Origin of the sequence: Amycolatopsis sp. M39 (assembly GCF_001651785.1) — a bacterium.
In the GTDB taxonomy this organism is placed as follows: Bacteria; Actinomycetota; Actinomycetes; order Mycobacteriales; family Pseudonocardiaceae; genus Amycolatopsis; species Amycolatopsis rubida.
On record NZ_LWSF01000016.1, the window covers coordinates 187,597 to 245,267 of the forward strand.

General features: G+C 66.4%; 47 protein-coding genes and 3 pseudogenes (1 of these 50 running past the window's edge). 34 read left to right on the plus strand and 16 right to left on the minus strand.

Features of this window, described 5'->3' with window-relative positions; genetic code table 11:
- The 3 genes and pseudogenes from A4R44_RS52635 to A4R44_RS28815 all read right to left on the minus strand — a co-directional run.
- Nucleotides 1–574: pseudogene (locus tag A4R44_RS52635) on the minus strand (IclR family transcriptional regulator); the annotation flags it as partial.
- Nucleotides 575–732: 158 nt separating this feature from the next.
- Entirely contained in the window at nucleotides 733–1,545 is an 813-nt protein-coding gene (locus tag A4R44_RS28810; protein WP_067587835.1) for a 3-hydroxybutyryl-CoA dehydrogenase, read from the minus strand.
- A gap of 34 nt (nucleotides 1,546–1,579) precedes the next feature.
- A pseudogene (locus A4R44_RS28815) lies at nucleotides 1,580–3,016 on the minus strand (MFS transporter).
- Between the two features lie 299 nt (nucleotides 3,017–3,315).
- Between A4R44_RS28815 and A4R44_RS28820 the strand changes: the two are divergent.
- From A4R44_RS28820 to A4R44_RS28845, 6 genes are all read left to right on the plus strand, one after another.
- Entirely contained in the window at nucleotides 3,316–3,918 is a 603-nt protein-coding gene (locus A4R44_RS28820) for a nuclear transport factor 2 family protein (protein WP_067587531.1), read from the plus strand.
- A 61-nt stretch (nucleotides 3,919–3,979) separates the two neighbouring features.
- On the plus strand, nucleotides 3,980–4,816 hold the full coding sequence (locus A4R44_RS28825) for an enoyl-CoA hydratase-related protein (protein WP_067587534.1): 837 nt from the start codon (nucleotides 3,980–3,982) through the stop codon (nucleotides 4,814–4,816).
- An 85-nt stretch (nucleotides 4,817–4,901) separates the two neighbouring features.
- Nucleotides 4,902–5,696 (plus strand): enoyl-CoA hydratase/isomerase family protein, encoded by a 795-nt coding sequence (locus A4R44_RS28830; protein WP_095213665.1) that lies wholly within the window; start codon nucleotides 4,902–4,904, stop codon nucleotides 5,694–5,696.
- Nucleotides 5,697–6,000: 304 nt separating this feature from the next.
- Nucleotides 6,001–7,944, plus strand: coding sequence for an NAD(P)/FAD-dependent oxidoreductase (locus A4R44_RS28835; protein ID WP_198545468.1), 1,944 nt, complete (start codon nucleotides 6,001–6,003; stop codon nucleotides 7,942–7,944).
- A 209-nt stretch (nucleotides 7,945–8,153) separates the two neighbouring features.
- Nucleotides 8,154–10,229 carry a CoA transferase gene (locus tag A4R44_RS28840; RefSeq protein WP_095213666.1) on the plus strand — a complete coding sequence of 692 codons (2,076 nt, stop codon included), beginning with the start codon at nucleotides 8,154–8,156 and terminating at the stop codon, nucleotides 10,227–10,229.
- A gap of 6 nt (nucleotides 10,230–10,235) precedes the next feature.
- Nucleotides 10,236–11,033, plus strand: a complete 798-nt coding sequence (locus tag A4R44_RS28845; protein WP_067587540.1) for an enoyl-CoA hydratase/isomerase family protein — start codon at nucleotides 10,236–10,238, stop codon at nucleotides 11,031–11,033.
- A 183-nt stretch (nucleotides 11,034–11,216) separates the two neighbouring features.
- Here the strand turns inward: A4R44_RS28845 and A4R44_RS28850 are convergent, their stop codons facing one another.
- The 4 genes from A4R44_RS28850 to A4R44_RS28865 form a co-directional block, all read right to left on the minus strand.
- Complete coding sequence (locus A4R44_RS28850; RefSeq protein ID WP_095213667.1) at nucleotides 11,217–12,485, minus strand: ABC transporter ATP-binding protein; 1,269 nt, start codon at nucleotides 12,483–12,485, stop codon at nucleotides 11,217–11,219.
- A gap of 10 nt (nucleotides 12,486–12,495) precedes the next feature.
- The gene (locus A4R44_RS28855; protein WP_067587546.1) at nucleotides 12,496–14,109 is read right to left on the minus strand and encodes an iron ABC transporter permease; all 1,614 of its coding nucleotides are present in this window, start codon (nucleotides 14,107–14,109) and stop codon (nucleotides 12,496–12,498) included.
- Between the two features lie 263 nt (nucleotides 14,110–14,372).
- A complete protein-coding gene (locus A4R44_RS28860) occupies nucleotides 14,373–15,461 on the minus strand; it encodes an ABC transporter substrate-binding protein (RefSeq protein WP_157905020.1) in 1,089 nt (362 codons plus the stop codon).
- Nucleotides 15,462–15,968: 507 nt separating this feature from the next.
- Nucleotides 15,969–16,721, minus strand: coding sequence for a carboxymuconolactone decarboxylase family protein (locus A4R44_RS28865; protein ID WP_067587552.1), 753 nt, complete (start codon nucleotides 16,719–16,721; stop codon nucleotides 15,969–15,971).
- A gap of 497 nt (nucleotides 16,722–17,218) precedes the next feature.
- Here A4R44_RS28865 and A4R44_RS28870 point away from each other — a divergent pair, with 497 nt between their 5' ends.
- From A4R44_RS28870 to A4R44_RS28910, 9 genes are all read left to right on the plus strand, one after another.
- A complete protein-coding gene (locus tag A4R44_RS28870; protein ID WP_095213671.1) occupies nucleotides 17,219–18,667 on the plus strand; it encodes an MFS transporter in 1,449 nt (482 codons plus the stop codon).
- A 266-nt stretch (nucleotides 18,668–18,933) separates the two neighbouring features.
- The gene (locus A4R44_RS28875; protein WP_067587555.1) at nucleotides 18,934–20,301 is read left to right on the plus strand and encodes an MmgE/PrpD family protein; all 1,368 of its coding nucleotides are present in this window, start codon (nucleotides 18,934–18,936) and stop codon (nucleotides 20,299–20,301) included.
- Between the two features lie 76 nt (nucleotides 20,302–20,377).
- Nucleotides 20,378–22,162, plus strand: coding sequence for a thiamine pyrophosphate-binding protein (locus tag A4R44_RS28880; RefSeq protein ID WP_067587558.1), 1,785 nt, complete (start codon nucleotides 20,378–20,380; stop codon nucleotides 22,160–22,162).
- A 12-nt stretch (nucleotides 22,163–22,174) separates the two neighbouring features.
- On the plus strand, nucleotides 22,175–23,638 hold the full coding sequence (locus A4R44_RS28885) for an NAD-dependent succinate-semialdehyde dehydrogenase (RefSeq protein ID WP_095213672.1): 1,464 nt from the start codon (nucleotides 22,175–22,177) through the stop codon (nucleotides 23,636–23,638).
- 48 nt (nucleotides 23,639–23,686) lie between these two features.
- Entirely contained in the window at nucleotides 23,687–24,835 is a 1,149-nt protein-coding gene (locus A4R44_RS28890; protein ID WP_067587561.1) for an acetyl-CoA C-acyltransferase, read from the plus strand.
- Between the two features lie 26 nt (nucleotides 24,836–24,861).
- Nucleotides 24,862–25,629 (plus strand): SDR family NAD(P)-dependent oxidoreductase, encoded by a 768-nt coding sequence (locus A4R44_RS28895; protein ID WP_067587564.1) that lies wholly within the window; start codon nucleotides 24,862–24,864, stop codon nucleotides 25,627–25,629.
- A 62-nt stretch (nucleotides 25,630–25,691) separates the two neighbouring features.
- A complete protein-coding gene (locus A4R44_RS28900; RefSeq protein ID WP_067587850.1) occupies nucleotides 25,692–26,843 on the plus strand; it encodes an acyl-CoA dehydrogenase family protein in 1,152 nt (383 codons plus the stop codon).
- Between the two features lie 55 nt (nucleotides 26,844–26,898).
- A complete protein-coding gene (locus A4R44_RS28905) occupies nucleotides 26,899–29,016 on the plus strand; it encodes an acetate--CoA ligase family protein (RefSeq protein WP_067587567.1) in 2,118 nt (705 codons plus the stop codon).
- 80 nt (nucleotides 29,017–29,096) lie between these two features.
- On the plus strand, nucleotides 29,097–29,831 hold the full coding sequence (locus A4R44_RS28910; protein WP_198545469.1) for an enoyl-CoA hydratase-related protein: 735 nt from the start codon (nucleotides 29,097–29,099) through the stop codon (nucleotides 29,829–29,831).
- A 100-nt stretch (nucleotides 29,832–29,931) separates the two neighbouring features.
- Here the strand turns inward: A4R44_RS28910 and A4R44_RS28915 are convergent, their stop codons facing one another.
- From A4R44_RS28915 to A4R44_RS28930, 4 genes are all read right to left on the minus strand, one after another.
- Nucleotides 29,932–30,957 carry a zinc-binding dehydrogenase gene (locus tag A4R44_RS28915; RefSeq protein ID WP_067587576.1) on the minus strand — a complete coding sequence of 342 codons (1,026 nt, stop codon included), beginning with the start codon at nucleotides 30,955–30,957 and terminating at the stop codon, nucleotides 29,932–29,934.
- Between the two features lie 51 nt (nucleotides 30,958–31,008).
- Nucleotides 31,009–32,343 (minus strand): MFS transporter, encoded by a 1,335-nt coding sequence (locus tag A4R44_RS28920; protein WP_232791823.1) that lies wholly within the window; start codon nucleotides 32,341–32,343, stop codon nucleotides 31,009–31,011.
- An 83-nt stretch (nucleotides 32,344–32,426) separates the two neighbouring features.
- Entirely contained in the window at nucleotides 32,427–32,756 is a 330-nt protein-coding gene (locus A4R44_RS28925) for a carboxymuconolactone decarboxylase family protein (RefSeq protein ID WP_067587579.1), read from the minus strand.
- 45 nt (nucleotides 32,757–32,801) lie between these two features.
- Nucleotides 32,802–33,827, minus strand: a complete 1,026-nt coding sequence (locus tag A4R44_RS28930) for a sugar phosphate isomerase/epimerase (RefSeq protein WP_157905021.1) — start codon at nucleotides 33,825–33,827, stop codon at nucleotides 32,802–32,804.
- A gap of 138 nt (nucleotides 33,828–33,965) precedes the next feature.
- Here A4R44_RS28930 and A4R44_RS28935 point away from each other — a divergent pair, with 138 nt between their 5' ends.
- Nucleotides 33,966–34,769, plus strand: coding sequence for an SDR family NAD(P)-dependent oxidoreductase (locus A4R44_RS28935; RefSeq protein WP_067587585.1), 804 nt, complete (start codon nucleotides 33,966–33,968; stop codon nucleotides 34,767–34,769).
- Nucleotides 34,770–34,837: 68 nt separating this feature from the next.
- On the opposite strand, the gene A4R44_RS28940 is transcribed toward A4R44_RS28935, so the two are convergent.
- Entirely contained in the window at nucleotides 34,838–35,683 is an 846-nt protein-coding gene (locus A4R44_RS28940) for an IclR family transcriptional regulator (RefSeq protein WP_095213675.1), read from the minus strand.
- 346 nt (nucleotides 35,684–36,029) lie between these two features.
- On the opposite strand from A4R44_RS28940, the gene A4R44_RS28945 reads away from it, so the two are divergent.
- From A4R44_RS28945 to A4R44_RS28960, 4 genes and pseudogenes are all read left to right on the plus strand, one after another.
- The gene (locus A4R44_RS28945) at nucleotides 36,030–36,932 is read left to right on the plus strand and encodes an NAD(P)-dependent oxidoreductase (RefSeq protein WP_067587588.1); all 903 of its coding nucleotides are present in this window, start codon (nucleotides 36,030–36,032) and stop codon (nucleotides 36,930–36,932) included.
- A gap of 15 nt (nucleotides 36,933–36,947) precedes the next feature.
- Complete coding sequence (locus A4R44_RS28950; RefSeq protein WP_338080464.1) at nucleotides 36,948–37,913, plus strand: NAD(P)-dependent oxidoreductase; 966 nt, start codon at nucleotides 36,948–36,950, stop codon at nucleotides 37,911–37,913.
- Nucleotides 37,914–37,933: 20 nt separating this feature from the next.
- Complete coding sequence (locus A4R44_RS28955) at nucleotides 37,934–38,311, plus strand: carboxymuconolactone decarboxylase family protein (RefSeq protein WP_067587594.1); 378 nt, start codon at nucleotides 37,934–37,936, stop codon at nucleotides 38,309–38,311.
- A pseudogene (locus tag A4R44_RS28960) lies at nucleotides 38,304–39,205 on the plus strand (aldo/keto reductase). The gene A4R44_RS28955 and the pseudogene A4R44_RS28960 overlap by 8 nt, the downstream one beginning before the upstream one ends.
- Nucleotides 39,206–39,287: 82 nt before the next feature.
- On the opposite strand, the gene A4R44_RS28965 reads toward A4R44_RS28960, so the two are convergent.
- Both A4R44_RS28965 and A4R44_RS28970 read right to left on the minus strand, forming a co-directional pair.
- Nucleotides 39,288–39,812, minus strand: coding sequence for a cupin domain-containing protein (locus A4R44_RS28965; RefSeq protein WP_067587597.1), 525 nt, complete (start codon nucleotides 39,810–39,812; stop codon nucleotides 39,288–39,290).
- A 43-nt stretch (nucleotides 39,813–39,855) separates the two neighbouring features.
- Nucleotides 39,856–41,322 (minus strand): aldehyde dehydrogenase, encoded by a 1,467-nt coding sequence (locus tag A4R44_RS28970; protein ID WP_067587601.1) that lies wholly within the window; start codon nucleotides 41,320–41,322, stop codon nucleotides 39,856–39,858.
- Between the two features lie 224 nt (nucleotides 41,323–41,546).
- Between A4R44_RS28970 and A4R44_RS50905 the strand changes: the two genes are divergently transcribed.
- From A4R44_RS50905 to A4R44_RS29000, 6 genes are all read left to right on the plus strand, one after another.
- Nucleotides 41,547–41,939 (plus strand): cupin domain-containing protein, encoded by a 393-nt coding sequence (locus tag A4R44_RS50905; RefSeq protein WP_157905022.1) that lies wholly within the window; start codon nucleotides 41,547–41,549, stop codon nucleotides 41,937–41,939.
- Nucleotides 41,940–42,003: 64 nt separating this feature from the next.
- On the plus strand, nucleotides 42,004–42,879 hold the full coding sequence (locus A4R44_RS28980; protein ID WP_067587608.1) for an alpha/beta hydrolase: 876 nt from the start codon (nucleotides 42,004–42,006) through the stop codon (nucleotides 42,877–42,879).
- Between the two features lie 32 nt (nucleotides 42,880–42,911).
- Nucleotides 42,912–44,525 (plus strand): carboxylesterase/lipase family protein, encoded by a 1,614-nt coding sequence (locus A4R44_RS28985; RefSeq protein ID WP_095213676.1) that lies wholly within the window; start codon nucleotides 42,912–42,914, stop codon nucleotides 44,523–44,525.
- Nucleotides 44,526–44,544: 19 nt separating this feature from the next.
- The gene (locus tag A4R44_RS28990; RefSeq protein ID WP_067587614.1) at nucleotides 44,545–45,957 is read left to right on the plus strand and encodes an MmgE/PrpD family protein; all 1,413 of its coding nucleotides are present in this window, start codon (nucleotides 44,545–44,547) and stop codon (nucleotides 45,955–45,957) included.
- 18 nt (nucleotides 45,958–45,975) lie between these two features.
- Complete coding sequence (locus A4R44_RS28995; protein ID WP_232791824.1) at nucleotides 45,976–46,386, plus strand: aldo/keto reductase; 411 nt, start codon at nucleotides 45,976–45,978, stop codon at nucleotides 46,384–46,386.
- Between the two features lie 366 nt (nucleotides 46,387–46,752).
- The gene (locus A4R44_RS29000; protein ID WP_067587616.1) at nucleotides 46,753–46,935 is read left to right on the plus strand and encodes a hypothetical protein; all 183 of its coding nucleotides are present in this window, start codon (nucleotides 46,753–46,755) and stop codon (nucleotides 46,933–46,935) included.
- 164 nt (nucleotides 46,936–47,099) lie between these two features.
- Here A4R44_RS29000 and A4R44_RS29005 read toward each other — a convergent pair whose 3' ends face one another.
- Nucleotides 47,100–48,122 (minus strand): aldo/keto reductase, encoded by a 1,023-nt coding sequence (locus A4R44_RS29005; RefSeq protein WP_067587621.1) that lies wholly within the window; start codon nucleotides 48,120–48,122, stop codon nucleotides 47,100–47,102.
- Nucleotides 48,123–48,287: 165 nt separating this feature from the next.
- Here A4R44_RS29005 and A4R44_RS29010 point away from each other — a divergent pair, with 165 nt between their 5' ends.
- From A4R44_RS29010 to A4R44_RS29025, 4 genes are all read left to right on the plus strand, one after another.
- Nucleotides 48,288–49,178, plus strand: a complete 891-nt coding sequence (locus A4R44_RS29010; RefSeq protein ID WP_067587623.1) for a helix-turn-helix domain-containing protein — start codon at nucleotides 48,288–48,290, stop codon at nucleotides 49,176–49,178.
- Between the two features lie 613 nt (nucleotides 49,179–49,791).
- Entirely contained in the window at nucleotides 49,792–50,673 is an 882-nt protein-coding gene (locus A4R44_RS29015) for an NAD(P)-dependent oxidoreductase (protein ID WP_067587626.1), read from the plus strand.
- A gap of 60 nt (nucleotides 50,674–50,733) precedes the next feature.
- Nucleotides 50,734–51,069 (plus strand): carboxymuconolactone decarboxylase family protein, encoded by a 336-nt coding sequence (locus A4R44_RS29020; RefSeq protein WP_067587627.1) that lies wholly within the window; start codon nucleotides 50,734–50,736, stop codon nucleotides 51,067–51,069.
- Nucleotides 51,070–51,110: 41 nt separating this feature from the next.
- Nucleotides 51,111–52,229: an alpha/beta fold hydrolase gene (locus A4R44_RS29025; protein WP_067587629.1), complete on the plus strand. Its 1,119-nt coding sequence runs from the start codon at nucleotides 51,111–51,113 to the stop codon at nucleotides 52,227–52,229.
- Between the two features lie 111 nt (nucleotides 52,230–52,340).
- Here the strand turns inward: A4R44_RS29025 and A4R44_RS29030 are convergent, their stop codons facing one another.
- Entirely contained in the window at nucleotides 52,341–53,681 is a 1,341-nt protein-coding gene (locus A4R44_RS29030; protein ID WP_067587631.1) for an MFS transporter, read from the minus strand.
- 379 nt (nucleotides 53,682–54,060) lie between these two features.
- Here A4R44_RS29030 and A4R44_RS29035 point away from each other — a divergent pair, with 379 nt between their 5' ends.
- From A4R44_RS29035 to A4R44_RS29050, 4 genes are all read left to right on the plus strand, one after another.
- Nucleotides 54,061–55,272 (plus strand): MFS transporter, encoded by a 1,212-nt coding sequence (locus A4R44_RS29035; RefSeq protein ID WP_157905023.1) that lies wholly within the window; start codon nucleotides 54,061–54,063, stop codon nucleotides 55,270–55,272.
- A gap of 129 nt (nucleotides 55,273–55,401) precedes the next feature.
- Nucleotides 55,402–56,304: an NAD(P)-dependent oxidoreductase gene (locus tag A4R44_RS29040; RefSeq protein WP_067587636.1), complete on the plus strand. Its 903-nt coding sequence runs from the start codon at nucleotides 55,402–55,404 to the stop codon at nucleotides 56,302–56,304.
- A complete protein-coding gene (locus tag A4R44_RS29045; protein ID WP_067587642.1) occupies nucleotides 56,301–57,047 on the plus strand; it encodes a hypothetical protein in 747 nt (248 codons plus the stop codon). The genes A4R44_RS29040 and A4R44_RS29045 overlap by 4 nt, the downstream gene beginning before the upstream one ends.
- 186 nt (nucleotides 57,048–57,233) lie before the next feature.
- Nucleotides 57,234–57,671: the beginning of a substrate-binding domain-containing protein gene (locus A4R44_RS29050; RefSeq protein ID WP_067587645.1), read on the plus strand. The gene runs 750 nt beyond the window's last position; 438 of the gene's 1,188 nt are visible here — the first part of the coding sequence; the start codon lies at nucleotides 57,234–57,236; the stop codon falls past the right edge of the window.

Genomic DNA, 57,671 nt, shown 5'->3' on the forward strand with positions numbered 1-57,671 from the left:
CAATTCCGCTCGTCCGGATCGTCTCGAGTTCGGCGAGGATCCGCCGTTGCGTGCTGGGTTCCTTGTGCTTTCTGCGCAAGTACGCGTCGCGCCGGGCGGAAGACATGAAGGCGAGGAAGACCTTGCCGTAGCTGCCGGGCCACATCGGACGGCGTTCGTGCAGCGGCGGGGAGGCGCGGACCAGTTGCGGGGACTCGACCTTGTCGATGTTGATGACGGATTCGCCGGCGAGAGTGGCGAGGATGGCGGTTTCCTGCCAGGCGTTGGCGAGCGTCTGCAGCGAGTGGTGCAGGGCGGCGGGAATGCGCTGGCCGCTGAGGGCGAGAAGGGACGTCGCCGGGCCTTGGTAGTAGCGGCCATGGCGCTCGCGGAGGTACCCGTTGGCTACGAGCCCCCGGACGAGTCCGTGCAGAGAGGATTTCGGGGCGCCGAGCATGTCGGGCAGGTCGGCGAGGCGCAGGCCGTTGGGCTCGCTGGCGATGACGACTTCGAGGATGGACATGACCCGGCTGACCGTGCGGTGCTCGATGCCGCCGGCGGAGGGGTTGTCTTTGTTCGGAGCCGTCGCGTTCATGGCTAATCCTTGGGCGGAGGGCCGCCGGTCCTGTGGTTGTCCGAGGACCGGCGTCGGGTTGTCCGAGAGTCTCGCACGAAACGGGGGAGATCCGGTTCCGGCCGGGCTCGTGTCGCCGATGCGCGAATCACGACGCCGTTCTGTCGAAGTCCCAGCTATCAGCGGTAACTGTAGAAGCCCTGCCCGTTTTTCCGGCCCAGCAGGCCCGCGTCGACCATGCGGACCAGCAGCGGAGGCGACGCGTACAGCGGCTCCTTGAACTCCTCGTACAGCGAATCGGCGATTGCCTTCGTAGTGTCCAAACCGATCAGGTCGGCCAATGCCAGCGGGCCCTGCGGATGAGCCGCGCCATGAACCAGGCCGCTGTCGATGTCGTCGCGGGTCGCGAACCCGGACTCGAGCATGCGGACGGCGGCGAGGATGAACGGGATGAGCAGGGAATTCACCACGAAGCCGGCGCGGTCCTTGCACAGGATCGGGCGTTTGCCGAGCGCGCCGCGGACGAATTCGTGGGCACGGCTGGTGGTTTCGCCTGCGGTGAGGAGGCTGGGGACGAGTTCGACCAGCGGGAGCACGGGAACCGGATTGAAGAAGTGGACGCCCAGCACTTGCTCCGGTCGGGTCGTCGCCGAGGCGAGCTTGACGATCGGGATGGCCGACGTGTTGGACGCGATGATCGCGTCGGGCAGCGCCAGGATTTTGTCCAGTTGGCGAAACAGTGCGACCTTCTCGTTCTCGTCCTCGACGATGGCTTCAATGACGATCTCGCGGTCGGACAGTTCATCGATCGCGTCCGTGACGCGGATTCGCCTCAGGGCAGCTTCGGCGTCGGGGATCCGGCCTTTGCGTTGCGCGCGGGCCAGCGAGGTGCGCAATCGCTCGCTACCGCTTTCGACGGCTGCGGGATGCGATTCGGCGACGACGACGTCGAGGCCGGCTCGGGCGCAGACCTCGGCGATTCCTGCTCCCATCAATCCGCATCCGACCACGCCGATTCGTTTCACTTCATGTCCTCTCGTCGGTTCGGGTTCCCTCGGGGGATGGGGTCAGCGCGGCGACGACGAAGGCGACGAGCGCCGCGATTGAGGCTGCGAGAAAAGAGACGGTGTACGCGGCGGCCGCCGGGAAGTCCTGGCCGCCGACATGAATGACCAGGGCTGTGCCGACCGCTGCGGCGACGGCAGTGATTGCCGAGGTCCCAAGCTGGCGCATCAGAGTGTTGACACTGTTGGCCGTCGCGGTCTCCGTTTCCGGAACGGCTTGCATGATCAGGAGAGGGAGAGCCGAGTAGGCCAGCGCGCCGCCGACAGCTCCGACGGTCGCCGTCGTGACCAGCAGCCACCGTGACGCGGGGAGCGTCGCAAACCCGGCGTTGCCGAACGCCAGCAGCGCAGCGCCGAGCAGGACGGTGGTACGTGGGCCGCGTGTGCGCGAGATCCGCGCGGAGACCGTCGAGAACGCCATCATGGCTCCGCCGATCGGAAGCAGGAGTACGCCGGCGGTCATCATGGAGGACCCGAACCCGTACCCAGTGGCGGTTGGCGCTTGCAGCACCTGCGTCGCCATCGCGAGGATCGCGAAGATGGAGAAGCCGAACAACACGGTCGCGACATTGGTCCACAGCACTGCCGGCTGCGCCGCGATTTTGAGATCGATCAAGGGCGACGGGTGGTGCCGTTCGTAACGGCTCCACGCGACGACGACGACGATTGTCACGCCGAGCAGGATCAGCACCGCAGGGCTCGACCAGCCCCATTCGCTTCCCTTCGAGATCGCGAGCAGCAGGCAGACCAGCGCGACAGCGATGCCGAGGGCACCGATCAGGTCGAAGCGCCCGCCGGTTCGCGTGCGGGACTCCGGCACGCCCCGGGGCAGTGCCCAGGCGAGGAGGAGCGCGCCGATCGCCACGGCGGCGAACAGCAGCCGCCAGCTGGCGTACTGCGCGACAAAGCCGGCCAGCGGCGGGCCAGCGGCGCCGCCGATCCCCAGAGACGAACTCATCAACCCGACGCCGCCGCCCACCTTCGCCGGTGGGAGGACATCGCGCATGAGGCTCATGCCCAGGGCGATCACGCCGAGCGACGCCCCTTACAGCGAGCGTGCGACGAGCAGGACCGCGAAGTTCGGCGCAGCTGCGGCCAGGACCGAACTGCCGAGGATCGATCGGATCGACCAGACCAGCATCCGGCGCTTGCCGTACATGTCGCCGAGCCGTCCGATCACGGGTGCGGACACCGCGCCCGCGACCAGGGTCGAGGTGAGCAGCCAGGTCGCCGACGACGGGCTGTCGGCGAGCAACGCCGGTACGTGAGGGACGAGCGGCACCATCATCGTCTGCAGGAGAGCGACCAGCAGGCCGCAACAGCAGCAGATCGAAATCGCGAGGGTCGGGTGGGACGTTTCGGCATCAGGGACGGCGGTTGCGGCCGGCGTCGGGCGCACGTGGACTGCTTCCTACTCGGTGGAGCACCGGTTGTCTTGCCTGCGGCGACACGGATGCGTCGTGTGGGCGGCAGGACGGCACGAGGGAGACTGTCTCATATTAGAAACGGTTGTACGTATTTGTAAATATCTGCCTAGTTCGCCTGTCCGGCTCGGAGCTTGACACTCAGGTCTCGTCAGGCTTACCGTATACGGTATTACGTACAAGCGATCGTGATGGTGTACGGACTGGTGTTGCCTCAGGGTTCGGCGCAGGGAAGGATCCGGGCTACCCGTTCCATCGCCGAGGAGAGCCGAAGATGACCGTATCGATGCCAGCTCCGATCGCGAGCGGCCCCGCGACAGTGGAGCAGATGCTCGCGCACGCGCAGATCTACAGCGTTCTCGTCGCGTACTGCCAGGGCGTCGACCGCCGCGATTGGGCGCACGTCCTCTCTTGCTACCACGACGACGCGCACGAGTCGCACGGGCAGTTCGTCGGAAACCCCGTCGACTTCGTCGAGTGGTTGAAGGCCAACCACGAGCACGTCACGTCGAGCATGCACGTCTTGTCGAACGTGTCGATCGGCATCGCCCCCGAGGACGAGCGTTTCGCTCGCGCCGAGAGCTATTGCCTGAGCCACAAAGAAGTAGCGGCGGCCAAGGACGACACCTTCTTTCACAAGACGGGCGATGATCAGCCGCTGCGGCGTACCGTCGCGTGCCGCTACATCGACACGTTCGAGAACCGCGACGGCATCGGCTGGCGCATTTTGAGCCGGAGCGTGGCCTTCGAATGGGTGCGACGGGAGCCAGGCGAGCTGTACTACCCCCTCGAACCCGAGATGGACAACGCCCGTCGCGATCGCACGGACCTGCTGTACGTGCCGCTCGCCGGTCCGCGCGGCACCGTCGCCCGCTGAACCTGTCCGGCTGCCGAAGGTGCCGCCGGACCTACTGACAGGCAAAGGAAGAGTGCAGCAGATGACTGAGCAAGACAGCCCGCTGGTGGTTCTGGAGGAGCTCTCGGACGGGGTGTGGCGGGCCACGATGAACTCTCCACGCGATCGCAACGCACTCTCCGGCGCGATGCGTCAGGCGATCATGGACGCGGCGGGCAAGGCGCGAACCGGCGGCGCGAAGGTTCTCATCGTGCGCGGCGACGGGCGGGCGTTCAGCTCCGGATACAAGCTCGATCCGGGAGTCATGCGGCCGGAAACGGTTGCCGAAGACCGGATCCGCCTGGTCGAGGTCGGCGACTTCCACCGTGCTTTCCGCGAGCAGCCGCTCATCACCATCGCTCAGGTCGAGGGCTACTGTCTGGCCGGCGGCACCGACTTCATGCTGGCCCATGACGTTTCCGTCGCGGCGGCCGACGCGTCGCTCGGGGTTCCCAACGTTCGCGGCGTCGGCATCACTCTTTTGCTGCCCGTGTGGTCTTGGCTTCTCGGCCCGCACCGGTCCAAGCTCCTCGCGTTGACCGGGGACACGATGACTGGTGCGGAAGCGGCGGAGTGGGGGTTCGTCTCCGCCGCCTCGCCCGCCAGCGAAATCGAGAAACGAGTCGTCGCTCTGGCAGAGCGGATGGCCCGGATGCCCGCGGAACTGCTGGCGATCACCAAGAACGCGCTCAACGTCGCGTGGGACTCGGCCGGATTCGGCGACACGGTCGTCCGTGCTTGCGAGCTCGACGCCCTCGCCCACGCCAGCCGGCCGGTTGTCGAGTGGTGGGACAAGGTCGAGAAGTCAGGTGTCCGGAGCGCGATCGCTGACCGGGACGCGCCGTTCGCCGACGGTCGCATCCTCGATTTGCTGTCCTAGCTTGAGCGGACAGCGCGGTTTCGCGTGGCGACGCACTGCTTGTGCTTGCTGATTCCGCTGTCCGGGTGCGCCTTGGAGGTAGCGTATGCGAGATGGTTTGGGCGAGGCCCTGGCTCAGAAGTCCGGAGTGCTGCTGGTCGAGGACCGCGTCGTGTCGTTGGGATCTGGTTGCGGGGAACGGGGTCCCGCGGTGGTGCGAACCCTCACCCTGCACCGGCCGGGCCGGCGCAACGCTCTCGACACCGCGCTCATCACCGAACTGATTCGCGCCCTTGAAGCGGCTGAACGAGACACGCGGGTGCGTGCCGTGGTCCTGGCCGGCGAGGGTCGCGTCTTCTGTGCGGGCGGAGATGTCAAGGAATTCGCGGACGCGCCGGATCCGCGGGACCGGATGGTGGGGCGGGCGCGGTTGCTGACGCGGTTGCTCACTTTGCTGCCTGCGATGACCACTCCGATCGTGGCCGCGGTCGTCGGCGCGGCAATCGGAGCCGGGGCCGCGCTCGCCCTCGCCGCAGACGTGATCGTCGCGGGCGACGACGTCGTAGTGGGGTATCCGGAAATCAAGGATTCGGTGGTCCCGGCAGGCGTGATGCCGAGCGCAATCCGTGCCCTCGGCCAGAAGCTGGCTTTCGAGATGCTCACCCAAGCTCGGCAACTCGACGCCAGCGAGCTGTCGGCCCTCCGGCTGGTGTCCCGGGTGGTCGCTCCCGGCGAGGCGATCCCTGCTGCGGTGGAGACGGCCGAGGTCTGGGCCCGGCTCGATCCTGCCGCGCTCATGGAGGCCAAGCGGCTGTTCTACCGGGTTTCCGAACTTCCGATCGAGGCGGGATTCCGGGCTGGCCTGGACGTCACTGCCGCGACCTGGCGGCCTCGCCGCTGATCGACGGCGCGAACTCTCGCGCGACCTGCGCTGTGGTTCGCCGGCTGCGGCGGCGAACCTGTCCCGTGACCGGCGACCGCCAGCAGGTTCCCGAGCCTGACCTGTCGACCGGAACTCATTGTGCCGCAATGGGTTCCGGTCACTTCTTTGTGCATGGCGACTGTGTCCGGCGAGACAGACAGGCATCGTTGACAGCAAGCAACGTACGAAATAACGTATAAGCGTTCACATTGACGTTCGCGTTCGGTTCGGTGGCCGCCGGTTGGGCGGCCCGGGCCTGGCATCACGGATAGGAGCTGACATCGTGGCTGAACCGGTCGCGGCGACCCGGAGCGCCAACTTCGAGTCCTCCCTGCGCGCCGCGCTCCCCGAGGCGAACATTCCGACGCTGCAGTTGCTGACAGTGCAGCTCACCGGCGACGAGCGCTGGATCAGCGCGCCGTACCTGCCGACCCGTCCCAAGGGCATTGACGACAACGACTCCGGCGGTCTCCCGGACGAGCGGCAGCAGGAGATCCGCGACGCCGCCTTCGACGCCATAGTCGCGTGGCGAGCGGGCCGGCCGATTGCGATCGAGCGGCCTTCGCCGGAGCAGGCGGTGCGGATGATGAGCGTGTCCATGGGGGAGCAGATCCCAGGGGACTACGGGCCGTTCATGTCCATGAAGCTCGATTCGTTCGGCGGACGCACCGAGAAGCCGGTGAAACACACTGTTCCGCAGGGTTTTTCGGTGCTGGTAATCGGTGCTGGCATGTCCGGCATCTGCGCCGCGGTCAAGCTTCGGGAAGCCGGCATCCCGTTTCGCATCGTCGAGAAGGGCGAGGACGTCGGCGGCGTCTGGCGGCAGAATCGCTACCCGGGCTGTGGCGTCGATACTCCCAGCTATCTCTACTCGTACTCATTCGCGAACGGCGACTGGGAGCACTACTTCGGGCTGAAGGACGAAGTCGAAGGCTACTTCCGATCCGTCGCGAAGGCTTTCGGGATCTACGAGCACACCACGTTCGGCGCGGAGGTCACCGGCACGCACTACGACGAGGGCAATCGCAGGTGGGTCACCGAACTTCAGTTCTCCGACGGCTCGACCGACACGCTCGTCTCCGACGTCGTCATTTCCGCCGTCGGCGTGTTCGGCACTCCCAAGTGGCCGGCCATCCCGGGCCGCGAGACGTTCCGCGGCACCCTCATGCACACGGCGATGTGGAACGAGAACGCCGACCTGGCCGGCAAACGCGTCGCCGTCATCGGCAACGGTGCCAGCGCGATGCAGCTGGTTCCCGCGATCGCCGACCAAGTGGGGTCGCTCACCGTCTTCCAGCGGTCCAAGCAATGGGCGGCACCGTTCGCGAAGCTGCACAAGCGCATTCCCGAATCGGTGCGTTTCCTGTTCTCGGAGGTGCCGCAGTACGAGTGGTGGTACCGGCTCCGCTTGAGCTGGATCTTCGACAGCAAGGTGTACGAGTCTCTCAAGGTCGACCCGGATTGGCCCGACCCCGATCGCTCTCTCAATGCGATCAACGACGGTCACCGGCGCTTCTTCACCCGCTACATCAAGAAGGAACTCGGCGACCGCCAAGACCTGGTTGACAAGGTGCTGCCGGACTACCCGCCCTACGGCAAGCGGATGCTGCTGGACAACGGCTGGTTCCGGACGCTCACCCGGTCGCACGTCGACCTTGTCGCTGAGCCGATCGACCGGATCGACGAGACCGGCATCGCGTTGAAGGACGGCACGCACCGCGAGTTCGACGTGATCGTGGTCGCGAGCGGCTTCGACGTGGCGCGGTTTCTCTCGCCGGTCAAGGTCTACGGCCGCGGCGGCACATCGATTCGCGACGCCTGGGACGACGACGATCCCCGCGCCTACCTCGGCACGGTTACGCCGGGCTTCCCGAACCTCTTCATGCTCTATGGGCCCAATACCGCGCTCGGGCACGGCGGCAGCTTCATCTTCATTGTCGAGTGCCAGGTCAATTACGTGCTTTCGGTACTGGACAAGATGTTCGAGACCGGCACGGCCGAGGTGGAATGCCGTCGGGACGTGTGCGACAAGTACAACGAAATCATGGAGGACATCCACAGCCGGATGATCTGGACCCATCCGGGGATGAGCACCTACTACCGGAACTCGCGGGGCCGCGTCGTCGCCAACAGCCCGTGGCGGACCACCGACTACTGGAAGCTCACGCGGGCGGCCGACTTGCGCGACTTCCACACCAAAAAGGACATTGCCCCGGCCGATGCTTGAGCGCCGGGAACCGGAAGCGCCGTGTTTCCGGACCTTGGCCAGTCAGCTTCGATGAGGTGGCGACAGCGGGTTCAGCAGTGGCCGAACCGTCACCTGTGTTTGTAATAACGTACGTACATCCGCTATCGTGTACGTCTTGCGGTGAAGCCCGATCGCGCAGAGCAGCGGTCGGCGAGCGGATTCCCTCGCAGGAAAGGAACGGATCAGGAATGAGTGCAGCGACACCCCTCGTATCCGAGACTCCCCGTGGTCGCGGAGCCGGGGCGGCGGACCTCGTCGCTCCCGAGATGCCGTGGCTGAACGGCATCAAGGTCAGCGTTCGCGGCACCTCGGCCGCGCTGGACGTGGCCCGGCGCGTCCTGGCTCAGCTCGGTGCTGAGGTGCGGGACGGAGTCGGCGCGGACGCAGATGTCGTTCTGGTAGACCGCATCGAGACTGCTGGCGGCATCGAGAGGGACGAAAATGCCACCGCCGCGGAGTACCTCGAACACGTCGAGAAGGTCAACAACGCAGTGTGGGTCACTGCGAGCGCGTACGGGCTCGGAACGGAGCGACAGGATGCTGTTGCCTCGGACCTGACTCTCTTGGCCGAGGGAGGGATCCTTGGCCACTCGCGCATCTCCGACGAGCTGGTGCCGACCGTGCCTCCCGGGAGGCTGGGGCTCAAGTTGGTCGGCTACGTGATGGCCGTCGCCGCCTTGCACGCGGTGCACGTGCGCCGCGAGACCGGCGACGCACTGCACGTCGACGTCTCGGCTCAGGGTGCGGTCATCGCCACCGGTCTCAGCCTGGAAATGGCGCATGCGTTGTCGGATTGCCCGGACGAGGGCGGCAGCGCCCGTTACGGCGCTCCGTCGGGCTTCTTCCCGTGCTCGGACGGTTTGATCTACGTGCTCGTCCTCGAGCAGCACCAATGGGAGGCGTTCCGCCGTGTGCTGGAGCCTGCCCTGGAGGCCGTGGAAACCCTGGTCGAGGCTCGGGACCAGGCGGACTTCGTGAACAGCAGGCTCGCGTCCTGGGCGTCGAGCCGGGCGGCGGAGGAATGCGAACGAATCCTGCAGAACGCGGGAGTGCCCTGTACCCAGATCAACACACTGGACACGCTGTCGCAGCGCGCGGCCAAGGCCGGCCGTCCGGTCGATCTGACCAGTCCGGACGCGCCGCCGTTGCCAGCGCAGGTCCGCAAGGTCGCTTCTGCGGAGCGAACTGGGCACCGCACTGCCGTTTCCCTGAGCGACCTGCGCGTGCTCGATGCCGGACACGTCTTGGCAGTTCCGTTGGGGGCCTCCTGGCTTGGCGCAATGGGCGCTTCAGTGACCAAACTCGAGGACCCGCAGCGGCTCGACATCTACCGCCGCCGCGGCCCGTTCGCCGCCGGTGTGGCCGGGCTGAACCGAAGCGCTTACTTCAACCAGCTCAACTCCTGCAAGACCTCGCTCGACATCGATCCGGGCCGGGACGGCACTGAGGTGGACCTCGAGGGCTTCGACGTCGTGCTGCACAACCTCACCCCTCGCCGCGCGAAAGTCGTCGGCGTCGACTCCGAACGGGTCCTGGCCGACGCGGCGGAGACCGGCCGCGCTGTGCTGGCGATCAGCTCCAGCGGTTTCGGCGGCACCGGCGACTGGGCCGGGTACCGGGCATACGGCCACAACATCCACGCATTCGCTGGCCTCGTGGCGGCCACCCGCGACGCGCGGGGGGAGATGGGCGACATGGGGACGCCCTGGGCCGATCCGTTGACCAGCGTGGCGCTCGCCGCCTGGGTGCTGGCCTGGTCGTTGGCGCCGGAGCGGGCATCCAGCTTCGGCGTCGACATCTCGATGGCCGAACTGACCGCGGCGCAGATCGCGGATCTCGGGTCAGCGGGGTCGGAGGTGACTTACCGGGCACCGGAAACCGGCGGCGACTTCTTTATCACCGCGCCTGGAGACCGGCGGCAGCTTGCAGTCAGCCTCCGCAGCGCGGAGGAGGTCGCCAGGTTCGAGCGCATTGCCGAAACGCGCCTCCCGCCGTTGCGCGCCCTGGGCCAGCTCGTCGAAGCAGACCTGGGCGGTGTCGACCTCGCCGTGCTGAGCGAGGACCTGCGCGGCAGCGGAATTCCTGCCTCGCTGGTGCACACCGCGCACGACCTGGCGGACGATCCGTTCGTTCGCGGCACCGGCCTCTACCAGACCGTCCGAAGCGAAGACCTCGGCGACCACGACGTGACCGGATTGCCCTGGCATTTCATCGGACAGCCGCGCGTGCGCATCGAGGCCGCGCCCGAGCGGCCGCACGGATAGGCGGCCATGAACCAGCGGAACGGCGGCGCGCCCACTCCGAAGGCGCTCTTGTCGGTCGACGAGCATCCGGACACCCACGTCGCTGTCGTGACATTCAGTCGCGGCCGCAACAACTATCTCGACCACGACCTCGTCGACCGCATCGCAGGCACGATCGAGAAGCTGCCGGAAAGGGGGGTTCGGGCGGTCGTCCTGCGTACGACCAGCCGCCACTTCTGCGGTGGAGCCGATTTCGCTCCCCGCTCGTCGGGGGCTCCGCCTCGCGGCAACATCGCGGGCGTCGTCCCGAGACTCTTCCGTCTGCCGATCCCAGTCGTCGCCGCGGTCGGCGGCGCGGCGGTCGGCGGAGGGCTGGGGCTGGCGCTCACGGCGGACTTCCGGGTCTGCACGCCGTCTTCGTATTTTCTGGCGAACTTCACCAGACTGGGCATCAACGAAGGCTTCGGCCTTTCGCTGTCCCTGCCACGTCTAATCGGTCCCCAGCGCGCGGCCGAGATGCTTTACACGGCCCGCCGCGTCAACGGCGAGGAAGCCGTCTGCTGGGGCCTTGGGGACCGTCTGGCTCAGCCCTCGGACCTGGACGAGGCGGCGTACGCATTGGCGGCTGATATCGCAGCTTCCGCTCCAGCTGCGGTAGCGGTCTCTCGTGCCGCTCTGCGCGCCGAGCTTACCTCGGGAATCGAGGACGCCCTGCGTGCGGAGATGGAACAACAGCGGAGATTGATGGAGTCCGAGGACTTTCGAGAGGGCGTGCGGGCCTGGGGCCAGCGACGTCCTCCGGTCTTCCGCGGTGCGGTGTCCTGACGCTGGCCTGCGGGCGAAGAACGTACCGATGGGAAGCGCAGGGCTCTATCGCGTCAGATGTGTCGACTGAAGAGGCCGGGAACGCGATAGTACGCGATCCCGGCCTCTTCAGTCGTTGTGCCACATGCACCAGCGGGCGGCTGCCGCACCAGGTGCGCGGCAGCCGCCCGCTGGTTTCGCGAACTACTGGCTGACGAGATTCTCGCCCTGGTACAACAGCGCCCTCGTCGCGGGGATGCTGACGTGGACTTCTTCTCCCGCGCTCAGCCCATCGGAGTCCGCGTGCTGCGCGTACCAGAGCCGCCCGCCGATGTCGACGACGTACTGGCGTCGTCCGCCGTCGCCGAGCACGATCTGCGCGATGGTGCCTTGGACGGTCAACTCTCCTAACGAGCGCGTGAAGTCAGGCGTTCCCCGATAAACGTGCGTGTCCCGGGCACGGACGAACAGTTCGAGCTGATCCGACGATTCGCGGAGCTTTGCGGTCAGCGCCCCGCTCCCTTCGACGATGCCCTGTTCGTGTTCCAGCTTGCCGCTTCGGTGAGACACCTTGACGCGGTTGCGGACGCCAAGGAAGTTCGCCGCGTAGGGTGACACCGGACGGCCGTACACCTCCTCGGGCGGCCCGATCTGCTCGATGCGCCCCTCGCGCATGAGCACGACCCGGTCGCCCATCTCGAGCGCCTCCTCCTGATCGTGAGTGATGTGCAGCCCGGTGTACCGGAGAGAGCGGTGCAGCCGCAGAAGTTCCGAGCGCAGCGAGACGCGGAGGAGGGCATCGAGGTTGCTCAGCGGTTCGTCGAGCAGAAGGAGTCCGGGCTGGTAAACAAGCGCTCGGGCGAGCGCGATTCGTTGTTGCTGACCGCCGCTCAGTTCGGCGGGGAGCCGTTTCGCGAGGTGCGCGCACTCCAGTGCTTCGAGCACTTCGCGGACCCGGGAGGCACGGTCCTCCTTCGCGACCCGCCGCCTCTTGAGGGGGTAAGCCACGTTCTTCTCCACCGACATGTGCGGCCAGAGCGCATAGTTCTGGAAGACCATGCCGATGTCGCGCTTGTGGATGCTGGTGTTCACCCCCCGGCCGGCGTCGCAGATCGTCTTGCCGGCCACGCTGATGGTGCCGGACGTCGGGCTTTCGAGCCCTGCGATGCAGCGAACCAGAGTGGACTTTCCGCAGCCGCTAGGGCCGAGGATGACGACGTACTCGCCGTCGTAGACGTTGAGGTCCAGGTCGCGGACCGCGTCTACCTGGCGGCCTTTTGCGGTGAACGACTTGCCGATTCCGTTGAGCGAAAGCCGGACGGGCCGGTCGGGCGTGGTCTCGTCCATGATTTCGGCTTCCTTCATCGGGAGCATGACGGCCCTGCCTTTCGGTGCCGGTCGGGGGATGGCTTTTCTGACGGAGCATTTTCGGGATCCGGGGTTTGCCGCACCGACGCCGTCGGCGGGCGGCATGCCGCGGTTGTCACAGGTTCTCCAGGGATGATCGACCGCCGAGGGAAAGGGTGAGCGTCAATACGATTGCGGTGATCGCAGTCATGATAAGTGCGAGCACCGCGATCTCGGGAACCTCGCCGCCCTGCTGAAGGCTGTACAGCAGGGTGCCTACTACCTGCTTCCCGGGTGCTTGGACCATCAGAGAGACCGCCACCTCGTTCACCAGCATGGAAAACGCGAGGGTGAACGCAGCGAGCATGCCTCGGAATGCGACCGGGAGGGCGATGCCGACAATCGTCCGGAACGGTCCCGATCCGCAGACCCGGGCAGCTTCGAACAAGGAGAACGGCACGCCGATCAAACTGGAGTACTGGGACCTCATCGAAAACGGCAGCGCCACGAAAATGTAGCCGATGACGTAGAGCGCGAGCGTGCCGTAGAGAGAGAACGGCGGCCTGATGAAGACGAACAGCACCACCATGCCGAGCAACGCACGGGGGATGGCCAGCGGGGCGATGAAGATGAAGTCCAACGCCCGTTTCACCGGGCCCGGTGCCCGGACGACGCCGCTGAGTGCCAAAGCTCCGACGAACCCGAGCGCGAGGACGATCAGGGCGGCGATCAACGACGACTCCAGTCCGTTGATGATGGACTGGGGCAGGAACGGATCGTCGAACGCCGTCGTGAAGTTCTCGGTGGAGAACGTGAGGTTGCCCAGGTCCCCGTTCCAGAACGGCGAAAACGCGACCAGTGCGATCGCTGCGATCGGCAGGCCGACGACAAGGATGCCGTAGCCGACCACAATGGTTCCGGCCGGCCAGGACCTCCTCTTGTCCACCCCGCGGCCGGTGCTGGTGGTGATGTACTTCCGCTGATCGCCGACCACGGATCGCTGCACCAGGATGGCGACGATGCCGAAGACCAGAAGGGGCAGGCCCAGCGCGGCAGTGAGCGGATAGTCGATGGGGTACTGCTCGCGAAGCCGGAAGATTTCGGTCGTGATGACCTCGATGTTTCCGCGCACGCCAAGGAAGAGCGGTGCGGTGAACTGTCCGAGCTGGATCAAGAACGTAACGACGAGTCCGCCGACCAAGGAAGGCCGGAGAAGAGGGAAGGTGATCGTCCAGAACGTGCGGGTCGGCGAGGCTCCGGAGACTCTCGCTGCACCTTCGACGGATCCGTTGATCTCGCGAAGGCGGGCGTGCACGAACGCGAAGATGATGGCGGAGACCTCCAGCGAGGTCACGAACAGGATTCCGGCCGTCGAGTAGATGTTGATCGGGCCCGAATCACCCTGGAGGAAGGGAAGTTTTCGGAGCAGGACGTTCGCGTAGCCCACTTTCGGGTCAAGGATGAAGATCCAGCCGTACACGAACGCGACTGGCGGGATGACGAGGGGCAACAAGGGAATGACGGAAGCCACTCCTCGCAGCCGGGCCGGCACCCGCGTCGCGACGACGGCCAGGAAGACGGCGATCACTGCGCCGATCGCGGTGCCGCCGATCGCCAGCAAGACCGTAGTCCAGAGAATTTTTCCCAGATCGGGGATCCGGCCCAGGCGGGTCAGCCCGGAGCCGCCGTCGGAGAAAGCGCGGGCGAAGAAAATGACCACCGGAACGGCGATGGCGGCACCGAGCAGCACCGCATATGCGACCCAAGTGCCGGAGATTCCTAACTTCGTCCCTCGGGACCGGGTCCGTTGCGGTTTGACGGGGGGATCCTCGTCAGTTCGATGTTCCATGACGGTTGACACATCGCACCTCTGTTGCGGCAACCTGGTGGAGGTCGCCCGGGTTGGTAGGGGCGGCACTGGGGCCTAGCAAGGAGTTCCGCTGCCGTTCGTCGTGGTCGCTTTGCGGTGAGGGCGGACCCGGGAAGAGTCCGCCCTCACCAGTCGGCTGCGTTTTACTTGAACCGCGGAGTCCAGTACTTCGCGATCCACGCGTTCCATTTGTCCGAGGTCCAGTCGGCCGGGTTGTAAGCTTTGACAGTTCCCCACGGAATGGCTCCGGGCAGGCTGCTCGGGACTGTTGCCGCCGGCGAGTTGTCCTTCGCGACTGCGGCCTGCCCGTCCTTGCTCATGGCGAAGTTGGCAAAGACCTGTGCGGCGTTGGGGTCGGGAGCGTTGCGCACTACCCCAACGTTGTAGTAAGCACCGGCAACCGCCTGGTTCGTGACGATCTGGCCCAGCGGGGCGCCCTTGGCGATCAGCGGTGCAGTCGTGTTGATCTGGTCTGGGTAGGCGTAGTCGACCGAACCCGCCGCCAGTGCCTGCGACAGCTGCGAGTTGCTGCCTTCGATCGTGTAGTTCGATTTCGCCAGCTGATCAAGAATTCCGTCGCCGTATCTCTTTGGAAGTGTTTCGTACACATTCCCGGATGCCTGGGAAGCGTGGGGATCGACCAGCCCGATGCGTGCTTTGGGGTTGCTGTCCAGCAGCGCTTTCAGATTGGTCGGCGGCTTCGGTTGCGCGGTGCGATACCCGAGGACGTACGCAAATCCCCACCAGGTTGCAAAGCTCTTGTTGTTGAGCATTTTCTGCCACCCCGCAGCCTGGTTCTCCGGGCTTACTTGAAGTGCCGCAAGGTGATTTGCCGAGAACTGGTCCGAGAACCAAGCGGGCGACGCGTGGACGACGACGTCGGCGCCTTGCACGTTCGCGGACATCTCCTGGTCGAGGCGATTGACCAGGTCGCCGGTCGCCTGGAATACGATCTTCACCTTGATGTCCGGATATTTCTTCTTGAACGCGGCGATAAAGTTCGGCACGTTCTGCTCGGTTCCCATGGACCAGTAGATCACCAGTTGGTGTTCGCCGTTCGCCTTGGTGACCGTCGAATTCCAGGATGATTCGTTTGCCATGACCGGCGGGCCGGACGGTACGTCTGCGGCTGTGCTCGAACCGCCGCATGCGGACAATCCCAGCGCTGCGGCGAGAAGGAGGGCGGGGATCCGCAATCGCCGCCCGCGGCGCCTTCCGACGAATGAATACATGAAATCTCCTCGCATCGTTGCAAGAGGCGTCGGCGTCGCCACCGAGCGTGTGACGCACGTAAATACGGATGCAGGTACAGTAAGCTGTACAGCTTCCGGGGTCAAGGGTGTGTCCGGCCCGCATGTTCGGCGGGGTTCCGGCACGCCTCCCGCTGCCGTGCAACAGGCGCATACTGCGGCGTATGAGCAGGTCAGTGCCATGTCGGCGGCACCTGAGTGCGGTAACTCGGGGGTAATCCGAGGCGGGGAGCGGAAGTTGGCTGCCGATCGGCGCAGGTGTGGCGCCATCGAACGGCATGGCGAGGCGAGCTGGTTCGGTGGAAATATCGCGCGCTGAGTGCTCGCGATGCCGTTGCGGAAGTCGTTCGTGTATTTCGGGCCGGTTCGGAAGCCGTGGCGAGAATTTCTTCCGAGGTGGTGTCGGCGGGCGACTCGTTCGGTGCCTCAGCACGAAGACGCTGGCCGTCTGGCTGGTCGGCGGTGCGGGGGATCTGTACCGCGGAAGTGTCAGGCTCGAGCCGGATGCTTGGTCATCGCACGCCCTGCCAGGAGGTAGCCTTCGAGGCCCATCGTGGCGGCGAGCTGGAAAATCTGGAGGATCTCCTGGGTGTTCGCGCCGTGCCCGAGCGCGTTCCTGATATGTGCGCGCAGTCCCTGCGGGAAACTGTGGGTCACCGTGCAGTCGATGCCGATGCAGACGAATTCGCGTTCCTTGGCGGTGAGAGATCCGTTCTTCCAGGACTCCGTCGAGACTCCGTTCAGCGCATCGAAGTACTCGGGCATCAGGCGTGCCAGCAACTCACGGTCGGGATTCCAGAAGCCCCGTGACGAGATGAAGTCTTGCTTCGCCGCTTCGAAAGCCGCGTCGAGCGAAGGGTCGCTGGTTCCGGTGGCGCCAGCGCGCTCGGCCTCTTCTTCCAGGATCGGGATGGCGGCGTAGAGCGCGTGGTTGGCGACCGCGACAATGGTGATCAGTACGTCGACGATGTCCTGGTCGCTGGCACCAGCCGCGCGTGCCCGGCGGAGGTGGCGGCCGATGGCGTCGACGTTGAGCGCGGTGGACGTCGCGTGCATGGCGAGGAGGATCAGTTCTCGCATGCGGGCGGTCAGATGTGCGGTGCTGTTCGAGACGCTCCAGAAGCTGGCTGCTGCCTCAAAAGACCCCGCGGACGTGTCGCGCAGGCAGGCGACCACTTCGTCGTCGGCGATGAGGCCGGCGAAAGTATCGAGATCATTGTCCTTGCCGTCGTTGACGATCATGTGGCTGCTCCGATTGTGTGCCGTGCTTGGTGAAACGGTCATGCATCGCCGTGCGGAAGTGGGCCCGCGCGTCCCGTGATCCGGCCGCACTGGCGCGGACACTGGGACGCAGGGATCTCGTCAACGTCGTGATCGCAGCTCGGACCAGAGCTCGACGATGCCGCGGGTATGGTAGATGCGTGTAGTATGACGTACCTCTGTACAGTATTACGTACGCATCAAACATGCAACGGACCTCGGCGCAGCCCGCGCGGTACAGGGTTCCAGACGGTCCAGGTGGTTGTCTGCCTGCGAAATCGTGGCCGTGTCGATGATGTCCTGATTGGTGCGAGCGCCCTGCTTCTTCACGGGAAGGGAACGCTCTGTGGACGCGCGGATCGAGCGATTGCGCCACGACCTCGGACAGTGCACCCGACGCGTGCCGCAAGATCCTTTCTCCCGCAGCGTGACCGGAGCAGGCGGTGCAGCGAGAGATTCGCCTGATAGCGCCCGGATGAGTGGATTCCTTGCTGGCTGGTCCGCGGGACGCACTGGCGGCGGTCGTGGCTGATTCGACGACCCGCGCTCCGCGCACCTTGATGTCGTGGAGCACTACTGGCGCAATCGCGTCGGGGACGCTGCTGCAGCCGGTCAACAGTTCGATGATCTCGCTCGCGATCACCAGCCTGACGCTGGAGTTCGGCCAGTCGGACCTGATGCCGTGGGTCATCTCGGCTATGTATGTCGCTACCGCGGTCGCCGCGCCGATCTCGGGTCGCCTGGGAGCCTTGCTCGGGCCGCGGCGCGTCTATCTCGCGGGTCTTGCGACCATCCTCGCCGGCTCGGTCGCAGGACTGCTCGCACCGAGTTTGGCGTGGGTCGTGGTCTCCCGGGTGGTCGTCGGCCTCGGGGCCGCCGCTCAGTATCCCAACGCCGTCGCCCTCATTCGTCGTTACGCAAAGCGCGCGGACGCGAGCAAGGGTGGCGCGCTCGGGCTGCTCGTCATGAGTTCGCAGGTCACAGCGACGGTCGGACCTACGCTCGGTGGCTTGCTCGTCGGTGCCTTCGGGTGGCATGCGGTGATGTGGGTCAACGTCCCGGCGGTAGCGGTCAGTGCCGCGATGGTGCTGTTTTGGGTCGATCGCGACGAGCCTGGCACGGCCCGCGAACGCGGAGTCGTGGCTCTGCTCGACCTTCCGGGGCTTGCGCTCTTTCTCGGGTCCGTCGTGCCCCTGATGCTCTTTCTGCTCTCGGTCGCGAAGAGTCCGCATTGGATCCTTCTCGGTGTCGCCGCGGTGTGTGCGGTGGTGCTGGTGTTGTGGGAACGCGGCAGAATCGAGCCGTTTCTGGACGTCTCGGCACTGCGGCGAAATCGTGCGCTCTCCGGGACCATGCTGCGAACTTTGCTGACGTACACAGCGTTCTACTCGATCTTTTACGGGATTCCGCAGTGGCTGCAGTTTTCCCGTGGCTACAGCGCGGCCGAAGCGGGACTGGTCATGCTGCCGCTCGCCGCGGTGGGAGTCGTGTGCACCCCGGTCGGCAGCTGGATTTGCCGGTCGGCGGGACCCCGGCGCGCGCTGGCGTGGGGGACGACGGCGATGATCGTCGGCGGGGGAGTCATCGCGCTCGCGGCTGGCGCGAACGGTCTCTGGCTGGTGCTCGTGCTCGCGGTGCTGGCCGGAATTCCCAGCGGTTTCAACAACATCGGCAATCAGGCAGTCATCGACCTGGTCACCCCGGACGGCGAAATCGGTACCGCGATGGGGCTCTATCGGACAGCGCAGTACATCGGGGCCAATTTCGCGGCCGTTCTGCTGGAAGTGCTGACCCGCGGCCACCCGAGCGATGCCGGGTTCGAACGGCAGGGCTGGGCGCTCATGGCGATCGGGTTCGTTCTCCTTGCCGTCTCGCTCGGTGCGAAAAGCTTGGCGCCGCAGCGGTTGGCACGAGCCGAGCCGAGATGAAACGCGGACGGAGCGATCGACGTCCGGTCCGCAGGTGTTGCCCGACCCTTCGTCATGCGGATGGTGGCGCCGTTTCTGTGTTGTCGACGTTGGGGTGCTCGTGACCTGCGGCACCTGAGTGGTTCTTGACTCGGCCGCGTCATCTTCGTACAGTCCCTTCGTAGCTAAATATGGATGGCGGTACGAAATAACGAACGGATGGCTGTAGGTCCCGCCGCCGGAACCCGGCCGCCAAGTTCGTCATCACTCGTCGATAGGGGCAGTTCATGGAGTCTTTGACCGCCGAGGTGGGGCGCTTCCTCGCTGACATCAAGTACGAGGACCTTCCGCCGGACGTGCTCCCGATGGTGCGCAACGCTTTCACCGACACGGCCGCAGTGATCATGGTCGGGATCGACCAGCCGGTGACCGAAATCGTTCGACGCACTCTCGTCGAGCCGGCCGGTGTCGCGGAAGCCCGCGCATGCCTGTCCGGCAGGAAAGCGGGCGCGCCCGAAGCGGCGCTCCTCGGCGGGGCGATCGCTCATTCGCTGGACTACGACGACCAGTCGATGTCCGGCCACCCCAGCGCGGTGCTCGTTCCGGCGATCTTGGCCGAGGCGGAAGTGCTTGGCTCGACCGGCGCGGAGATGGCGACCGCCTTCGTCGCGGGCTATGAGGTCTGGTGCGAACTCTGGCGCCGCGATCGGGAGTACCACAGCAAAGGCTGGCACCCGACTTCAGTGTTCGGGGCGATGGCAGCTGCCGCGGCGGGCGCGGTTCTGCACCGCCTGCCTGCCGAGCGGGCCGCGACTGCGGTGGCCATCGCGGGCAGCCATGCCGGCGGCCTGTTCTCGAACTTCGGCTCGATGATGAAGGGCTACCACGCGGGAATGGCAGCCCGCAACGGTCTCGTCGCTGCCCGCCTTGCGGCCGCCGGGATGTCGGCGGGACCGGACGCCGTCGAGAATCCGCAAGGCTTCCTCATGGCGTTCTCGACGTCGCGCACCCCGGATTTGACCTCGCCCTCGAAGCTGGGCAAGGAGTGGTATCTGCCTAAGCACAAGCTGCTGATCAAACTCCACCCGACCTGCTACTTCCTGCACCGGTCCTTCAACGCGACGGTGCGGATGCTGGCCGATCGTCCGGTGCAGCCGGAGGAAGTCGAGTCGGTGGAGGTGCACATGGGGCGCGGCCAGGTGACCTGCCTGGTCTACGAGCGTCCGCAGACGCGCTGGGAAGCGGAATTCAGCGGCCAGTTCGGGATCGCCGCTGCGGTGCTGCTCGGGAAGATGGGCGTCCCGGAACTGGCCGACGAGGTGGTTCAGCGTCCGGAGATGCAGGCCTTTTACCCGAAGGTCACGCTGGTCCCGGTCGACGAGGTCGACGAGCGCGACCCGGTTTTCTCGCCTTCGGAAAGCGTCACGATGACGCTGAAGAACGGAGAGGTGCTCGAAAGCGGGCCGATCACTTCGGTCCCGGGCCACGCGAGCGATCCGCTGACAGTCGAACAGCTGTGGGACAAATTCCGCGAGTGCACTGTCAAAACCCACGACGAAGCAGAGGCCCGCGAGCTGTTCGACGCGCTCCAGAAGATCGACTCGCTCTCGTCCGCGGCGGAAATCCCCACGGTCACCGGCATTTTCCGGGACTGACCCGGTTTCGTCACCAACACAGTGGCTGCTCTGCGCGGGCAGGCACGATCACANCGATCACACTCAAGGAAGAGGCATGGGACAGATCACGGTCGCGCAGGCGATCGCCCGCCTGCTCGAACAGATGGGCACCGAGGTCGCGTTTGGACTCAACGGCCACGGAAACTGGGCACTCCTGGACGCTTTGGTCCACGAGACGAAGATTCAGAGCGTCGCGGTGCGCAGTGAAGACCACGCGGTGGAGCTCGCCGACGGCTATTGGCGGCGCAAGCGCGGCGCGCCGCTGCCGATCGTCACGACCAGCGTGGGTCCGGGGAACATGAACGCGGTGCCGCCGATCGCGACGGCGTACTACGAGTCCATCGGGATGCTGGTGCTCGCTGGGGTCGGCGCGACCCATTGGTTCGACCGCGGCGGCATCGAAGAGTTCTACCGCCAGGGGCCCGAGGACTGGGTCGCGATCCTCAAACCGATCAGCAAGAAGGCGTTCACGGCGATCCGGCCGGACACCGTGCTCGAGACCTTCCTGCGGGCCTATCAGACCGCCCATTCCGGGCGTCCTGGCCCCGTTGTCATGGCCCTGCCCTTCGACATCCAGAACACCCTGATTCCGGACGACCTGCCCGACCCGACGCCGTACATGGTTTCGCACCGGCCGGCTCCGGACCCGCAGGGCGTCAGCGAGGCGATCGAACTGCTGAAGAGCGCCGAGCGACCCTACGTCGTCGTCGGCAGCGGCATCGCCAACTCGGGTGCCTACGACGCGTTGTTCGAGTTCGCGGAGGCGACAGGGATTCCGGTTGCCGTGACCCCCACCGGCAAAGCCGCCTTTCCGGAAGACCATCGGCTGTCCCTCGGCTGCATCGGCCGAGCCGGGACGGGCCAGGGCAACCACGGCGCCCGCCGGGCGGACGTTGTCATCGGCGTCGGGACGCACTTCACCGACATCGACACCGGTGCTTGGACGCTGTTCGACATCCCGAATGCCACCAAGCTCATCCACATCGACATCGATCCGACCGAGCTGGGCCGGGCTTACCCGACCGCGGTAGCCCTGACCTCCGATGCTCGGCTGGGTCTTGAGGCGCTGACAGCTGCGGCCCGGGAAGCCGGAATCACGGAGCGGACGGCGTGGACGGCGGAGCTCGACGGCGTGCGCTCCAAGTGGCTTGCCGACACGTCGGAGATGCGCACTTCGGACATCGCGCCACTGCATTACGCGCGCGTCACCACGGACACCGCTGCGGTCGTAGCGGAAAAGTGCCCGGACGCGTCGATTCACTTCGACACCGGCAACATGCTCAGCTTCGGCCCGTCGTTCCTGCCCGCGTCGTCACGGCATGTGGTGCACAGCGGCTTCATGCACCGGATGGGGTGGAGTGCCGCGTCAGTGCTGGGAGCGAGTCTCGCCAGCGGGCGCGGCCCCGCCGTCGCGCTGCTCGGTGACGGCGCATACCTCATGCGAGCCACGGTGGTGCCGACGGCGGTGGAACTGAACCTGCCGATCGTCTGGGTCGTCATGGACAACCGGTCGCTGCAGATCGAGCGCGAGACGATGCTCAAGCTCTACGGCCGCGAATCGATGTGCGACTACCGCATCGAGGGCGAGCAGGAGCTGTGGGGCCCGGACTACGTCGGCATGTCCACGGCAATGGGTGCGCAGGCGGTGCGAGTCAGCAAGGCCGCGGACTTCAAGCCCGCGTTGGAAGAGGCGATCGACAGCCGCAAACCGACGGTCATCAGCGTCGACACTGAGCTGGAAACGCCGCAGTACCGGGCGATCTGGTACCCGTATCCGGCCGACTACAACGCGACCTGGAAGCCAGGTCCGCTGGACGACGCCGACGCTGGCCACAAGTGAGGAACTGAACAGATGGCGAGCGAACTGGCGCTGAAGGATCCGACGCTCCATCGCGATTTGTGCCGCATAGGCGGAAAGTGGATCGCGGCGGACTCGGGCGAGACGGTTTCGGTGCTCAACCCCGCGACCGGTGCCGAGATCGGAACCGTGCCCTACGGTCGTGCGGTCGAGGCACGCCGAGCGGTGGAGGCTGCAGAGGCGTCGTTGCCCGCGTGGCGGTCTCTGCTGGCCAAGGAACGCAGCCGGCTGCTGCGGCGCTGGTTCGATCTCGTCATCGACAACCAGGAGGATCTTGCACGGTTGCTGACTGCGGAGCAGGGCAAGCCCTACCGGGAGGCCCTGGCTGAGGTTGTGAGCGGCGCGCAGTTCATCGAATGGTTCGCGGAGGAAGCGCGCCGGGCGTACGGGGAGACGATTCCCGCCCCGGCGCGCGACCGCCGCGTGGTCGTGATCAAGCAGCCAGTGGGCGTCTGCGCTGCGATCACGCCGTGGAACTTCCCGAACACGATCATCACGCGCAAGGCCGCGGCCGCTCTGGCGGCCGGCTGCACCATGGTGATCCGGCCTGCCACCGAGACTCCGTACTCCGCCCTGGCGCTGGCGGAACTGGCTTCGCGGGCGGGAATTCCGGACGGCGTGCTCAACGTGGTCACCGGGGACGCCCACGAAATGGGGCTGGAGCTGACGACGAATCCGGTGGTGCGCAAGCTTTCCTTCACCGGGTCGACCCGGGTCGGCCGCATTCTGATGCGGCAGAGTTCCAGCACCGTCAAGAAGCTCGCCCTGGAACTGGGCGGCAACGCCCCGTTCATCGTCTTCGACGACGCAGATGTCGAGGCCGCCGTCGAGGGTGCGGTGGCCTCGAAGTTCCGCAATACCGGGCAGGCGTGCGTCGGCGCGAACCGCTTCTACGTCCACGACGCCGTTTACGACGAGTTCGCGCGAAAACTGGCTGAGAGGGTGCGGGCGCTGAAGGTCGGCGACGGTACCGATCCAGAAACCACGGTAGGCCCGCTGATCGGAGCGGAGGCCGTAGGGAAGGTCGAGGAGCACATCTTCGACGCCGTCGAGAAGGGTGCCCGGGTCCTTGTCGGCGGGCGACGGCACGAGTTCGGCGGGTCGTTCTTCGAGCCGACTGTGCTCACCGACGTGCCTCGCGATGCGATGGTTTCCCGCGAGGAGACGTTCGGCCCGCTTGCCCCCCTGTTCCGCTTCAGCGACGAGGCCGAACTGGTCGAGGCAGCCAACGACACCGAGTACGGGCTCGCGGCATACGTGTACAGCCGGGACATCGGCCGGGTGTGGCGGATCGCGGAGGCGATCGAGACGGGCATGGTCGGGATCAATGTCGGGCTGATGGCCAACGAGGCCGTTCCGTTCGGCGGCATCAAGGAGTCCGGAGTCGGTCGCGAAGGGTCGCACTACGGCATCGAGGACTACCTCGAGGTCAAGTACATCTGCATGGGCGGGCTCTGACCGGATGCCGCCGAACGAGCAGCGCCAAGGAAACCAGGGAGCGAAACGGTGCGCGAAGCCGTCATCTGTGAAGCCGTCCGGACGCCGATCGGGCGCCGCAAGGGCGCTCTGGCCGACGTCCATCCGGTCGACCTCTCAGCCCATGTGCTGAATGCCGTTCTGGAACGGACCGGGCTGACCCCAGCCGACGTCGACGACGTGCTGTGGGGTTGCGTCACGCAGCTGGGAGACCAGTCCGGCAACGTCGGCCGATTCGCGGTCCTGGCAGCGGGCTGGCCGGAATCCGTCCCCGGAGTCACGATCAACCGCGCGTGCGGGTCGAGCCATCAGGCCATCGAATTCGCGGCGATGGGAGTGATGTCGGGTCGCTATGACCTGGCGGTCGCCGGAGGGGTCGAGTCGATGACACGGGTCCCGCTCGGCGCGACGCGCGCGGTCGGCGAACCCTACGGACCGGGGATGCGGGAGCGATACCCGGACAGCAATTTCGAACAAGGCCCGGGCGCCGAGCAGATGGCGGTTCGCTGGTCGCTCAGCCGCCGCGACATCGACGAGTTTTCGCTCGCGTCACACGAAAAGGCGGCCGCGGCGACAGATGCGGGCGCGTTCAACCGCCAGCTCGCTCCGTTGCCGGCGGTTCCCGAGTTGCGAGCGGACGAGGGAATTCGCCGCGACAGCACTTTGGAGAAGCTGGCCGCTCTCTCGCCCGCATTCCAGGAAGACGGAGTTGTGACCGCGGGCAACGCTTCACAAATTTCCGATGGCGCTGCTGCGGTCGTCGTGACTACTCCCGAGAAAGCCCGTGAGCTCGGACTGACCCCGCTGGTGCGCTTGCACACCGGGGTGGTCGCGGCCGACGACCCAGTCATGGTCTTGTCCGCACCCATCCCCGCGACGCGGAAGCTGCTCCAGCGCAGCGGGGTTTCGCTGGACGAGATCGGCGTCTACGAGGTCAACGAAGCCTTCGCGACGGTGCCGGTGGCGTGGCTCGCGGAGACCGGGGCGGATCCGGCGCGGCTCAACCCGCTCGGCGGTGCGATCGCGGTCGGTCACCCGCTCGGCGCCTCGGGAGCGATCCTGATGACTCGCATGATCCACCACATGCGCGACAACGGGATCCGCTATGGCCTGCAAACGATCTGCGAGGCCGGCGGCACTGCCAACGCAACCCTGGTCGAACTCGTCGCCGATCGCTGACGGGCAACACATTCAGGAGAAACGCAATGCAGCTAGAAGGAACCTCGACGCTGGTCACCGGCGGCGCATCCGGACTGGGGTTCGCCACCGCGGCCCGGCTCGTGGAGCGCGGAGCGCACGTTGTCCTGCTGGATCTCGAGTCGTCCCCGGGCCCGGAGGCGGCCGAGAAGCTGGGGGAGCGGGCCGCGTTCGCCGCGGCGGACATCCTCGACGAGGACCAGGTCAACGGAGCGCTAGATCTCGCCGAACGCCACGGTCCGCTCCGGGCGGTCGTGCATTGCGCTGGTCGCGGGGGAGACCGGCTGCGCATCGTCGACCGGGACGGAAAGCCCGGCGACTTCGACAGCTTCCAGAATGTCGTACGGATCAACCTGTTCGGGACCTACAACGTCCTGCGCCTCAGCGCTGCCCGGATGAGCGCCAACGAACACCTCGGCGACGACCGCGGCGCGATCGTGCTCACGGCGTCGGTCGCCGCGTTCGACGGCCAGATCGGCCAGGCGTCCTACGCCTCGTCGAAGGCCGCTGTCCACGGGCTCACCCTCGTCGCGGCGCGGGATCTCGCGAGCCGGGGCATCCGGGTGAACACGATCGCGCCGGGCACTTTCGACACCCCGATGCTGGCCCGCTTGCGGTCCGACATCCGCGACCAGCTCGCCGCCGCGGTCCCGCACCCCAAGCGTCTCGGCGACCCGGACGACTACGCCCACCTCGCCGTGGCGATGCTGGAAAACCGGTACCTCAACGGAGACACCGTGCGCCTCGACGGCGCCATCCGGATGCCGCCCCGGTGAATCCCGGCGGTCCCGGGACCGCCTTTCCCGTCCTGTTCGACACCGAGAAAAAGGAGAAGCGCGTGGACTTCGAGTTGTCGTCGGAGCAGACGTTCTTCCGCGACACGGTTCGCGCGTTCGCACAGCGAGAGCTCGCGCCGGGCGCGCTGGAACGTGCGCACAGCAGCGACTACCCGTGGGACGTCGCGAAGAAGATGGCAGCCAACGGGCTGCTCGGCATTACAGTGGACGAGAAAGACGGCGGGGGCGGCGGGTCGCTCATGGACGCGGTGATCGCGATCCAGGAGGTCGCCGCGGCCTGCCCCCGTAGCGCTGACGTCGTCCAGGCGGGCAACTTCGGCGCGCTGCGGGTGCTCGCGAACTTCGCGACCCCGGAACAAAAGGAGCGCTATCTCGCGCCGCTGCTGGACGGATCCGGTCTGATCTGCGTGGCCATGACCGAGCCGGACGCGGGATCTGCTGTCACGGACCTGACCACCACGGCGAGCCCGGACGGCTCCGGGTACCGGATCAACGGCAGCAAGATCTTCACCACGCACGGTCTGCACGCGTCGGTCTTCCTTGTCTACGTGCGGTTCGGTCCTGGTGCGGACGGGATCGGCTCGGTCCTGGTGGAACGGGGCGCCGAAGGGCTGAGCTTCGGCAAGCCTGCCACCTTCCTCGGCGGCGAAGACTGGAACCCGATCTACTTCGACAACGTCTTCGTCCCGGCGGAGAACGTGCTGCTGGGTCCGGGCGGTTTCAAGAAGCAGATGAGCGGTTTCAACGTCGAGCGGATCGGCAACAGCGCCCGGGCGATCGCGCTCGGCCGGTACTCCTTCGACCTGGCGCGCGAGCACGCGCTGGTGCGTGAGCAGTTCGGCCGGCCACTGGCAGAGTTCCAAGGGCTGCAGTGGAAGTTCTCGGAAATGAAGATCAAGCTCGATGCGGCTCAGCTTTTGCTGTACCGGGCCGCGGTCAACGCCGACACCGGTTTTCCGTCGGCCGAGCAGACGGCGATCGCCAAGGTCGCGTGCAACCGCGCAGGATTCGAGGTCGCGAACGAAGCGCTTCAGGTCTTGGGCGGAATGGGGTACAGCGACGAGATGCTGGTGGAGTACTGCCTGCGCCGCACCCGAGGCTGGATGATCGCCGGCGGCACGATCGAAATGCTGCTCAACCGCATCGCGGAGTCCGTATTCGGACGCCGGTTCTCCCAGCGGCCGCCGCGCTGACGCCCAGTTCGCCTCTTCCCTCGGGAACGGGCCGCCACTTCCGGAAAGGCACATCGTGAACGCACTAGACCGCACGGTCTTCGAGGCGCTCTTCGAACCGCGTGTGATCGCGCTCGTCGGAGCGTCGAGCGACGAGCGCAAACACACCTCCCGCCCGCAGCGTGCGCTGCGCAAGCACGGCTATCAAGGCAAGATCGTGCCGGTCAACCCGAAGTCGCGGGAGATCTTCGGCGACCGTGCCTACCCGACTCTGGCCGAGGTGCCGGACGAGATCGACCACGCCTTCCTCATGGTCCCGGCGGCCGCCGTGCCCGAAGCGATCGAGCAGTGCATCGACCGGAAGATTCCGGTCGCCACGGTCTACGCGGACGGCTTCGCGGAGACTGGGCCGGAGGGCAGGCGCGCGCAGGAAGAGCTGGTCGCGCAGGCCCGCGAAGGCGGAGTGAGGCTGCTGGGGCCGAACTGCAGCGGCATCCTCAGCACCAATCCGTCGTGCGCTTTGTCGGTCAACGCCGCGATCGAGCAGTTGGACGTCAAGCCAGGGCCACTTGCGGTGATCTCGCAGTCCGGCAGCATGACCGGCGGGCTGCTCTCGCGAGGCCTCGGCCGGGGCGCTGGGTTTTCGCGGGTGGTGTCGATCGGCAACGAAAGTGACTTGACCGTCGCCGAACTCACCGACTGGCTGGTGGACGACCCCGCTACCGGAGCGATCCTGCTGTTCCTGGAAACCCTGCGCGATTCGGAGCGGCTCGCCGCCGCGGCGCGGCGCGCCGTCGCCGCGGGGAAACCGGTGCTGGCGTACAAGCTCGGCAGGTCCGACGTGGGGCGCAGCCTGGCTGCTTCGCACACCGGTGCACTGGCCGGAGCCGACGAGGTCGCGGACGCGTTCTTCCGGGCGCACGGAATCCTCCGGGTCGACAACCTCGAAACGCTCTTCGAGCTGCCCGCATTGCTGGCCAAGCGGAAACCGGCAACGCGGCATCGGGTGGCGGTTCTGTCGACGACCGGCGGTGGTGCGGCTACGGTCGTGGATCGCCTCGGGACGTTGGGGGTCGAGGTCGTGGCACCCACCGATTCGGTCGTGGATGCCCTGGCAGACAAGGGAATCGCGATCCCGCGCGGTCCGCTGACCGACCTCACGCACGCTGGCACCAAGGCGGAGGTCTACGGTGCGGTCGTCGAGGAACTGGCGGCTTCGGACCATTGCGATCTGGTGCTGGCGATCGCCGGCAGTTCCGCGCAGTTCCAGCCGGAGATCACGGTGGAACCGATCATCAAAGCCGCGGAGCGGGGAAAGCCGTTGGCGGCGTTTCTCGCTCCGCACGCCACGGCCGGCTTGAACCGGCTGGCGGAGGGGGGAGTCGCGGGATTCCGCACACCGGAGTCCTGCGCGGATGCCGTGCGCGCTTGGAGCCGGTGGACGCCGCCGGCCGAGACGCCCGAACCGGATCTTGCCCGGCTCGGCGCGTTCGGCGAAGAGTTGGCGGCGCTGGGCGGACGGCGGCCCAACGAGGCCGAGTCGGCGGCGTTGTTCGGTGCGCTCGGAATCGCGACGGCTGATGCGATTGTCTTGCCGAACGCGGCAGCGCCGGACGCTGTCGGCAAGGCGGTCGAATACCCGGTCGTGGCCAAGGTGCTCTCGTCGGACGTCCCGCACAAGACCGACGCCGGCGGCGTCGTGCTCGGGATTCAGAACGCCGCGGAGCTGGCCGACGCGGTCCGAACGATTCGGCGCCGGGTCGGGGAAACTCATCCGGACGCCGTTGTGGACGGGATTCTCGTCCAGCGGATGGAGCACGGGCTCGCGGAGGTGATCCTCGGCTTCCGCCGCGATCCGGAAGTCGGGCCCGTGGTGCTCCTCGGTGTCGGCGGCGTTCTCGCCGAGCTCTACCACGACATCGCGGTGCGCATCGCTCCGGTCGGTCTGGACGAGGCCAAGTCGATGATCGACGAGGTCACGGGGCTAGCCGTCGTTCGCGGATACCGCGGCCTTCCGCCAGGGGACCTGGACGCGCTTGCCGCGGCGGTCGTTGCGCTGTCCCAGTTGGGTTCGGTGCAGGCACCGGCAGTGGCAGAGGCAGAAATCAACCCGCTGCTGGTCCTGCCTCCTGGCGAGGGCGTCATCGCGGTCGACGGGCTGATCGTCGGCGGAGAAGGACAGGAGGCACCGTGACTGCGGAGCATCGAGCAAAGAAAAAGGAAGTGTCCGAGCTGAAGGCCGGCCCCGTCTTGACGGACGAGGTCGGCGACGGAGTGTTCCAGGTGACGGTCAATCGGCCCGGTCGGCGCAATGCGCTCAATATCGAGGTCAAAGACCGGATCGCCGACGCAGTAGCGGCGCTCGACGCCGACCCGGAAGCCAAAGCGATCGTGATCACCGGCGCCGGCGGGGCGTTCGTCGCGGGAACCGATGTCGCCGAGATGCAGGCGCTGACGCCGGTTGAGCACACGCTGCGCGCGACGGACCGGATGTTCACCGTCCTGCGCGGCTGCGCAACGCCGCTGATCGCCGCCGTCGAGGGCTACGCTTTGGGCGGCGGATGCGAACTGGCGATGTGCTGCGACATCATCGTCGCGTCGGAACAGGCCCGATTCGGGCAGCCGGAGATCCGCCTCGGCGTGATCCCGGGAGCCGGCGGTACGCAACGGCTGCTGCGCACGATCGGCCGTTACCAGACGATGCGCTTGCTGCTCAGCGGCGAGTCCTTGCCTGCGGCCGATGCGCACACGTTCGGATTGGTCTCAGAGCTGGCACCGGAAGGAGAGGCTCTTGCGCGAGCGACCGCGCTGGCCGCGAATATCGCCGCGATGCCGCCGCTCGCGGTCGCGGCGGTCAAGGAGGTTGTGAAGGCGGGCGCGGACGTTCCGCTCGACACTGCCCTTTTGCTGGAGCGCAAGGCATTCCAGATCCTCTTCGATTCCCAGGACCAGAAAGAAGGAATGCGGGCCTTCGTCGAGAAGCGCCGACCCGAGTACCACGGCCGCTGAACCGCAAACCCTTGCACAGTTCTCGCCCCCGGAGCCGCCTTTCGGCTCCGGGGGCGAGGATGTTTCCGGACGAGGAGCGGTCGGCGCCGGGTGCCTGGTCTTACGGCACGAAGACGCCTTTGCCGTCGCGTTGCTGGTCGAACCACTCGTATGCCGCGACTGCGTCGTCGAGCGACCAGGTGTGGGAGAAGACCTCGTCAACCGGAAGACCGTGACTCACGACGAACTCGGCGCAGCGGATCTGCTGCACGGTGGACAGGGTCCAGGAAGTGAGGATGGTCAACTGCCTGCGCAAAGTTTCCTTCGTGTTGAAGGAAACGTACGCGCCGATTCCGATGAAGCACGCCTTGCCCCACGGCGCGAGAACGTCGAGTGCCTGCTTCGCGACGGGGGTAACGCCAGACGTTTCGATTGCCAATTCGGCTCCGCGTCCACCCGTCAACTCCCGGACGGCTTCCACAACGTCGCCGGCGGTCGCGTCGAGGACCGTGTCAGCGTCGAACTTCTCGGCGGCGTCCAGGCGTCGGCGCACCACGTCGACGGCGATCACCCGAGCGCCGAGGGCCGCCGCGATCATGGTCGCTGACGCGCCGACGGGCCCTTGGCCGAAGACCACGAGTGTCCGGCCCGACACGTTGCCGAGTCGTTCAATACCGCCCCAAGCCGTTCCAGTACCGCATCCGATCGCGGCTCCGGCCTTGAAACTGAGCGATGGGGGAAGCGGGATTGTCTGGAGCGCGGGCACCTTGATGAACTCCGCGTGCCCTCCGTGCTCGTTCAGCGTGGGTACTCGCGGTTCGATCACCGAGCACATCTGGGGCCAGCCGGTCCGGCAATCGGGACAGGTGCCGCACCCCCAGTAGTGATGGATCATCACCCGGTCGCCGATCTTGGCCATCTCGACTGGCACCCCCGGCCCGACGGCGTGAATCTCACCGCACGGTTCGTGCCCCTGGACCACCAACGCACCGGACTCGGCCGCGGCCGGGGCACGGTAGGTGTGCAGATCGCTGCCGCACATGCCCGAGGCGCGGATCCGCACCACGACTTCGCCGGGCCCGGGCTCGGGGTCAGGGAACGACCGGAGTTCCACTCCTCGGTCGCCGGTGAATACTACTCCCCGCATGGGAACCTCCTGAGTCGTCAATGTCCGCGGCGGCAGAACGCCTCCGCCGGTTCAGCTTTCCGGGCTCCAGTCCAGAGTCTGCCTGCTCCGATCCTTCAAGGAGTACGTGCAGATCGCCGCTACCACGGACATCGCCGCGAGCACGATTCCGAAAGCAGTCGTTCCCCAAGAATCGACGATGATCGGCGCGACGAGCGGCGCGATGCCTCCGCCGATGACGCCGGTGATCTGGTAAGAGATCCCGGACGCCGTGTAGCGGTACCGGGTGGGGAACTGCTCGGGCAGGAACGGGCCGACCGCGCCGAGCGCCAGGCCCGCGATCCCCATCGTCACGCACAGTGCCACCGTGAAGCTGGCGGCAGTGTTCATGCTCAACAGCGGGAAAAGAGCCAATGCCCAGGCTGCACCAAGGATTTCGGCGCCGACGATGATGCGCCGTCCCCCGTAGCGGTCTGAAAGGACCGACGCGAGCGCGCAGAAGATCGTGTAGAAGACACCCGACAATGCCGTTGCTACGAGGACATTGTTCTTCGAAAGTCCGACGTGGGTGACGCCGAAATTCGAGAGGAACGACTGGGCAACGTATACGAAGGAGATGGCAGTCAACGCCACTCCGGCACAGCGCGCGATCGTCGAGGGCTGCCGTTTGAACGCCTCGAGGAGCGGCGGGCGGCTGCTGGTGGTTCGCTGCTGATCCCGGACGAACACCGGGGTTTCTTCGACCCGGAGCCGGATGTAGAGGCCGAGCGCGACAAGGACGATGCTGGCGATGAACGGCACTCGCCATCCCCAGGAGACGAACGTGTCCTCGCCGACCACCAGGTTGACCAAGAGGAAGGTGCCTGCGGAAAGGATCGTCGGCAGCGTCTGGCCCAGTTGCGGGAACATTGCGTAGAAGCCACGCCGGTTGGGCGGGGCGTGTTCGGTGACGAACAGGATCGCGCCGGCCCATTCGCCTCCGAGCGCCAGTCCTTGCACGGCCCTCAGCACGACGATCAGGATCGGGGCGACGCTCCCGATTGTCTCGGCTGAGGGGATCAGCCCCATCAACGTGGTGCCGACGCCCATCCCGAGCACAGTGGCGATCAATGTGGCCTTTCGGCCGTATCGATCGCCGAAGTACCCGAACAGGATCGCGCCGATCGGGCGGGCTACGAAGGCGACGCCCAGAGTCGCCAACGAGGCGATCGTGCCTGCCGCGGGGCCCAAGGACGGGAAGAACACCTTCGGGAAGACCAGAGCCGCCGCGAATCCGTACAGAGCGAAGTCGTAAGCCTCGATGACCGAGCCGATCAAACTGGCGAACGCGATGCGTCGAAATGCTGCTGGATCGGGCGGTGCGTGGTTCGTGGTCCGCTGCGGATTGCCGTTCTCGGCGATCGACACTGATCTGCTCCTGTGTTCTTCGTTCGTGGTGTGCGATGCGTTTGCCGCGTCCTGGGCCGGCTGATCCGTCTGGCGGCCGGGAATCAGGAAGGTTGTTTCGCGGCGAGTTCGTCTATCCACTGCAGTGCACGGGCCACCTGGAATATCGCGGACGAGGCGCCGAGGTTGACCATGACTGCGTGCTTCAAGGCAGCCAGCGGTACGCCCATGTCCAGCAGCCTCTGAGAGTGGATCTTGAACGAGTCCTCGAATCCCGCGGTCGCGAGTCCTGCGATCACGATCAGCTCGCAGGTGGCTCGATCCAGCGGGCCGGCAGCCAGCAACTCGTCGCGCAGTCTTCGGAATGTCGCGCCGGCGTCGGCGGCTTCTTTTCGGAGGCACTCGGTTGGCGGGTGTGCGAGCAGTTCTGCCATGGGTTTCCTTCTTTCTTGCTCGGCCTCGGCGTTGAGGACTGGAGCTCAGGCCAACGAGTGCTGGTCCAGGTCCGCCAAGAGCCGCCGAGTCCAGCGCGCGGCTTCACGTGCGCGTTGGACAGGGGTGAGGTGGCTGCGAGTACGGGACGGAGCCTCGACTGTCAGCGGCAGACCGGCCGGCACGGCCGCGAGGAGTTCTGAAAGAGGCAGCACGCCTTCACCGGGATACAGCCGGCCGTACCGGGCTTCGGTGGCGAGATCGGTGTCCGGCTCGGTCAAGGCATCGCTGAGCTGCACGCACGCCAGCAACTGGGGGTCGATCGTGCGCAATCGGCTGATCGTCGCTCCGGAGCGGAAGAAATGCAACGTGTCGAGGCAGATGGCCACGTTGGGCCGGTCGGCGGCACGCACGATCCGCTCGGCGTCTTCGATCGTGCCGATCCCGCGATAAGCCATGAATTCGAGCATGATGCCCATGCCGTGTCCGGCGGCCTCGTCGGCTAGCCCGGCCAGCCGGTCGATCATGGCGCGTTCGTCCTCCGCGCGGTGGTTCTCTGCTGTGGTCGCAGCAGTGACGGTGAACCAGCGAGCACCGAGCTGGCCTCCGAATTCCAAGGCGGGCGCGATCGCGGCGACGTCCAGTGCTGGGCCGAGCCGCGCGACCTCGATGTCGACGACGCCGAGCCCAGCTGATCTGACCCGGTCTTCCATTTCTTGTCGCAACTGCGGATTCGCCATGACGTCGACGTCGGTGGCCATCCCCGGCAGCAGGCGGAAACTGATCGCGCCGAAGCCCGCGTCGAGTGCCGCGTCGATCTGCTCGAGCGGAGAGCAGGGCAAGACTGTGAGTGGAGCGAGGGCGAAAGTGCGCATTCGACCTACCTGATCGTGTACATCGCGTTCGGAGGCCGTTGAAAGGACCACACCAGGACGACGCGGTCGAGCTGTCCGCAGGCCGCTGTCCGAGCGGGAATTCGTCGGTGTGCTCCCCGTTGCACGGACTCTGACGACAAGGCCAGTGTTCATATTGTCGTACGGCCGTATAGTATGCTGTAAGGCGATGGTGGTCAATCATTGATCCGCGAGGCCCCGGGTCAGCAAAGACCTGAGCCTGGTGCCGTGCGAGGATTTCGACGTTGTCAATGCGGCGCTTGGCTTCGACGGGCCGCGGAACGCCATCGGGTGTCAGCTTCAGCGAGGAGGACCTGAATGGACAGGCTTGCGGGCAAAGTCGCGGTGGTGATCGGTGCCGGTCAGAGCCCCGGCGAGTCGATCGGGAACGGGCGCGCGACGACGATCCGCTTCTTGGAGGAGGGCGCGTCTGTCCTCGCGGTCGACCGGGATCTCGACTCCGCGCGCGAGACGGTCGAGATGGCCGGAGCGGGCGTCGGGGAGGCTTTCCAGGCTGACGTGCGCCAAAGCGATTCGCTCCAGGCGGCAGTGCGGTCCGCGATGGACCGGTGGGGTCGCATCGACATTCTCCATTACAACGTAGGCGTGAGCCTCGCGGGCGGCGACCAGCCGCTGGAGGAAATCACCGATGAGGCATTCGACCGCGTCATGTCCATCAACCTTCGCGGCGCCGTCATGGTCGCGAAATACGTCGAGCCGATCATGCGCGCCCAGCGTTCGGGGGTGATTCTCAACGTCGCCTCGATGTCGGCCATCGAAACGAGCACATCGCTGGTCACCTACCGGGCGAGCAAAGCGGGCATGATCGCATTCACTCAGCAATTGGCGATCCGCAACGCCGAGTACGGGGTTCGCGCGAACGTCATCCTGCCGGGGAGGATGGAGACAGCCATGGCGGTGGACACCCGGGCACGGCTGACCGGACGCCCGCGCGAGGAGCTCATGGCCGAGCGGCGGGGACAGGTTCCGCTTCAGGGGCGTGCTGGAACTGGGTGGGACATCGGCAATGCCGCGGTGTTCCTGGCCTCGGACGAAGCCGGATACATCACCGGCGTGAGCCTGCCGGTCGACGGCGGCACCCTGGTGAAGATCGGCTGGTAGGCGATGAGGCGTGCTCGGGACCGCCTCCCTTCGGTGCGGAGGCGGGCTCGGGCTGCTCGCGGACCCTGCTATTCCTCCTGGAAGTTCGAGAGCGACTCGACGGTCTCCAGAAGGCTCTGCGCCATTTCGTCGACCCGGCCTTCCATGCGGGACCTGGGGCCGGCCAGTGCGATCGCGACTGTCACCGGTTTGTCGCCGATGATGATCGGGCTGGCGATGCCGAGGTGGTCGGCGACGGTTTCGCCGATGTTGTACGCGATGCGGGTTTTGCGGATCGTCGCGAGTTCCTCGCGCAGCGCGTCCGTGTCCTCAGGCGCGCTCGCGTTCCTGCGCAGGAACGCGTCGATCTTCTTGGGCTCCATGAAAGCGAGGAAGCACCGGCCGGAGGCGCGGGGCCACAGGGTCAGCCTTTTGTTGAGCTGCGGTGCGGCGCGGATGAACGCGTCCGGGTGGACGCTGTCGAGGTAGACGACCGACTCGCCGACCAAGGAAGCGAGCGTCGCTGTCTCATTCCATTTGCTGGCGAGCTGCTCGAGTGCGTATCGGTAGACCGAGGGCAACGCTGCCGGGCCGACGGCCAGGATCGTGGAGATCGCCGGGCCGATGAAGTAACGCCCGTTCTCCTCCCGGAAATAGCCGATCGCAACCAGTCCTCGGGCCAGTCCGTGGACTGAAGACTTCGGCGCGTCGATCGATGCGGCCAGGTCTCCCAAGCGCACTCCCTGGGGGTCGCTCGCGAGCACGAGTTCCAGGATTGACATGACCCGTACCACGGTGCGGTGCTCGGGAGGCGGGGCGACCTGCCGGCCGGAGGTGGGCGCCATCGGAATCTCCTTCGGGAACGGGGCCGCCTGACGTCGGAACAGCCCCATGCGGATGCGGGAAGAGCGAATCGGGTGCGGCTGCGCCGGCACCTAGGGTCTTGCGGTGCTCCTGTGCGATGCGATCGGTCGGTCCTCCCCGGGCCTGTCGGCAGCTCGCTCCTTGCGAAGGCGTTCATCATACCGAATGCGGATGCGGTGTGGGTGAACGCTCTGCCGTCGGCCGGGCAGGCCCGCGAGGGCTGGGGAAGCCTTGACTCGGGTACGACCTCGTTCTAGTTTATACGTAATGATGAATGAGTAAACGATATGGTGAATCACTCGGGATCCCGTGCCACCCTCGGCGGGCGGAGTAGCTCCCGGCAGGAAGCCGTCGCCTCGCGCCGTTGCCGCGAGGGCCATCAGCTCCGCTGCAAGCACTGCCGACGAAAGGAACGAAGTGGGTATCGGATACATCGGCCTGGGCGACATGGGCGGCGCTCTCGCCATCCGGCTGCAAAGCCAGCGGCAGATCTCCGTGTACGACCGTGACGCCGCTGCAATGGCGAAGCTCGCGGCGGAGGGCGCGATCGCCGCGGAGAGCGCCGCGGATCTTGCGCGTACCTGTACGACCGTGTTGCTGTGCCTGCCGACGTCGGACCACGTGCGGTCGGTCATTTTCGGCGAGGGCGGCCTCGCCGAGACGCTCGCGCCGGGGTCTCTCGTCATCGACCAGACGTCAGGCGATCCCACGACGACCAGGGAGCTTGCGGCTGAACTCGCCGCGTACCGCATCACCCTGGCGGACGCTCCGGTCAGCGGGGGAGCCCCCGCCGCTCTGGCCGGCACCATCTCCATCATGCTGGGTGCCGCCGACGGCGTTGTCGACCGTGCGAGCGAGGTGCTGCGATCGATCAGCCAGACGATCGCGCACGTCGGCGCCGTCGGTGCCGGTCACACCATCAAGCTGGTCAACAACCTGCTGTCGTGCTCGCAACGATGGTTGTCGCTGGAGGCGCTCGCCCTGGCCGTCGCCAACGGAATCACCGCGGAAGCGGCGCTGAAGGTCCTCGTCGCAGGCGGTGGCCGAAACGCGTATCTCGAGCAGCAGGGAATCAAGATCCTCGACGGCGATCGCGACCGCGGCTTCAGCATGGGGCTCGCGCACAAGGATCTCAAGCTCGCGACGGCGCTCGGCGCCTCCAGCGGAGTCCCGACCTTCTTCGGCAGCCTGAGCAGGGATCTGTACCAGGTCGGCATTGCCGAGCTGGGCCGAGACAGCCATGTCGAGACCGTGGCGTCGGTGGTGGAGAAACTCGCAGGCGTCGAACTCAAGTCCGTGCGCGCCGGCGGCGGAGCGTGATCTCGAAACGAGCCCGTGTCTTTTCCTGGTGACCAACAAAAAAGGTGGTGCAGACCAATGAAGGTCGGGTACATCGGCCTCGGCCGGATGGGCCGCGGCATGGCCCTGAATCTGATCAAGGCCGGGTACGAGGTCGTCGTTTTCGACCGATCCGCGGATGCTCTCGCGGCTGTCGTCGGCGCAGGAGCTCGTGCCGCGGACAGCGTCGCCGACCTTGCCCGCGGTGTCGACGTCGTTTTCACGTCGCTTCCGGGGCCGCCGGAGGTCGAAGAAGTCGTCTTCGGCGAGGACGGCCTGCTCGCGAACACTAAGCCCGGCCAGGTCCTGTTCGAGCTTTCGACAAGTTCACGTGCATTGGCGATCCGCATCGAGAAAGCATTCGCCGAGCGCGGGGCAGCCATGCTCGACGCGTCCGTCAGCGGCGGGCCTGCCGGCGCAGAATCCGGCGACATGGCGTTCTGGGTGGGCGGCGACCGGGAAGTCTTCGACCGCTATCTGCCCGTCCTGCGCGCGATGGGGGACAAACCGCGGCACTGCGGGCCGATCGGCGCCGGCACCGTCGTGAAGCTCGTGAACAACGTGACCGGCCACATGATCCTTTTGTCGCTCGCGGAGGCGTTTTCGGTCGGCGTCAAGGCCGGGGTGGAACCGCTTGAGCTCTGGGACGCGCTGCGCCTCGGCGTCGTCGGAAAGGGATCGCCGCTGAACATGCTGACCAAGCAGTTCCTGCCGGGGCGCTACGACCCGCCCGCGTTCGCGCTGAAACTTGCCTACAAGGACGTGAACCTTGCGACGGAGATGGCGCGTGAACTCCAAGTGCCGATGAGGCTGGCGAACATGACCATGGCCGACATGATCGAAGCGCTCGGCCGCGGCATGGGGGACCTGGACACCCGTTCATACCTGCAGCTGCAGCTCGAGCGGGCCGGAGTGAGCATCGCCGTGGACCCCGAAGAAATCGCGAAACGACAGGGGAGCTGAGCGTGGAAACAGGAGCGGAAATGAAGAGCGACCGTTACGCGGCAGGCGACAAGGTCCGCCGGGAAGTCAACGGCGACGCTGTCGTCGACCGGATCCTCGCCAACGCGGACGACTTCTCCATGCCGATTCAGGACCTGGTGACCGAGTACTGTTGGGGAGCGGTCTGGGCTCGTCCGGATCTCGACCGGCGGAGCCGGAGCATCCTCAACATCGGCATGCTCGCGGCGCTCAACCGCCCGGACGAGCTTGCTGGCCACCTCCGCGGGGCCTTGAACAACGGCGTGTCCAAGGCGGAGATCCGGGAATGCCTGCTTCAGGTGGCGGTGTACGCGGGCATGCCAGCCGGAATGTCCGCGTTCAAGGTAGCGAAGACGGTGTTCGCGGACCTCGATGTCTGAAGAAACGAGGACAGTGAGCTTCACGTTGAACAACGGCGTGGAGATGCCGGCAGTCGGGCTGGGAGTCTTTCAGAGTGCGCCGTCAGACCGTGTCGGCCGTGGAGTTCGCGTTGCGCAACGGGTATCGCCACATCGACACCGCTGCGTCGTACCACAACGAGCGGGAGGTGGGCGAGGGCTTGCGACGGTCCGGTGTGGACCGGAGCGAAGTGTTTGTCGAGACGAAGGCCTGGGTGACCGACTACGGGTTCGACGCCACTCTCCGAGCGTTCGACAAGGCAGCGGCGAAGCTCGGCGTCGACTATCTCGACCTGTTCATTCTGCACCAGCCTGTTCCGGAGCGTTTCGACGCCACGATCGAGGCGTACCGCGGTCTGGAAAAGCTGCTGGCGGACGGAAAAGTTCGGGCGATCGGCGTCAGCAACTTCACCGAGTCCCAGCTCTCCGAACTGCTCAACGCCTGCACGGGTGGTACCAGCCGTGAACCAGGTCGAACTGCACCCGTACTTCGCGCAGCCCGCGCTTCAACGCGCAGATGCAGCTCGGGGAATCCTCACTCAGGCATGGTCGCCGATCGGTGGCATCACCTTCTATTGGGACGCCGACGGTTCCGGCCGCCGCGTCCTGGCAGAACCGTCGCTGCGGCGGATCGCGGAAGCGCACGGCAAGACCGCGGCGCAAGTGGTCCTGCGCTGGCACCTGCAGCAAGGACGCTCCGCCATTCCGAAGTCGACCCACCCGGAACGGATCGCCGAGAACATGGACATCTTCGATTTCGCTCTGAGTTCTGACGAGCTGGCGGTCATCGACGCTCTGGACACGGGTGTCCGTTCCGGTCCGGACCCCACCGCAGCCAATCCGAGCCGCTTCGAGATCAGGATCCCCGAAGCCTGATTCTCGCTTGAGATGTCAGGCAATGGGAATGGCCCGCCACCGCGAAGAACAGCGGTGGCGGGCCACGTTCGTCAATCTGTGCTCAGCCGGCGGAGATCATGATGGACTGCACGGTGACCGGTTCGTCGGTCCGGTTCTCCCACGCGTGGTTGGTCCCGCGCATGACGATCGTGTCGCCTGCCCGGAGCACCTTCTCCCCGGTTTCCATGATCGCGACCAGTTCGCCGTTGAGCACCGTAACCACGTCGACGGACTCGGTGAAGTGGAATCCAGGGACTCCGTCGGCATCCTCAGGCGCGATCGTGCCGGCGAGCTGTCCCGCGGCATCGGAATAGCCCAAGCTCTTGTCCCAATCGGAATCGGGGGCGAAGGTCGTCTGCCGGACGACCAGACCGCCCTTCGGCGGCTCGGTGCGGACCTGGTCGATCCCGTCGCCGTCCGTGCAGGAAACAGGGATGCCGGCTACTCGCCAAAGGTCGCATTTTGTGTTGCCGGGCCCGACAAACCGGTGCGGCGTGAGTTCGTCGCCGACGAAGCAGGACTTTCCCTCGTCGTTCACGCCGGTGACGACGCGCCGAGCCTGTGCCTGGCGGTGTTCTCCAGCCAAGTCGGTTCTCCTTCGGACGTGATGGTCCTGCCGCGCGAGACGGTCAGGACAGCGATGCGGCCAGGCGGTCCGTCAGTCCGTAGGACTTGAGTTCCACATAGGCTTCGAAGCCCTCAGGTCCGGCTTCCCGGCCCAGTCCGCTGCATTTGAACCCTCCGACCGGAGCGTGCCACCCCACCGGCTTTCCGTTGAGCTCGACGGTTCCGGTGCGAATCCGGCGCGCGACGGACAGTGCGTGTTCGTCGTCAGCCGAAAAGACCGAGCCTGACAACCCGTAAGTCGAGTCGTTCGCGATAGCGACCGCCTCGTCCTCGTTGCGGTAGGCCAGCACGGAGACGACCGGGCCGAAAATCTCCTCCTGGGCGATCCTCATCGACGGCTCGACGCCGGTGAAGATCGTCGGCTCGACGAACCAGCCGTGGGCGAGGCCGGCCGGGCGACCGCCGCCGACGAGGACTTTGGCTCCCTCCTCGGCTCCGGCTTTGATGTAGCCCTCGACGAGATCGCGCTGCCGCGCCGCGACCAATGGCCCGATGTGCGTCGCCGGGTCGGCCGGATCTCCGACCCGGGTCTCCTCGACGAGGGCGACCAGACGGTCCTTCAGTTCGGCTTCCCTGCTTGCGGGGACCACCAGCCGGGTCTTGTTGCTGCAGGTCTGCCCGCTGTTGCGCATGGAAACCGTGCGGACGCAGTCGATCACGACGTCCATGTCCGCGTCGTCGAGGATCACCGCGGCGGACTTGCCGCCGAGTTCGAGGGTGACGCGGCGAAGGTCGTTGCCGCACAGCGAAGCGATGCGCCGTCCGGCCGCGGTGGACCCGGTGAACGACACCTTGTCGACGCCCGGGTGTCGCACGAGGTGCTCGCCGACTTCCCTTCCGGCGGGCACGATGTTGACCACTCCGGCCGGGAGACCCGCGTTCTGGAGCATTTCGGCGAACAGGTAAACCGACAGCGGTGCTTCCGGCGCGGGCTTGATCACGACCGTGCAGCCGGCCAGCAGAGCGGGCGCGACTTTGACCATCATCGTGAGCAGCGGCGCGTTCCACGGGGTGATCGCGGCGACCACTCCGACCGGTTCCCGGGTCACGAGTGCTTGACCGGTGGTGGAGCGTCGCACGGTGCTCCACTCGTACTCCGGGGCGATCTCGAGGAATGCGTCGATGACAAGGCGGGGGTTCCGGGCTTGCATCTGGTGGGACAACGTGATCGGGCAGCCCATCTCGTGGGTGACGAGTTGCGCGACTTCCGACTCGCGGGCCAGGAGCTGTGCGCTGACTTGCCGCAGAACGGCCATTCGTTCTTGCAGTGCCATCCTCGGCCAGTGGCCGCGGTCGAACGCGTCCCGTGCCGCGGCGACCGCGCGGTCGACGTCGGCCGCGGCTGAGTCGGGCACTCGGGCGATCACCTGCTCGGTGAAGGGGGAGACCACCGGGATGCTCTCCCGGGACACGGGATCGACCCAGGAGCCGCCAACGAAGATCTTGTCGTAGGGGCCTTGCCACACCATGTTCGCTGCTTACCTTCCCCGGTTGCACAGCCCGTTGCCAGCTCAGGCCGCGTACGTATTCCTGTATGGATTTACAGTATTTCGTTCACTTGCTTCAGTCAAGGAGGGTGGTCGTCATGCTTGACACGGGTGTTCGGCAGCCATAGTCTCATCCTAAATAACGTACGTGTGTACGTAAATGAGCATGGTATGTGGGCGTTGCCGGATCGATGGAGAGGCAGCCAGTGCTGACAGTGGTCAAGAGGTCGACGGGCGACGTGCGCTCGGAGCGGGCGAAGGGTCCGTGTACCGGCGAGATGTGGCGGGACATTCTGCAGCAGAAGGACGGTACGAGCGTAAGCAAGAACTTCTTCACGCCGTGCGCCCGAACGCATTGGCACAGCCACGAAGGCGGTCAGATGCTGATCGTCGAGTCCGGCGAGGGGTTCGTCGCGACCGAGGACGAGGTGGTCCGGATGGGCGTGGGGGACATCGTCTGGACCCCGCCGGGTGTCCGGCATTGGCACGGCGGCTCGCACGAACGCTCGATGCTTCACCTCGCCATCTCCTTCGGTGCTGTGGACTGGCAGGAGGCGGTGCCCGAGGAGCTGTACGAGTCGATGCGGCCGTCCAGTTGACCGCACAACGGACCTCGGTCCGGGAACGCGCCGGCAGACAGCGTTCAGGAATGGAAATGACCGCATGAGCAGTGTCAAAATCGATTTTCCGGTGCAGACCGACGACGCGCCCGCTACTTTCGCGGCACATCTGTACCGTGCGCGTGGCCGTCGACGGGGAATTCTCCAGGTCTTGGTGCACGGCGTGAGCTACGACCACCGGTACTGGGACGCCGCGCGCATCAACGGCGAGGATTACTCCTATACGGGATACATGACCGAGCGCGGGTACGACGTGCTGGCCGTCGATCTTCCGGGCGTCGGTGCCAGCAGCAGGCCCGGCGGCGATGCGGTCGGTTTCGACTACACAGCAGATGCGCTTGCTCGCGCGGTAGCCGAGGTTCGCGACCGGCTCGGCGGCAACACGCTTGTCGCATTGGCAGGGCATTCGCTCGGCAGCCTGGTCGCCATCCACACGCAGATTCGCTGGGAGACAGGGGACTTCCTGATCGACACCTGCACCGGCTACGTCGGCGCGACGTTTCCGTCGCCGCATGGACCCGGAGTCCGGGAAGAATCTTGGAAAGAGCCGTACGCCTCGCACGATGCCGAGCACCGGGCGCGCGTCTTCTACCATTCCCCCAATGCGGACCCGGACGTCATCGCGTACGACAACAACACGCTCCGCAACTCGATCCCTCGACGTATCTGGCAGGACAGCGTTACTTTCCGCGATGCTCCCGACCGCAGCGGCGTGGAGAAGGTGAAGTGTCCTGTCTTCATCCAGTTGGGCGAGTTCGATCCGGTCTTGCCAGCCAAGTTCGCTGAGGAAGAGCGCGCGCTCTGGCCCGCGGACACGACGGTGATCGTGGAGCAAGTCGAGGGGGTCGGGCATTCGCTGAACCTGCATCGCGACCCCGCACGGGGCTGGCGGTCCATCGATCGCTTCCTTCGCAGCTGAGGTCTGGCAGGTATGTAGAGGGAGACCGCCTGATGACAGTCGTGGACACAAGCTGCGGAAAAGTGCGCGGGGCAGTGGTCGGTGGCGTTTGGCGGTTTTTCGGAGTGCCGTACGGGCAATCGACGGCCGGCTCAAGGCGGTTCCGGCCACCGGAGCCGGCGCGATGGGGCGGGACTCTGGACGCCGTGTCGCAGGGGCCGCGGGCCCCGCAGGAAAACACGCCGCCAGGACCGCCGCATCTGATCTGGAACGTCGATGTCTCGCCGGTCAGCGAAGATTGCTTGCGGCTCAATGTCTGGACCCGGCATCTCGACGCCGCGGCGAAGCTGCCCGTCATGGTTTTCCTGCACGGCGGCGGGTTTCGCACCGGGTCGAGCGGTTCGCCGATCTACGACGGGCACAATCTCGCGACCCGCGACGTCGTCCTGATCACCGTGAACCATCGGCTGAACGTCTTCGGGTTCCTTTCGCTGGGCGACGTGTCGGAACAGTTCAGCGAAAGCGGCAACGTGGGGATGCTTGACATCGTCGCGGCTCTGCGCTGGGTCCGCGACAATGTGCGTGCATTCGGAGGGGACCCGGACAACGTCACGATCTTCGGCCAGTCCGGCGGAGGGTCGAAAGTGGGCGTGCTGATGGCGATGCCCGCGGCGCGGGGCCTGTTCCACCGTGCGATCGCCCAGAGCCCCTCGTCGCTCCTCCGCGTAGCGACGAGCGATGAGGCCCGGTTGGCCAGGGAACACCTCCTGATCGAACTGTTCGGCGATGGTGCCCTCGGGCCCGATATCGTTGCACGGCTTGAGAACCTGCCGGTCGATCAACTCGTCGACGGGGTTCGCCGTGCTGTCCGGCGCGCGGGCGGGGTCTACGACTTCCGGCCGATGGTCGACGGCCACGTGCTGCAGGCACACCCATTCGAGCCCGAGGCTTCCAGCATGGCCGCTGCGGTGCCGCTGATCATCGGCTGGTGCGAGACAGAACAGCGCCTTCGCTTCGCGGGCACTCCGGCGATTCTCGGCCAAACTTGGGACAGCGCGATCGAGAGCGTCGCAGGTTTCCTCGGAGTAGGGCAGCGCGAGGCAGTCGGCTTGCTGAAGACCTACCGGGCTGGTCGACCGGCGGATTCGCCGGGCGATCTGGTAGCGCAGATTTGTGGCGACCAGCGCTATCGCCGCACCGCTACTCAAGTGGCGACGCTGCGAGGCGCGGCCGGACACTCGCCCACCTACGTCTACCGGCTCTCGTGGCGTACGCCCGTTGCGGGTGGTTCGCTTCGCAGCCCGCACACGCTCTGTCTGCCGTTCTCGTTCGCCAACGTCGACAAGGCTGTCGCGCTCGTCGGGCGCGGACGTGAACCGCGAGCGTTGCAGGACGCCGTCTCCGGAGCTTGGGTCGCTTTCGCCCGCACTGGAGTCCCGTATTGCCCGTCGACAGCGAACTGGTCGGAGTATCGGACGCCGGACCGGACGACCATGATCTTCGACGTGCACAGCCGACCGGAAGAGGATCCCGGCCGAGCCGAACGTCTGCTGCTCGAAACCATGCCCGGCTACGCCGCCTCGGAGGTCGAAGGCGGAAGACGGGAAGACCTGATCGTGCGCGCAGCCACGTCTTGTGGAGATGCGGAACCGAGTCGGACCTTGTGAATGCGGAGAGGACAGCACTGTGCAGACCAAAGTGACTGAGACATTGGCCGCGCATATCGTCGACGCGGAGGATCGCGGCCTTGCCCCCCTGCTCGCCGAGCGTGCCAAGCAGCATCTCCTCGACGGTCTCGTAGCAGTGCTGAGCGGCGCGACTTTGCGGCCCGGTCGTCTTGCGGTCCGCTACGCGGAGGCGCAGGCCGCCAGAGGGGAGTCGACGGTCGCCGGCGGACCTCGGACGACGATGGAGATCGCCGCTTTCGCAAACGCGATCTCCGCGCACGCGGACGAAACCGACGACGTGAACAACCGAGCACGGATCCACCCTGGAGCTTCGATCGTGCCGGCCGCACTCGCGGTGGGCGAGAGCCTGGACCGGCCCGGAACTGCCCTGCTCGTCGCTGTATCACTCGGTTACGACGTGGCTTACGCGCTGAATGTCGCTGCCTGGAGCACATTCCGGGCGATGCAGGGCTCCGTTCGCACGAGTCACGGACTCGGTCAGACCTTCGGTGCAGCCGCGGCGGCGGCCTCGCTCGCGCGCTTGCCGGCTGACTCGACTCAGCACGTTCTGTCGTACGCGGCGCAGCAGGTGGCCGGAATCTCGACTTTCTACCGGGATCCCGACCACATTGGGAAGGCGTTCTCCACAGCGGCGATGCAGGCGCATTCCGGCGTGCGCTCGGTGGAACTGGTACGCCATGGATTCACGGCGATCGACGACGTCCTCGACGGTTCGCCCAACCTGTTCGATGCCTTCGGCGAAGCTGGAGACGGCGAACGAATCCTTCAGGAGCTGTCGGAGCCCCGCGGCCTGCTGACGACAGATATCAAGAAGTATCCGGTAGGCGGTCCCATCCAGGCTGCCGCCGAGGCTGTCGAACACCTCATCCATGAACAGGGGCTGAAGGCAGAGTTCGTCGACGAAATTCGAGTACACCTGCCGACCCAGGGCGCCTACATCGTGAACGACAGGGACATGCCCGACATCTGTCTTCAGTACATCTTGAGTGTTCTGTTGCTCGACGGGGCGATCACGTTCGCGAACTCGCACGATTACGAACGCATGGGGACAGCGCCGGTGCAGGCCCTGATGGGACGGATCGTCGCCGTGCCGGACCGGGAACTGGACCCGACCGGTGACGCGGACCCGAACGGCAGGCGCACGTGGCGGGCAGTCGTCCGCGTCACGACCCGAGGCGGCGACGTCCTCGAGAAGCGGATCGACCCGACGCGGGGCGACCAGGCCAACCCGCTCAACTGGGACGAGTTGGAGCGCAAGGCACAGATGGCCCTCGCCGAGGTTTTGCCTGCCCGGCAGGTCGACGCCCTCGTGGCTTGGGTCAAAGCGGCGGAGACGGCGGGCAGCGTACGCGAACTGCGCACCTTTCTGGCTGTCAGCAGCGGAAAAACGGTGGCCGACGATCTCGTCTGAGGTCGCCGGGGCGCGCGGGTGTCGAAGGTTCGAGGTCGACCGGCCGGGCCGGGCGTCAACCAGGTCGAGTTGCACCCGTACTTCAGCCAGTTGTCGGTGCAGGCGGCGAACGCCGAGCACGGGATCCTCACCCAGGCGTGGTCGCCGATCGGTGGAATCTTTTTCTACCCGGGATATGAGAGCGAGGGGCGCCGCAGCGTGCTGGACGATTCCACCATCCAGGAGATCGCCGCGCTGCACGGCAAGACGCCGGCGCAAATGACGCTGCGGTGGCACGTCCAGGCGGGTCGCTCCGCAATCCCGAAGTCGACCAATCCTGGCCGCATCGCACAGAACTTCGACGTTTTCGACTTCCAGCTCACCACGACGACCTCGCTCGGATCGATGCGCTGGACAAGGGACGTCGTGGCGGGCCGGACCCGGACGTGACCGACCCGTCCACATGGGATTTCGAGGTCCCTGAGGCCTGATTGGGTCCGGTGTGGACACCGATGGGGGCGAATCGAGCGCCACCGTTGCCCTGAGCGGTCGGCTCGTCGTGAATGGATCAGATTGTCGAGGTCCGCTCGGGGCCACCTCGCCGCTGAGCGATCAGCCGCGAGAGAAGGAGCGCCACCAAGAGCATGCGGATCACCCGCAACACTTGCACGGCGATGACGAACGTGACGTTCCCATCCGAGAAGATTGCAGGTGCCAGGACGGCATAGACGCCTCCGGCGTGGTGGCGAGGTAGCCGTCCAAGGGGAGGTGCCGGTAGCTCACGACAGCAGCAGTCCCTGCGCAGCGCAGGAGGCTGTGATCGCCAAGATCAATCCCGTCGGTCCGGACTACGCGACTTATGTCCCTCTCGCCCTCTCCGTTCTGCTGATCTTCAGCCTGCTGACCCAACCGGATGGTGCCGCAGCGGTGAGCGCGGGGCAGACCAAATGGCTGGTACGGAAAATCGGCTTCAAGAACGTCTTCGGAAACTCGAGTTGAACCAGGCGGCGGAGCATGATCTTCAGCGTGCAGCGCACCGTCGTCGGCGCGCCGAGCATTAGCGCATGATTTCAGGTCGCTTCTCTGACCTGCCGCCGCTCAAACGCTTCGGCCGGTTGGTGAGGTCCGGCCCCGTACGGCGCACGGGGCCGGACCCGGTCCCTTCAGCGGCGCAGGGCAGTGGGCTCGAGCGCGGGATTGAGGAAGCTGCTGTCCGCCGGATTGATGGTCGTGCCCGGCGGCACGATTTCGTCGATGCGGTCGAGGACCCAGGCATCGAGCTTCGCCTCAGCCGCCGGCAGTTGCGATTCCAGCTGTTCCATGGTGCGGGGGCCGATGATTGCAGACGTGACCGAAGGATGGTTGAGGACGAATGCGATCGCCATTTCGATCAGGGACAAACCTGCTTCGTCGGCGAGTCCGGCGAGCGCTTCGGCCGCCTGGAGCTTGCGCTGGTTCTCCGGCAGGGACAGGTCGAAGCGGTTCGCCAGGCGCTGGCGAGCAGGAGAGGGGGTCGGCGTTTCGGCGTCGCTGCGCCAACGGCCCGACAGCCAGCCGCCGCCGAGAGGGCTGTAGGTGAGCACGCCCATCCCGTGCCGGGCGGTGGTTGGCAGGACGTCGTTTTCGGCTCCGCGGACCAGGATCGAGTACGGTGGCTGCTCGGTGACGAACCGCTGCATGCGGCGATCGCGGCCTGCCCACTGGGCTTCGACGATCTGGCTTCCCGGGAACGTCGAGGAACCGATGTAGCGGACCTTGCCCGACCGCACGAGGTCGTCCAGCGCTCCCAGCGTCTCCTCGATGTCGGTGTCGTCGACAGGACGGTGTACCTGGTACAGGTCGATCCAATCGGTGCCGAGCCTGCGCAGCGAGTCCTCGGCGGCGCGCACGATCCAGCGCCGCGAATTGCCGCGGTGGTTGACCTCGTCGCTCATCGGGTTGTGGAACTTCGTGGCCAGCACGACGTCGTCGCGCCTGCCGGACAGCGCCTCCCCGACGATTTCCTCCGATTGGCCGTTGGAATAGACGTCGGCAGTGTCGACGAAGTTGATTCCGGAGTCGAGCGCGCGCCGGATGACCTGGATGCCTTCGCGGCGGTCCGGATTGCCCCAAGGACCGAACATCATCGAGCCCAGACAAAGTTTGCTGACCGATACTCCGGTGCGTCCGAGGCGTCGATATTCCATGACCAACTCCCTTGTTCGTGGTGCCGGCGCGGGCCGGTCCGGCCGCGAGGTTCAGTGAAGGGCGGTTCGCCTCTGCGCGGCAGGGCCGGGAGTGCCGGAGGTCCGGCGAACCGGGGGACTGGCAGTACCCCCCACCGTCGGGCGCGCGGGGTTACCCTCGAGGTCGTGGATTACCAGAGCGAGATCCGCGACTTCCTGACCTCCCGGCGCGCTCGTCTGAGCCCAGAGGAAGCGGGTGTCCCGGTTTACCGCGGGGTTCGGCGAGTTCCAGGCCTGCGCCGCGAGGAGGTCGCGCACCTGGCGGGGGTGAGTGTCGACTACTACGTTCGCCTCGAGCGCGGCAGGGTCAAGGGAGTGTCGCAGGAGGTGCTGGACGCCGTCGCGCGGGCGCTTCAGTTCGATGACGTCGAGTACGAGCACCTGATGGATTTGGTGCGCAACGCTTCTCCCCGCTCCGGGAGGGTCGCCGCGGCGAAAGTGCCGGTTCGGCAGCCGGTGCGGCCCGGCGTGCAGTCTGTCCTCGACTCGTTGACGGTTCCGGCGTTCGTGCAGAACGGGCGTCATGACATGCTTGCCGCAAATCAGGTCGGACGCGCGTTGTATCCGTTTTCCCCGGACGACGAACGACCGTTCAACCATGCGCGCTTCATGTTCCTGGATCCGCGCGCCGAGCAGTTCTACGTGGACTGGGATCTGGCCGCGGCCAACAACGTGGCGCTGCTCCGCTCTTCCGCGGCGAAGGATCCTGATGACGAAGCTCTGATCAACTTGGTCGGGCTGCTCTCCACGCAGAGCGAGGCGTTCCGTTCCCGGTGGGCTGCGCACGACGTGATCAAGTACCGCTATGGCCCGAAGCGGTACCGCCATCCGCTTGTCGGCGATCTGACTTTCGGCTACGAGTCGTTTCCGCTGCCTGACAGTCCGGGGTTGGTGATGCTGGTGTACACGGTCGAGGCTGCCTCGCCGACGCACGACGCCCTGCAGTTGCTCGCGAGCTGGACGGCGTCCGAAACGCCGGCATCCGCTCCCAGCGACGCCGACGTTCGAGGGCAGTGACGCGGCGATTGTAAACACTCGTGTTGACGGTCGAGCGGCTGGCTTGTAAGCTCCGCGACACGTCTCATTGCGGCCTCGTCCGGCGGTGCGGAATGGTGCATCGCTGACTCAATGTGCTGCGCGGATACTTTTCGCATTCTTTCTCGCCCCCTTCGGGCGCGCTGCCCTGAAAGTGAAGTCAACAGTTGTGTTGACACGTGATCTGGTCCCTGGATACATTTTCGGGGCGCCTCGATGGGCAATGCCGGAAAACCGCGCGGAGCGACGGTTTCCGGTGCGGCCGCAGAGAATGTTCGGCGCGATCTGGGCAAGCGCGACCAGGAGGAGAGCGATGGAGCTCGGGCATACGGTCTCGCGGGATCGTGAGTGATGGCAGGGTACGAACCGCAGGCGAATGCCGTGACGGTCGCGGACGGGGAATCGGCTTCCAGCTGGTCGCGCCGGGCGAGCCGATGGGTGCGTCCGGGGCCTCGTTCCAGCCCTCGTTCGACTTCAAGGCCCAGTATCTCAAGATCTGGGGAAGTAGTCGCCGCGAACGGACGCGCGCGGCGGGCCCCCGTCGCGCGCACACATCCAGCAAGCCGTGCACACATCCACCAAGCAAGGAGCAGCAATGGCGCAGTCGGCAGCGGTCATCGGCCTCGGGGCGATGGGAGCGCCCATCGCCCGCCGGATCCAAGAAGCCGGGCACGAGCTGACAGTGTGCGACAAGCGACAGGAGGCAGTCCGGCCCTTGACCGAATCCGGGGCTAAGGTCGCCGAGGAACCGGCGGGGTGCGGCCACGCCGACATCGTCCTGGTCGTAGTCGCTACTGGCGACCAAGTGCGGGAAACCCTTCTCGGTGCGGGCGGCCTCGTGTCCGGACTCGGCACGCACAAGCCGCTCGTCGTGGTGATGAGCACCGTGGGCCAGGTGATGCTGGTCGCATTGCGCGACCAGCTGAACGAAAAAGGTCTTCGCTTGATCGATGCCCCGATCAGCGGCGGCGCAGTGCGAGCCGCGGAAGGCACGCTCTCCGTGCTGGTCGGGGGCGATGAAGCGGACTTCGAAGCCGTCAAGCCGGTTCTGGACCTACTGGGGCGCAACATTTTCCACTGCGGCCCGGTCGGTTCCGCTCAGCTGGTAAAGATTGCCAACAACGTTCTCGGGAACGTGAACACGCTGGCGTCCGCGGAGGTGTACCGGCTGCTGCTCGAGCACGGGCTGGCACCGTCCGAGGTCGCGCCGATCTTCGAAGCGAGCAGCGGCCGCAATTGGCTGACTGCGGATGCCGGGGAAGTCGCCCGCGCGTATGCGCACCTTGCCGGCGCCCGGCGCGAATTCGACGCGGTGACGCCGATCATGCGCAAGGACATCGGCCTGGGCACGGCATTGGCGCGCGAGTCGAGCGGCTCGTATCCGCTGATCCAAGCGCTGGCGAACGTGATCTCGCACCTGGGCGACGAGACTTACGAGAACTGGCACATCGTCGGCACGAGCCGCGGGAACGACTGAACCTCAGCACTAGTGACGGGAGAGCCAGCAATGACAACGGATTCGCAGACTCTGGCAGCGATGAAGTCCGAGATCGGGTCCAGCCTGCCCGCATCGCACATCGAATACGCTCAGCGGGACGAGGAGCTTTTCACCGCATACCTCGCGTGGCGGAGCTCCGTGCTCGACGGTGGCGTGATCCCGCGGTACCAGAAGCTGCTCATGGTCGTCGCGCTATGCACCGCGCAGAAGAACATCGATCCGCTCCGGTTGTACGCGGAGACCGCGCGATCGCAGGGTGCCTCCGCTCAGGAACTCAAAGAAGCACTCCGGGTCGGAGTTCTGTTCTCCGGCGGCGCGGGGATCGACGCCGCGTCGCACGTCGCGCACCTGCTCGACGAATCGTGGAAGCCGTAACGAGTCCTCCGCCCGGAGACAACGCAGAGGAGCGAACCAGAATGCCGTATGCGCGGAGCGCGGAGCCGTCGGAGCCGTCGAGCGCGGGGAGTTCTGGCCCGCCTGACGACGACGGGCCGATCACGCTGCGCAGCATGGGGAGTTTCTTCTTCGGCGGACGCGTCGCCCGAAACGCGTCGGGAGACACCCGGCACGGAGATCACGGCTACGCGCAGTTCTTCCTCCCGGAGCAGGCTCGCACCCTGCCGCTGATCCTGTGGCACGGGCTCGGGCAGTCCGGCCGGACTTGGGAGTCCACTCCGGACGGACGCGACGGCTTCTGGCAGATCTTCACCCGGCGGGGCTGGCCGCTCTACATCATCGACCAGCCCCGCCGCGGCCGAGCCGGCCGCACGACCGAAGACGCTCCGCCGACGGCAATCCTCCCGGACGAGGGGGAGAGCACCGCGTGGGAAAACCACCGGCTGGGAAGGTGGTGTCCGCCTGGCCCGCGCGAGTACTTCCCCGGTGTCCAGTTTCCCCAGGACGAATGCTCGGTCGAGCAGTTTCTCCGGCAGCAGACTCCCAGCACCGGACCGGAGCCTTATCCAGACGCCGGATACCGGGCGTTCGTTGGTGAAACTGTCGCGCAATTGGTGCGACAAGTCGGCCCGTCGGTGCTCGTCACGCACTCGCACAGCGGCCAGTTCGGCTGGGTCACGGCCACGGAAGAGCCTGGGTTGGTCAAGGCCGTCGTAGGACTGGAGCCGGGAGAGTTCACGTTCCCGAGCGATGCCGTGCCCGACGACATCCCGACCAGTTCAGCGACGCTTCGCGCATACATGGCACCGCAGTTGATCGCACCGGCGGATTTCGCCCGGCTGGCGTCGATGCCGATCCTGCTCGTGTACGGCGACAACATCGCGTCCGAGCCGCACGAGGAGTTCGGAGTCGAGCTGTGGCGGATGGTTCGCGAGCGCGCGAAGCAGTTCGTGGCTGCGGTGAACGCGCGCGGCGGTGACGCGTCGTATCTGGAACTGCCTTCCTTGGGCATCCGCGGGAATACCCACTTTCCCATGTCGGACCTCAACAACCGGGAAGTGGCCGGCGTCATCGAGGACTTCCTGGCGTCGCGCGGGCTGGACGGCCACGACGAGCCCCACCTCGGACCGAGCCATTGACGTGTGGGTCCACGACTTTGCCGGCAGGCAGACTCTTTGCCGCCGGCGAAGCCTTGTTCCGCCGGTCACTCGGTGACCGGCGGAACAAGGCGCGAAGGGCCGATCGAGCCGTTAGACCTCGCTCAACGAAGACTTCCGGCCGTCCTTCAACGCTCGGGTACAGGCAGTCGCGATGAGCGCGTAAAGCGCAAGGAAAGCACCCAATGCGATAGGGCTGAACGCGCCGACGAGCGCGGGGGCGACCAGCGGCGGAATGCTGCCGCCGAGGAGCGCGCCCATGTTGTACGAGATGGCCGAGGCGGTGTAGCGGTATCGGGTCCGGAATTGCTCAGGCAGGAAAGCGCCGAGCGGCGACGAAACGAACCCGGACAGGAAGAGCGTGACGCACAAGCAGATCGCGAAGACGAAGACGCCGCCCAGACTGAGTATCGGGAACAGGGCCAAGGACCAGACGACGCCGGTCGCGTTCGCGCCGACGAGCAGGGTCCGGCGTCCGATGCGGTCGCTCAACAGGCCGCTGGCAAGCGCTCCGAAGAGAACGAACAGACCGCCGATCATCCCGGCCAAGAGCACCGCGGTGCGGCTGAGATGGAGATCAGCGGAAGCGTAGGACGTCAGGTACGTCGCGGAAATGTAGTAGAAAGACCCCATCATCAGCCCGAGGCCGCATCCCACCAGGATCTGCCGGGGCTGGCGCTTGAGCGCCTCGACGAAAGGGGTCCGGAGCACGCCGTCGTCGGCGACTGCGCGCCGGAACACCGGTGTCTCCTCGATCTGAAGACGGATGTAGAGGCCGATCGCGACGAGGAGCGCGCTGGCAATGAAGGGAACTCGCCATCCCCAGGTCCGGAACGCCTCGTCGCTCATGCCCACGCCGGTGAGGAGGAAGGTCGCATTGCCGAGGCTGAACGAGATCGCGGAACCGAGCTGAGGAAACATCGCCCAGCGGCCGCGTTCGTCGACCGGCGCGTGCTCGGCGGCGAAAAGGTTGGCGCCTGCCCATTCGCCTCCCGCGGCGAGACCTTGCGCTACGCGCAGCACGATCAGGGCGATGGGAGCCGCGGCACCGAGGACGGAAGCCGGCGGCAGCACTCCGATCAAGGTTGTCGCGACGCCCATGAGGACGAGCGTGGCGACCAAGGTCTTCTTGCGGCCCAAGCGGTCTCCGAGGTGTCCGAAGAGGACTCCGCCGAGGGGGCGGGCCACGAACGCGACGCCGAAAGTGGCGAAGGACGCGAGGATTCCGGCTGCGCTGCTGAGTCCGGGGAAGAAGACCTTCGGGAATACCAGCGCCGCGGCGACGCCGTAGATCGAGAAGTCGTATTGCTCGATCAGGTTGCCGATCGAACTCGTGAACGCGACGCGCCATTTGTTCTTGGCCGCGGACGCGGCGTGGGCGACGCCGGCTCCGGCAGAGCCGTCCGGCGCGAGCAAGTTCTCCTGACGATCCATGGAATCTCCTTTGATCTCCGAAGGATCCGGCGGGCGTGCACGCTCGCCCAGGCGATGAGGAGTCCGTCCCTGGTGGGCGTGCATCGGGACCGAGGGGCCAGACGGGCCTGCCTCGGCGGCGTGAACCCGGAGAGCGTAGACACGGCCGGGGGCGTGAGTCAACATTCGTGTTGATAACAGGGGCCGCTCCGGCCGGAGATCCCGGGCACGCCGGTCCGCCTCCGCCGAGAGGGGGTCTGCCGGTACCCCGGTGGGCCAGTTCCGTGGCGGGAGCGGCTCTCCCGCGCGGCCGGGTTCGCCGCTTTCCTGGAGGAGGTTTGTTGTGTTGACGGAGCCGGTCGGCAATCGGCCGCGGCCGTCTCGTTCTCGGAAGGACCTCGTGACTTACACCTCGACCCTGTCTTCGGCCGCCGATCCGGCCTCCGACCGGTTTCCCTGGGCGGCGATGCTGGTGCTCGCCGCTGCGGGTTTCCTTGCTCTCACTGTGGAACTGAGTCCCGCCGGACTGCTTACCCGCATCGCGCCCGACCTGCACGCCAGCGTTGCTGCCACCGGCTCGCTGACTGCGTTGTACTCGCTCGGCAATGCGCTCCTCGCGCTCCCGCTGACGTCGTTGACTCTGCGGTTCACGCGGCGGTTCAGTCTCGCGGGCGCGCTCGTGGTGTTCGTCGCGGGCAATCTTCTCGTCGCGGCCTCGACGGGTCTCGGTCCCGCGCTGATCGGCCGGTTCGTCGCGGGCGGTGCACACGGGCTTCTCATGTCGCTTGCACCGGCCGTGGCGGCGGGCATGGCGGGTCCGCGTCGCGAGGCCCGAGCGCTGAGCATGGTCATCGGCGCGAACACGCTCGGGATCGCGCTCGGCGCACCGTTGGCGTCGTTCGTCGGGACGACGCTGGGCTGGCGAACCAGCTTCATCGTCGCGGCGGCGGTCGCCTTGGCCTGCATGGTGCTGCTGATCCTGACGATTCCGCCGGTCCGGGCCCGGAGAGCGGAATCCCTCGGGCTGCTGCGCGTCGCTCGCGAGCCCGGCGTGCTGAGGATCGGTCTCGGCTGGGCGCTGCTCATGCTCGGCTACATGGGAGTCATCACCTACGTCGATTCCTACCTCGAAGAGGTCGGTGCGCCGCCAGCGCTGACCAGCGTGGTGCTGTTCGTGTTCGGCGTCGGCGGCTTCGCCGGGGTGTGGATCGCCGGGTTCGTCGCCGCCCGTTCCCGCCTCGCGGCGCTGATCGGCATGCCGTTGCTCATGGCCGCGTCGTTGGCGGTACTCGCCGCGGGAATAGCGTCGGTTCCGGTAATCCTCGTCCTGGTGTTCGTGTGGGGCGCGGCATTCGCCGGCCTCGTTCTGGCCTGGCAGCAGGCGTTGCTGCTCGCCGGCCATCGTGCGCCGGAAATGGCGATGGGCATCGGCGTCGTCCTGACTCAGGCAGGCATGGCGCTCGGATCGGCGCTTGGCGGCATCGTGGTCGGCAGCCTCGGCGTGTTCGCGACGCCGCTGTTGGGCGCCGGGTTCGCTCTCGTTGCCCTGCTGACGCTGATCCGCGTGCCTGCCTTGTTGCGCCGAGCCGAGGAAGCTCGAGCCGTGCAGTGAGCCGCGCACCGCAGGGCGCGGTGTCAACGCTGGTGTTGACTGAGTGGGGCGGTTCGCCTAACGTTCGCCCCGCTTGGTCGGCGCCGCGCACTCCGCGGCGCGACGTCTCCAGCAGCGAAAGGCATTCCTGTGGCAATCGGATACGTGGGCCTCGGCAACATGGGCGGCCCGCTCGCGGCGCGCCTGGCACCAGGCGGAGACCTCAGAGTCTTCGATCTGAATCCGGACGCGGTCGAGCGGCTGGTGGCGGGCGGGGCGACGGCAGCGTCGGGGCTTGCGCACCTCGCCGCTGACTGCGACGTCGTCTTCCTCTGCCTGCCGACCTCCGCTCAGGTGCGCGCCGCGATCTTCGAAGACGGCGGCCTGGCCGGAGGGCTCAAGCCGGGCAGCATTGTTGTCGACCAAACTTCCGGAGATCCGAGAGAAACCCGGGAGATCGCGGCACGCTTGGCGGAGCTTGAGGTCGATCTCGTCGACGCGCCGGTCAGCGGCGGCCCGCTGCGGGCCGCGGAAGGCACGATTGCGATCATGGTCGGCGCCACCGCGCAGCTGTACGAACGGGTGGCGCCGATCCTCGGCAGGATCAGCCCGAACCTCTTCCATGCCGGCGGACCGGGCAACGGACACCTCGTCAAACTGGTCAACAACCTGGTGTCCGGCATCATCCGCTGGGCGACGCTGGAAGGCGTCGCGCTCGCGGCCAAGCACGGCGTCGAGCCCGGTCGTGCGGTCGAAATCATGTCGGCCGGCGGCGCGCGGAACGATTGGCTGGTCGCCGTCATGGGGCCGCAGGTGGTCCGCGGAGACCTCAGCAACGGCTTCAGTGTCGGACTCGCGCACAAGGACCTGAAGCTGGCCTGCGAACTCGGACAGGAAGCCGGCGTGCCGCTCCTAGTCGGCAACGTGACTCGCGAGATCTACCGGATGTGCATCAACGAGATGGGCTTCGACACCAAGGTCGACTCGACCGCGCTGATGATGGACCGCCTCGCCGGCACTCACGTCGTTCCCGCCGAATACCGGTTCGCGTGAACCGCCGCACGCGCGGGGAGGAAACCGATCGCATCGTGCAGCAGCCCGCGTCCGCGGCGGTGCGTTCGCCGGTTCGCGGGTTTGTCGACGGTCGGCTGATCGACTCCGACCTCGATCGGCTAGAACTCGAGTCGGCCCGGCGCGCGCTCCGGCTGCTGCACGAGCGGATCCCGCCGACGGAGATGGCAGTTCTGCTGGCCCCCGACATCGAACGCTCCGACGCCCAGTGGCGGGAATGGGCTGTCGCATCGGCCGGGACGTGGCAGCCGTGCTTCGTCGACCTCGAAGCCACGGAGATCACGAAGACCGAATTCCTTGCGTGGTGGTCGGATGCGCTCGACGATCTCCACGGGATCATGTATCCGGCCTTTCCTGAGCATTACCTCTTCGACTGGGCGGAGACCGCAGCGGGCGAACGACGCTTGATGGTGGTCGAGGAACTCGGGCACGTGCCGTTCCGGATGTACTGCGAATACGGTCCGGAATGGGCCCCCGCCGCACCGCTTCCCGGCTATGAACCGGTTTCCGTGGGTGTGGGACGCCTCGCGGACGGCACGGACACGGTCCGGTTCATGAGCCAGATCCGGCAGGACTCCGGCCTGCTGCGGCTGCACGCGGGAATGTATGTCGGATCGGCCGTGCCCGCCCGGGTCGTCGAAGCTCATCAGGACCAGCTGTTGGTCGAGTGGACGCGGTGGATCGAAATGGCCGTGGGCCACGCGGCCGCGGCACGCACCGCGTAAGTCGCCCGCGAAAGCAGTGCACAGGGCTGTCGCAACCACGATTTCAACACGAGTGTTGACAACGTCCGGCGGCACGCTTAGCGTCTTGGGCGAAGCGCGTGGGCCAGGTCACAGCCGAAGACCGATTCGCGGACGCTCCGCATTCCTCTGTTGAATCCATTGTGGACATACCTTTCAGGAGAGCACGTGAGCAGCAAGCACGACCGTCGTCGCTCGCCCGGACGTCGCCTCGTCGCGGCGGCCGCGATGCTGGCCACCGCCGCACTGGGCGCGACGGGCTGCGCGGCGCAAGTCTCCGATGCCGCGACCGACCACGGCAAAGCCGAAGGGCAGGCGCTGCAGCTGAAAAACGGAGTGCTGAACTTCGACCCGGCGAAATACTGCGGGCACAAGCCGATGAAGGTCGGGAACCTGACCGGATTCGGCGGGAACACCTGGACCGTCGAGATGCAGGCGGTCATCGCGAAGTTCAAGGCCTACTGCCCGAACATCACCGGAATCGAGACCTACGACGCGCAAGGCGACGCGACCAAGTTCAACGACACGCTCAATGCCTGGGCGGCGCAAGGTTTCAACGTCGCCTACGCCACGAGCGGGGTCTTCGGCACCCAGACCCTGCCTGCC

Coding starts and splice junctions, on each gene's coding strand:
- A4R44_RS28845 (WP_067587540.1), top strand. CDS start 10,236: ATGAACCAGCGGAACGGCGGCGCGCCCACTCCGAAGGCGCTCTTGTCG.
- A4R44_RS28985 (WP_095213676.1), top strand. CDS start 42,912: ATGACAGTCGTGGACACAAGCTGCGGAAAAGTGCGCGGGGCAGTGGTC.
- A4R44_RS28840 (WP_095213666.1), top strand. CDS start 8,154: ATGAGTGCAGCGACACCCCTCGTATCCGAGACTCCCCGTGGTCGCGGA.
- A4R44_RS29025 (WP_067587629.1), top strand. CDS start 51,111: ATGCCGTATGCGCGGAGCGCGGAGCCGTCGGAGCCGTCGAGCGCGGGG.
- A4R44_RS28925 (WP_067587579.1), bottom strand. CDS start 32,756: ATGGCAGAACTGCTCGCACACCCGCCAACCGAGTGCCTCCGAAAAGAA.
- A4R44_RS28970 (WP_067587601.1), bottom strand. CDS start 41,322: ATGGTGTGGCAAGGCCCCTACGACAAGATCTTCGTTGGCGGCTCCTGG.
- A4R44_RS28810 (WP_067587835.1), bottom strand. CDS start 1,545: ATGGGAGCAGGAATCGCCGAGGTCTGCGCCCGAGCCGGCCTCGACGTC.
- A4R44_RS29020 (WP_067587627.1), top strand. CDS start 50,734: ATGAAGTCCGAGATCGGGTCCAGCCTGCCCGCATCGCACATCGAATAC.
- A4R44_RS28865 (WP_067587552.1), bottom strand. CDS start 16,721: ATGATCGTCAACGACGGCAAGGACAATGATCTCGATACTTTCGCCGGC.
- A4R44_RS29005 (WP_067587621.1), bottom strand. CDS start 48,122: ATGGAATATCGACGCCTCGGACGCACCGGAGTATCGGTCAGCAAACTT.
- A4R44_RS28885 (WP_095213672.1), top strand. CDS start 22,175: ATGGCGAGCGAACTGGCGCTGAAGGATCCGACGCTCCATCGCGATTTG.
- A4R44_RS28915 (WP_067587576.1), bottom strand. CDS start 30,957: ATGCGGGGAGTAGTATTCACCGGCGACCGAGGAGTGGAACTCCGGTCG.
- A4R44_RS28830 (WP_095213665.1), top strand. CDS start 4,902: ATGCGAGATGGTTTGGGCGAGGCCCTGGCTCAGAAGTCCGGAGTGCTG.
- A4R44_RS28980 (WP_067587608.1), top strand. CDS start 42,004: ATGAGCAGTGTCAAAATCGATTTTCCGGTGCAGACCGACGACGCGCCC.
- A4R44_RS28955 (WP_067587594.1), top strand. CDS start 37,934: ATGAAGAGCGACCGTTACGCGGCAGGCGACAAGGTCCGCCGGGAAGTC.
- A4R44_RS28880 (WP_067587558.1), top strand. CDS start 20,378: ATGGGACAGATCACGGTCGCGCAGGCGATCGCCCGCCTGCTCGAACAG.
- A4R44_RS28860 (WP_157905020.1), bottom strand. CDS start 15,461: ATGTATTCATTCGTCGGAAGGCGCCGCGGGCGGCGATTGCGGATCCCC.
- A4R44_RS28850 (WP_095213667.1), bottom strand. CDS start 12,485: ATGCCGCCCGCCGACGGCGTCGGTGCGGCAAACCCCGGATCCCGAAAA.
- A4R44_RS28895 (WP_067587564.1), top strand. CDS start 24,862: ATGCAGCTAGAAGGAACCTCGACGCTGGTCACCGGCGGCGCATCCGGA.
- A4R44_RS28825 (WP_067587534.1), top strand. CDS start 3,980: ATGACTGAGCAAGACAGCCCGCTGGTGGTTCTGGAGGAGCTCTCGGAC.
- A4R44_RS28875 (WP_067587555.1), top strand. CDS start 18,934: ATGGAGTCTTTGACCGCCGAGGTGGGGCGCTTCCTCGCTGACATCAAG.
- A4R44_RS29030 (WP_067587631.1), bottom strand. CDS start 53,681: ATGGATCGTCAGGAGAACTTGCTCGCGCCGGACGGCTCTGCCGGAGCC.
- A4R44_RS28935 (WP_067587585.1), top strand. CDS start 33,966: ATGGACAGGCTTGCGGGCAAAGTCGCGGTGGTGATCGGTGCCGGTCAG.
- A4R44_RS29015 (WP_067587626.1), top strand. CDS start 49,792: ATGGCGCAGTCGGCAGCGGTCATCGGCCTCGGGGCGATGGGAGCGCCC.
- A4R44_RS28820 (WP_067587531.1), top strand. CDS start 3,316: ATGACCGTATCGATGCCAGCTCCGATCGCGAGCGGCCCCGCGACAGTG.